The organism is Bacillus sp. SIMBA_154 (genome assembly GCF_046536015.1).
In the GTDB taxonomy this organism is placed as follows: Bacteria; Bacillota; Bacilli; order Bacillales; family Bacillaceae; genus Bacillus; species Bacillus pumilus_P.
The window spans coordinates 1-57,671 of sequence record NZ_JAWJBV010000004.1; the positions used below are offsets into that span (position 1 = coordinate 1).

Genomic DNA, 57,671 nt, shown 5'->3' on the forward strand with positions numbered 1-57,671 from the left:
CAATACATTTCATTCTTCATACATACGTTAAAAATAAAAAAGATTGTAGAAAAACATGAGTTTCTCTACAATCTGAGGCTTAGGAATTCTCCTAAGCCTTTAATGTGCGCTCATCCATCATTTTTTCGATTAATTCAAAAAATGTTTTTTTGTCGTCCTCAGATAAATGGTTGAACAGTTGATTGACAAGCAATTGGCGATTGTCGATCATTTGTTTTGCTATTTGTTCACCCGATTCAGAAAGGGTAATCCATACAGTACGGCGGTCATTGTTATTTCGAGAGCGGATAATCAGCCCTTCATCTTCTAAGTGATTGAGAGCGGTTGTTGTCGCAGAGGGAGATAATGAAACTTCCTGTAGAATATTTTTCACAGTACATGATTGATGGCGGTAGATGATGCGTAAAATAAACCCTTTGACATTCGTGACGTTTCTCGGAATGTTCTCTTCGTCTATTCGTTTCGTCGCCTTTAAATACTTTGTCAGTGCATGGTCTAACAAACTTGCCTCTAGCTTGAAATGTTGCATTCTCCATACCTCTTTTCCTATTGCATTCGCATTTTCCGATCAATTACTAGGTCTATCTTATCATAATAATCATCATCATTTAAACCAAAATGGAAGACGGCTATAAAATTACCTGTATTATCAATTAATAAAAAGAATAATTCCAAAATGAAATGATTTTACTTTCAGCTATTTTTATTTTAGAATGTGAATGAGATAAAATCTGCCAATCCAATTCTCTGGAAATTGGCTATTGAAATCAAACGTTTGGAGATGAAGATATTGAATACTTTACAGGCATTGCTAAACGACAGAATGGAACGCTCTTCACAAATTGAAGCGGTAACTGGCGGAGGTGTGTCTTATACATTTGAAGAATATGCAAAACGCATTGACCAGCTCGCTCATTACTTACATCGTAAGGGGATTCGAAAAGGTGACCGCGTTTGCTTTATTTGTCAAAACCATCATCACTTTTCAACGATTATGCTGGCAGCCATCAAAGCGGGTGCAGTCGCAGTCCCACTTAGCTGGCAGCTTACTTCTTTTGAACTGGAAGGCATTTTGAAAAAAGCAGAGCCAAAGGCTTTATTTTTTGACCGAGAATTCCGTGACATCATTGCCGCTGTGAATGTGTCTTTAGAGGATTGCCTCATGGTGGAATCCGGTGTGAATGCGAAAACAACGCAGCTGTTTGAAGACCTATTGGCTTCAAACGATGGAAGTGATCTTGCTGAGGAGGTGTCAGAAGAGGATCTAGCTATGATTCTATTCACATCCGGCACAACGGGTAACCCAAAAGGCTGTATGGTTGGACATGGACGACTCTATCAATTTTTAACAAGACATGGGAATCGAGGATTTGACCTAAAAGGAAAACGATATTTGGCGAGTCACCCTCTGTATCATATGAGCTCGATTAACCATCTCATCGCAGCTGCAATTGAAGGGTATACCCTAGTCTTTTTACATGATGCAACGCCGAAACGCATTTTAGAAACGATTGAAAAAGAAAGAATTACGTTTATGATGGCCTTCCCATCAGCTTATACGTACATGTTAGAAGAGCTGAAACGCGGTTCGTATGATCTCTCTTCCTTTGAAATTGCGATTTCTGGCGGCACGAAGGTTCCAGTACGCTTGATTAAGGACTACAAAGAAGTGGGTATTCACATGATGCATGGCTACGGAAGTACCGAAGCGTGGGTTGTCAGTGCATGGTACCCTGCAATGGGTGAAGATAAAATGGGATCTGCCGGTAAAGTCGATGCGGATGTAGAAGTAAAAATCGTTCATCCTGAGACAGATGAGACACTGCCAGCTGGAGAAATTGGCGAAGTTGTCATGAGAAGCCCATTTTATTTCCTAGGCTACTACCATCAGCCTGACGCTACTGAGAAGGTACTCAAAGATGGCTGGTTCCATATGGGAGACGCAGGCTATCTAGATGAAGAAGGTTTTCTTTATATCACAGGCAGATACAAAGATGTCATTTTGTACGGCGGCGATAATATTTATCCTGACCAAGTGGAAGAAGTCATTGATCAAATTCCAGGAGTCATTGAATCAGCTGTCATTGGTGTACCAGACGATTTATATGGTGAAGTGCCAAGTGCATATATCGTGAAAGACGAATCCGTCGATTTTTGCGAGCAAGATGTTGTGAACTATTGCCAGGAGCGTTTGGCAGATTACAAGGTTCCGTCCATTCATTTCACGAAGGAACTGCCAAAAAACAAACTTGGTAAAATTATGAAGAAAGATTTGCGTGAATTGGTTGTGAATGCGTAGGACCTATTCTGCTATAATGAAATTTGAATAATTTTTTGTTTTTCTAACGTTTTGGAGGGAAAGGGTTTGCGACAAATTCTTCGTAAGAAACAAATTCACGATTTGTTAGAACAGAGTAGGCAGCAAAAGGTAAAGAGAACGCTGGGCGGGCTTGATCTAACGCTTCTTGGTATAGGGGCTGTGATCGGCACAGGGGTCATGGTGTTAACCGGAATGACAGCAACTAAGGATGCAGGACCGGCTGTCATTTTCTCCTTTGCGATCGCAGCGATTGTGTGCAGTTTAGCAGCACTTTGTTATGCAGAAATGGCTTCAGCGCTTCCTGTATTCGGCAGTGCATACATTTATTCATATACAACGATGGGTGAGCTTGTGGGCCATCTGATGGGATGGACCTTATTGTCTGTTTATATGCTGACTGCTTCGGCTGTGGCCAGTGGCTGGTCCAGTTATTTCAACAGCCTGCTGGAGGGGTTTGGAATCTCTATCCCCCATCAATTCCTAGCAGGGCCAGAACAAGGCGGATACATGAATCTGCCAGCGATTATCATTGCTTTACTGATTGCGTGGATCTTATCTAGAGGAACGAAGGAAAGTAAAAAATTCAATAATATCATGGTGTTTGTGAAGCTTGGCATTATTGTTCTTTTCATTGTAGTAGGCGGCTTTTACGTACAGCCAGACAATTGGCAGCCGTTCATGCCGTTTGGCGCGGAAGGTGTCATTGCCGGTGCAGCCGCTGTGTTTTTTGCCTTTTTAGGATTTGATGCGATTTCGGCCTCTGCAGAAGAGGTGAAAAATCCACAGCGGAACCTGCCAATTGGTATTATTGGTTCATTACTGATTTGTACGGTCATTTACATTGTCGTTTGTTTGGTCATGACAGGTATGGTGCACTATACAAAGCTGAATGTGACAGAGGCCATGTCCTATGTGCTGCAAAGTGTGCATCAAAATAGCGTGGCTGGTATTATTTCTGTCGGTGCTGTCATTGGATTGATGGCTGTGATTTTCGCCAATAATTATGCAGCAACTCGAATTGCCTATGCGATGGGTCGAGACGGGCTCTTGCCTAAAGTGTTTTCGAAAACAAACAAGAGCGATACACCTGTTGCAAGCATATGGATGATTGGCGGAATGACAGCTGTTATTTCAGGGTTTATTGATTTGAAGAATCTGTCCAACTTAGCGAATATCGGTGCTTTATTGACGTTTGCGATGGTGAGCTTATCTGTGCTTATTTTGAGAAAGACACATCAGCAGCTTGAAAGGGGATTCCGGGTTCCTTTTGTACCGGTTTTGCCAATCATATCAATGGGCTGCTGCTTGTTCCTCATGCTCAACTTACCGGGACGCACATGGCTTTACTTTGGGGTTTGGCTGTTAATCGGTGTCGTCATGTACGCAGCGTATTCAAACAAACATAGTGAATTAGCGAAGTCTTCATGAGAAAAAGGTGCAAATCCGTTGACGATTTGTGCCTTTTTTCTTACGATTTGGGATAAGCTATAAAAGAGAAGATGGACGGAACAAGAGGAGGATGAGGGATATGATCAGCGTTAGTCCTTATATTGTAGTAGAAGATGTGAAAGAATCTCTTCAATATTATCAAGGAATTTTTGGCGGAGATATTCATATTTTAAATGAACATCAAGACCGTGTGTTACATGCTGAATTGCACCTTGGAGAATCACTGCTCCACTTTTCAGATACGTTTGGCCGCACACCAAAATCGGAGAATCTCAGATTGATTATGCAGTTTGACAATGAAGAAGAACTAAAGGCCGTATATGAAGCGCTCGAAGCTGACGGGGATGTACTGGTGGAATTACAGGATACGTTCTTTGGCGCACTTCACGGACAAGTACAGGACCGGAAAAATGGGTTGATCTGGGTTCTGAATTATATGAAATAGATAAAGGCCTTCACAGTGGTGAAGGTTTTTTTGGAGTGTTTTCATTTTCTGAAAAATGGAAAATATGCTATGTTGGAAGAATAATAAGACATGGGGAAGGGTGGCAACGGAATGGAACAAGTTGAGTTTCAATATATCCAAACAAATGGCATAAGGCTACATACTGCAATGGCTGGCCCTGAGGATGGCCCGCTGCTTGTCCTGCTGCATGGATTTCCTGAGTTTTGGTACGGCTGGAAAAATCAAATCATTCCCTTAGCAGAGGCAGGCTATCGTGTCGTTGTTCCTGATCAAAGGGGCTACCATCTAAGTGACAAGCCAGATGGAGTCGAATCATATGTATTGGATCAACTGAGAGATGATATCGTGGGCTTGATTAAGACGCTGAGTCCAAATCAAAAGGCCATTGTCGGCGGACATGATTGGGGCGGAGCGGTTGCTTGGCATTCGGCTTCTACACGTTCTCAATATGTAAATAAATTAATCATTGTCAACATGCCGCATCCGCGTGTGATGATGAAGGTTCTCCCTTTTTATCCTCCACAGTGGAAGAAGAGCTCCTATATCGCTTTCTTTCAGCTTCCAAATGTACCAGAGGCAGCACTTCAAGAAAACCAATTTCAAAGGCTGGATGAAGCGATTGGGCTGACTGATAGACCACACTTGTTCACCAAGGAGGATGTCTCAAGCTACAAGCTCGCTTGGACGCAGCCAGGAGCTATTACGTCAATGCTGAATTGGTATCGGGCCATCAAAAAAGGCGGCTTTGAAAAGCCAATTTCAAAACGGATTCTCGTTCCTGTTCGCATGATCTGGGGGATGGAGGACAAGTTTCTAAGCAGAAAGCTGGCAAAGGAATCGATTAAGATTTGTCCAAATGGACAGCTGGTTTTTGTCGATGATGCCTCTCATTGGATCAATCATGAAAAACCAGAGGTCGTCAACAAACTCATACTCGAATTTTTGAAATAAAGGGAAAAGCTCTGATCAAAGGACCAGAGCTTTTTTTATTTACCCGATTTGATTCTTTTTCAAAGAAGCAGGTTCGTCGTCCCAGCATTCAATATGTTCATTGTTCGGAACGGCATTTTTATAGAAAACAGGATCTTTTCCTTCTTTTTTCTGTCTCGTATAATCTTTCAATGCTGCAAAGGCGACCTTAGACAGCATGGTGATGGCAATGAGGTTGACGATGACCATCAGTCCCATGAATAGGTCGGCGAGATTCCAAACAAAAGGAACACTTGCCACAGCACCGAATAAAATCATTCCAATAACTGCAATACGGTAACCGATTAGCCATGTCTTGCTTGATTTAAGGAACTCGATGTTCGTTTCACCATAGTAATAATTCCCGATTAACGTACTAAACGCAAACAAGAAGACCATAATGGCAAGTACACCAGAAGCCCAAGGGCCAATGTGCTCACTTAAAGATGCCTGAGTGAGTTCAATACCCGTTAGTTTTGTTGTTCTATATGCATTTGAGAAAAGTATGATAAAAGCAGTACTTGTACAAATAATGAGGGTATCAATTAAGACACCTAATGCCTGAATGAGTCCTTGCTTTACAGGGTGACTAGTCACGGCCGCAGCAGCAGCATTTGGTGCACTACCCATCCCAGCTTCGTTTGAGAAGAGACCTCGTTTAATCCCTTCCATAATGACGGCACCCATCGTACCACCTGCAAATTGTTCAATACCGAATGCATGGGTAACTATTGTGTGAACGACGCCAGGAAGCTCTGTAATATTCGTGACCATGACAAAGAGAGCAATCCCGATATAAGCTACAGCTAGGAAAACAACAATGTATTCTGCCATCTTTGCGATCGTTTTGACACCACCGAAAATGATGATGCTAAATCCAATAGCCATAATCACTCCAACAATTAAGCGGTTTGTGCCAAATGAATTTTCAAAAGCGATGGTGATGGTATTCGACTGTACAGCATTAAAGACAATACCGAAAGAAATAGTAATCAATACAGCAAATAAAATCCCCATCCATCGTTTCTTTAAGCCTTTTTCAATGTAGTAGGCCGGCCCCCCACGAAAGCCTGACACATCCTTTGTTTTATAGACTTGGGCAAGTGTACTTTCAACAAAACTAGAGGCGGAACCAATAATCGCCAGAATCCACATCCAAAAAATAGCACCAGGACCACCCATGGCAATAGCGATAGCAATACCGGTAATGTTTCCTGTTCCAACTCGAGCTGCCATACTAATAGCGAACGCTTGAAACGGTGACACACCAGATTTTTGTTTATTTGTTCCTTCTTTAAGAACGATCACCATTTCCTTGAGCATACGAACCTGAAGGAAACGAGATCTAAATGTAAAATAAAGGCCAACAAGAACTAATAGTGCAACAATAATATATGACCATAGAAAACCATTTGTTGTTGTTAATAAACCATTGATAAAGTCATTCATAACATCACCTCTTCTAATTCCATCCTATTTCTTTAAAAAATACTGAGATCCCACTCTTTGGCGAGTTTTTTCAGCATCATGACACCGGTAATACTATTTCCGCAATCATCAATGGCGGGACCGTAAATGCCGATTCCACAGCCTGTCTGAAATGGGAATTCTCTTCTTGCGCTTGGCGGAACGCAAGCCATAATTCCTCCAGACACACCACTTTTGGCTGGAACGCCTACGAAAGCAGCAAAATTACCAGACGCATTATACATGCCGCATGTCAGCATCAATGCTTTTGTTAGTCTTGCGATATCTTTTGGGATGACTTGAACTTGTTTAAAGGGATGGTAGCCATCACTTGATATAATCAGTCCAATCAAGGCGATGTCCTCTGTTGTGACTTCGATGGAACATTGTTTTAAATACACTTCTAATGTGTCCTCGACATCTGATTCTAAGTAATTGGTTTCTTTCAAATAATAAGCAAGTGCCCGGTTTCGATGGGCAGTTGCCCATTCTGATTGATAAACCTCTTCATTAACAGAAGGACGCTTACCTATTAAGTTTTCGATTAAATCGAAAATATATGCTAGCTTTTCTGTAGAAGTCTTTCCCGGAAGGATGGAGGAAACGGTAATAGCTCCAGCATTAATCATTGGATTAAAGGGCTTCCCTGGTTTATGCATCTCAAGGCGGTAGATGGAATTAAATGCATCACCAGTTGGCTCTACATCTACCCGATCCAAGACGTAAGGTACGCCCCTTCCTAAACAGGCAGCTATAAAGCTGATGACTTTTGAGATACTTTGTAGGGTAAAGGGAACGTCCCAATCACCATATTGTACAGATGATCCATCTGGGCCTATCACGCTGATACCAAGTTGAGAGGAATTCACTTTTCCGAGTGCTGGAATGTAGCCAGCATTCTGACCGTTTTTGTAATAAGGCCGTATTTCTTCTGCCCAGTGATCAACAGAAGACTGGCATGCGTGTTGTGTATTATTAGAAATTGCTGTTTTCATACGATTCCTCCAATCAAAAATCAAAAAGTACCCTATTGAATTGGCGGATGACAAAAAATGCGATCAAATAGTCACGAAAACATGTTACACATCTTCAAAGAACTTGTCATGCGCTGCTTGTACCACTCCTTTACACCTAAATATCTGTTTAAATGAAGGCTTTGGCGGCGAAAAAACAAAAAGGGTTTTTAGTGAAAATTCAGAAAACGCTTACATATAGTTTCACTAAAATTGTTCATTCAATTTATCTTGGAAACTACACAATCTGACGTAAATCTACAGAAAAACTTACAAATAAAAATCAGTCTGTCGACAATTGTCTAAACAATTCCCATTATTGTAGACAATCCCCATAATGCAGAATAGCTGAAAGGTCACCTTGCTCCCTCGGAGAATAGTCATAAAAAAGGATTTTGGAGATGAAAGGCGTAGTGAAAATTATTTTTTTGCACATTGTGAAGAAAAGAGTCTCCTTGTATACTGTGGCTATGCAAACAGGGGAAGGGATGTCAGTCATTTGAGTTTAAACCAGCTTGTCAAAAAAGACGCATTCATTTTAATTTTTATGGTGGTCATTGTGCCGCTTGCAGGAGAGCTGAAGTTTTATCCTGTGAACGAGACATTTCGCATCAGTTTTGGAGCACCTGCGTTTTTCTTTTGTTTATTACTCTTAAGAAAATCTAGACCACTCCTGCCGGGATTTTTAACAGGCGCAGCCATTGTACTTTTTCGAGTAGGCTTAGATCTGATTCAGCAGAATGCTGATATGGCTGCGTCGTTTTATCAGCAATTCCCAAGTTTCTTTTTCTATTTTACTTATGCTTTTCTGTTTTTTGCCGTTCGTACGGGACGTTTTAAGCAGCGCTCTATTTTCATTGGGATCATCGGTCTCATGATCGAATTACTGGCTGATTTTGTCGAGCTGTTTGTACAATTTCTAGTGTTCGATACAACGATGACCCTATCAAAGCTGAGTGATATGTTCCTCATCGCGTTTGCTCACAGCTTTGTGGTGATCAGCTTTTTTAATATGATGAGGCTGTACGAGGCACAATCAAGAGAGAAACAAATCATGAAACAAAATGAGCATATGATGATGGTCATTTCGAATTTATATGAGGAAACGGTTCACTTAAAGAAAACGTTAAATCATACAGAGCACATTACGCAAGAATCATATCGGCTTTACCGTCTACTGCATGACCACGAACTAGGGAAGAAAGTGAGTCAAGAGCTGCTAAAGCTCGCAGGAGAAATCCATGAGGTGAAAAAGGACAATCAGCGTATTTATGCTGGGCTTTCAAAGCTGATTTCAAAGGAAAATATGCAAGACTATATGAGAGCCGAAGAGCTTGTTCGCATTGTGATCCGCATCCAAGAGAAATACGCCCTATCTCTAGGGAAAAACATCTCCTTTACCTCTGATATACGTGGCATTCATTTGCATGATTATCATGTTTTTATTTTCTTATCTTTGATTAATAATTTAATGGCAAATGCAGTTGAAGCAATAGAAGATAACGGAACGATCTCACTCGTATTAAAAGGCGGTCATGATAAAATAGAGATTCGGATTGAAGATGATGGCCCGGGTATTCCTGAAAAATTGAGAGATGTTGTGTTTGATCCAGGCTACACTTCGAAATTTGATGCATTTGGTACACCGTCAACTGGGATTGGCTTATCCTATGTGAGAGAGCTGGTTCAAGAGCTTGGGGGTCAAATCCAGATCGAACAAAAAGAAACAAAAGGTACAGCATTTCAGCTTGTCCTTCCTATACAAAATTTAATACAGAAAGGGTGAGTGTATGCGATTTTTCATTGCAGATGATGATCGTGCAATACGCTCGATTTTAGGTCAAATTATTGAGGATGAGGATTTGGGAGAGGTCGTGGATGAAGCCGATGACGGAGTTGGATTAGAAGCTCATTCATTAAATCTCAAAAAAGTAGACATCCTTCTGATTGATCTTTTAATGCCTGCTAGAGATGGCATTCAAACCATTCGTCATATACACCCTGAATTCAAAGGCAAGGTCATCATGATTTCTCAAGTAGAGGCGAAAGAGATGATGGCAGAAGCCTATGAACTGGGGATTGAATATTATATTCATAAACCTGTCAATCGAATTGAGATCGTCAGTGTCATTCGAAAAGTCATGGAGCGCATCAAGCTGGAAAAATCGATTTACGATATTCAAGCTTCCCTTCGCCATGTGCTGCCATTAGAGCCCGTGATTTCTCGTGATGGGGGCTCTGGGGCGAAGCGAAGAACGATGAAAGAGGCAGGAGAATTTCTCCTGTCTGAATTAGGAATTGTCGGAGAGAGCGGCTCTAAGGATCTAATAGAGATACTGATCTACTTACATGAAACACAGACAGCCAATTCCCATGAGGTCAATTTTCCTCCACTAAAGCAGCTGTTTATCAAAACGGCTGAAAGAAAGCTGGATCATGGTGCGACTGATGTGGAAGTGATGCGGGAAGTGAAAGCGGCAGAGCAGCGAATTAGACGAGCCATTCATCATTCCTTGAATCATTTCGCTTCACTAGGATTAACAGATTTTTCGAATCCTAAGTTTGAGCACTATGCGTCGAAGTTTTTTGATTTTACCGATGTCAGCCAAAGAATGAAAGAAATGCAGAAGACATCTTCACCCGCAGGATCGACGGGCAGAGTCAATACGAAGAAGTTCGTTCAAATCTTTTATTTCGAAGCAAAACAGTTATTCGAAGGAATGAGCTAAGAAAAATCTGTTGGAATGATTGGAGAAAATAAACAGTGGAAGGGAGCCCTTTTCTATGATCAGACGTGCTCGTCAGGTGTCTTTGTTATTTATCTGATCATTCTGATTTTTCTTTTTTCTTGAAAATAAAACCCTCCTGTGCAATCGTTTGTTAAAATAGTGAGGTTAGACTAGAATGTCGGAGGTTTTATTTTGGGAAAAATTAAACGAAATGCGCTCTGCCCTTGCGGAAGCGGAAAAAAATATAAACATTGCTGTGGCCAAAAGTCAGGCGGAGAACAAACGTCTGAGCTTGTGTTTAAGGAAGCTGTACAAGTTCAAAAGGATGTAATGAATTATGCTTTCTCTAAGCATCAGAGAGCGATCAATCAATTCATTAATGAGTTTTCTTTCCTTGCAGATATGGATAAAGAAACGCAACAAATTTCAGTCTTTCATTTGAGTGTATGGTGCATTTTCTTCCGTCCATTAACGGATCAGAAAGAAACCATCTTCCATGAATTCCTGACAAAGAAAGCAGAGGAAATTACCCGTCCGAAAACAAAACAAGTGGTTCAATCTTGGACAGACATGGAACCATCATTGCTTTTATTAAATGAAAAAACGGACGAGTCTCTATACTTTGAGAATATGGTGACAGCGGAGAAGGTTGAAGTTGATGTAAAACCGGATCAAACAGTGCTGCCAGAGAAGGGCAGTCTCGTGCTTGGTTTCCCTGTTCAGTTTGAAGACAAAGCAGAGTTTTTCATTCAATATACGATGTTTGCGAAAGAGTTTACAGATACCCTTCTTCTTCAGGTTCGCCAGCTCGTTGAAGCACACGAAGCAAATGGAGGAGCGCGCAGCACATTTATGAGAGAATCATTCCCTGAAGTGCTGAAGTGTATGTTTGCGAAGCAAGAAGTAGAAGAACCGGAAACACCTGCTCAAACAGAAGGCGGTACAGGACTATTAGCAGATCGTATGGACTGGGCAAGTGACGTTCAGCTGGAAACAGCCAAGCTGATTGAAGACGGGATGAAGGAGCACGGTGATCAAAGCCTGACAGATGGCGCTTTAACGGTTTGGAAAGCGTACTGTGATCAGAAATCACCTGTGATCCGTAAAGCAGCGTCATTTGCTGCGGGAATCGAATATTATATTCATTCGCTTGCAAGTGATGCCCCGCTTTCTCAAGCACAAGTTGCTAAAAAGTATGGCATTAGTGCGTCTACTGTATCGAGCCGTTTTAAAGATATCGAAAAAGCGGTTAAAGAAGAGCAAGAGGCGACTGTATAATAGTAATCAAAAAAGACGCGGTAACCTTATTGAGGGTTCCGCGCCTTTTTTAAACATTATTCTGTGATGATAAAACTGTTCATATATTCTTTTGTATTAAAATCGTTCAAATCAATTTTCCACTGACCTTCACCGTTACGTTTCATTTTCACTTCAAATTCAGTAGGGCTGGATGCCGGAGGAAGTTTTTCAAATTCACTCGCATATATCTTCAAGCTCTTTTTGTACAACTCTTTTTTTGTGATTTTCCCTTTATAAAATTCTTTTGAAATATCAGCCAGCTTGTCTTCTAATTCAGATGCGTCAATGCCTGTAACTTTTGCCACAACTTCAGCTTCTTCATTTTTGATAGCTTTTACACTAGTTTCTACTTTGGCTTTTTCCTTCACTGTGTTTTGAATGCGCTGATACATGCTTAGAATGTCTTCATCACTGACTTCGTTCCCATAGATACTTGCACTTCTTCTAAAGTCTTTAATAAACATTTCATTATATTTATTCACGAGATCAGCCTTATTGTCACCAGTTAGTTCAGGGAACTGTGTATTTTCTTTACCGAATACGATGACATCTGTATATGCATTAAGGGCCTTTGCTGCGTTGTTTAATTTTTCTGCTGTATCAATAATCTTTTTTCCATCAAGGTCAATTTCAATTGGATCACTATCTTTATTGATTGGATTTTGATAAACGAGTTGGTATTTCGCTCCTTTATCTACCAAGAAATAAAGAGAGCCTTTTACAGATTTGCCTTTATTTAATGAAGTTGAATTAAGTCTGTCTTTGCTGCTATAAAAATCTAATTCTGACACTTGTGAATCACCCTGATAGAGAGTAAAATGTCTGCTTAATAATGAAAGTGGTTTATTTTCTTTGTTCGTAATGGTTAGGTTGACTTTTAACACTAATTCATTTTCTCGAAGAGTGGTCGATGCGTCGTCTGGCAAAGTATATTCATAGCTATTCACTTTTACCTCTACTGTATTAGAGGATTTTTTTTCAGAATCTGTTGTTTTTACTGAGCTTTGACAAGCTGCAGAGAAAATCATCATTAATGCAATCATGACTAGTACACTTGTTTTTTTAATCATTTCATACTCCTTTGTATATATTCCCGCTTTCTTTAGCGTCATCCTTCTAAGATAAAAGTGATATATTGAATGGTATATTCGGGTTAGAAAGGGGAAATTATCCTAATGTCAATTTACCTTATTTATTTTATCGGTTTTATTCATGATGATGAATAGGTTTTAATTCCTATTTCGGTAGGTTTTTTCACAAAATATATGAATATAAGAAGGTGATGAGAGGAAAAGACTAGTAAAAAAGAATTGATTATAGATTTATTTTTAGATGCTTTTAATGAAAAATCTTGAAAGAGAGATAGTAGTTATATACAAGAAGATGACGGATCACGAAGACCACGATCCGATCAAATTGCCAATTGGTAATGCCAGGGCATATGCGAAGACCATCAGCAAATCTTATACATGGGAGCTGACTGTCATATGGAGCAGGATGATGATGACGATTTTGATGGTCATGAGAAGCTCCGCTTTTCGTTTTAGTGTATCTTCACCTATTTTCGCGACGTCCACCTGCAGGTTGATTTTCAGTGAGCAGGATACTTGAATTTTGAAAATGATTCATGGGAAAATAAGGATGATTAAGCAGATAAGGGAGATGAGCTTTTGAAAAAGGTAACGCTTGGACGAACTGATTTACAGGTGAATCCGATAGGGCTTGGTACGAATGCGGTAGGTGGGCATAATTTATTCCCGAATTTGAGTGAAGATGCTGGACGGGAGCTTGTGGAAACGGCTCTTGATCAAGGTGTCAATTTCTTAGATTCTGCTTTTATTTATGGGCTGGGCCGTTCAGAAGAATTGATCGGTGAGATCATTGCCAAACGAGGCGGCAGAGAGGAGCTTGTCCTTGCGACAAAAGGAGCTCATAAAGAAGTAAACGGGCAAATTGAACTTGATAATAGCCGCAATTTCTTAAGAGAACAGGTCGAAAATAGCCTGAAGCGACTGCAAACAGATTATATTGATTTGTACTATATGCATTTCCCTGACGGCCGCACGCCGTTGGATGAAGTAGCAGGCACATTAAAGGAATTGAAGGATGAAGGGAAAATCAGGGCAATTGGTGCATCAAATCTTGATTTTGAACAGCTTCAAGTCTTTAACCGAGATGGCTACTTAGACGTACTTCAATCGGAGTATTCTCTGCTGAAACGTCAGGCGGAGCAGGATCTTCTCCCATACTGCGTCGAACATGGCATTTCCTTTATTCCTTATTTTCCGTTGGCATCAGGCTTGTTGACTGGAAAATTTACGAAGGATGCGACATTTGATGACATTCGAGCAAAGGACCCGCTTTTCCAAGGCAATGCGTTCCTTCAAAATCTCGAAAAAGTAGACAAGCTGAAGGTCATTGCACAATCAAAGAACGCAGAAACGGCACACGTAGCACTGGCCTGGCTTTTAGCGCAGGACGGCATTGATGCCATTATTCCTGGTGCAAAACGAGCAGAGCAAGTCTTGCAAAACCTAAAAACAAACGATGTTCAATTAACAAAAGAGGAAATCAACCAAATCGACCAGATCTTCTCTTAATATATAAAAAATAAGGTGCGCAGCTGCACCTTATTTTTTTATGTCATCGTGAGAGGGATTTTGATCACGAGCCGAAAATTTGGAGAACGGTAAGTGAAATCAAGCGTACCGTCTGCTTTTTCAACAAGCTGATGGATGATATAAGTCCCCATTCCTTGGTGATCGCCGCCTTTTGTGGAACGGCCAAAAGTTTTGAACAAATGATCTAATACGTGTTTCTCCATTCCTTTTGTGCTGTTTTCACAATGGATCAAAAATAGCCCGCTCCGTATAGAGGTCGTGACCGAGATGCTGCCCTCTTTCCCGGCTTGCTTCGCTTCAATTGCTGCATCAAGGGCATTGTCGAGCAGGTTGCCAGTAAAACTCACCTGATCAGCCTTAGAAAATGGAAGAGAAGAAAATGGTGCTTGAAGATCTACGGAAAGTGCAATGTTCTCTTTTTCAGCCCGCTGGAAAAAGGGATGAAGGGTTGAGGCCAGATAAGCGTTTTCCCCTTTGATCCAAGGGAAATGTTTGACGTATTGTTGAATCAAATCCTTGATATCATGCTCGTCTTTCGACGCGGAAAAGGCATTTAAATGTCTGGCTGTTTCATGATGTTTACTGCGCAGCTCAAGCAGCAATTCATTGGTTCTCGATTCTGCGTTTGTCAGCTCTTGAAGCCGTCCGTTTAACCGGCGCTCCGTCTGCATCATCGTCAATGTAAGGAGATCTGCTGTGATCATGATCATGAAAGCCAAAAGATGGCCCAGCCCATTCCCTTGAGTCAGAAAAAGAGAAAGCCCTGCGCAGGTGATCAGCACAAAAGCGCCTAATATCACGTATCCACTGATACTAGGCCAAAACCTTTTGTACATGAAGAATGTATAAAGACAAATGACACAAAAGGTGAGGAGCCACAAAACCACTGACGTCACCGGAAGAAAAGCTTCAGCAGTTGCTTGAAACGCAAGACCTAACCATATGAGAGCATATATGCGGAATCCAAGATAGTAAGCGTTCACGTTCGTTCTCCTTAAAAGTAGTATTTCTTAAAGTATTCTAATTGCTGCTTGGTCATCATGGCCTTTTTATCAGTGCCTTCAAAAGACACGACAAATGAATTTTTGGCATACGCCGAAAAGTTTTTAATGTAATGAATATTGATGATAAACGAGCGATGGGAACGGATAAAATCCTTCTCAGCTAAATCGCCCTTTAACTCGTTTAATGTCTGGTACGTTTGGATATCTCCTGTTGTTGTGACAATGGTCGTTGATCGGCCGGTTCGTTCAACAAAAATGACATCCTTCTTCTGCAGCACATGGATATCTGACTGCTGCTTGATGAGAAGCCGTCCATGAATGCTTTTCTCCTGCTTGGTTGACATGTAGCGCTCTAAGGATTTGGCGATTCGATCGGCGTGGTATGGCTTCATAATATAATCATGTACATTCAAATCAAACGCATGGACCGCATATCCGCTGTTTCCTGTCACAAATACAACATCGACATTCAGTGCGTGAGAGTGAATGAGGTCCGCTAATTCATAGCCGGACATTCCAGGCATTTCAATGTCTGCAAACAACAGATCAATGTCTCCCTGTTTGACCTTCTCGTATGCATCCTCTGCTGACTGCGTGACAAAGACAATGTCAACAGCCTCCATTCTGCCGAGAATGGCGTGCAGCTTTTCTAAGTCCACTCGGTAATCATCGACAAGACCTACTTTTATCATAAAAATCACCTATGACCATTCTTATTATTTGTCTATTTTACCATTTGTTTTTTTAAAATCGATCATTTCAAGACAGAAAAAGGACGTTTCGCGACATTTTTATGTCAGGCAGGCATCATTTTTTCTATCATAGACTTAGAAAGACGAAAGGGGCGAACCAAATGATTACTCTCAGCGATTGCAGCTGCTGGTTTAAAGATAAGAAAAAAGTCGTGAAGGCGATGAAGCATATGACGTTCTCCGTGAAGGAAGGGGAAGTCGTTGGCATCCTAGGAGAAAATGGTGCAGGAAAAACCACATTATTGCGCGCCGTTGCGACTTTATTAGAGCCTACTCATGGAACCGTGAATGTTGCGGGCTTTGATACAGTAAAAGAAGCAACAGAAGTGAAGAAACGAATTGGTGTCTTATTTGGCGGAGAGACGGGGCTTTACGACCGTTTGACGGCTCGAGAAAACCTTGAATACTTTGGGAAATTATATGGCTTAGATCAGCATGAAATCAAAGCAAGAATAGAGGATTTAGCAAAGCGGTTCGGAATGAGACAATATATGGATCGCAAGGTGAAAGGATTCTCACGGGGGATGAAACAAAAGGTGGCGATTGCCAGAACATTGATTCATGATCCTGACATTATCTTATTTGATGAACCGACAACAGGCTTAGACATCACGTCAAGTAATATTTTCAGAGATTTTATTCATCAGCTTAAACAGCAAAATAAAACCATCCTATTTTCAAGCCACATCATGGAAGAAGTCAGTCTGCTTTGTGACAGTGTCATGATGATTCATCAAGGAGAGCTTGTGTACAAAGGAACACTTCCAGAATTATACGCACAGGAACAAAGTGAAGACTTGAACTATATCTTTATGTCGAAGCTCGCAAGGGGGATTTCATAATGTGGAAAACCGTATTTTTAAAAGAAATGACAGATGCGTTAAGGGACCGGAAAACGCTCCTCTTAACAGTGCTGATACCCCTTTTGACGATGCTTGGACTAGTGTTCTTCTATGAAAGCATGATCGCAGATCCAGGGGATGAAACCTATACGGTCGCAGTCAATGAAAAGCTTCCATCCGAAATGAATCAAATGATCAAAGAGGTCAAAAACATTCATCTTGAAACATTTGATGACCCGCAGCAAGCTGTCAAGGACGGTGAGGCAAATGCTTACCTTGAAATGCCGAAAGAGGCTGACGAAATGCTTCAGCATCAAGAATCATTTGCAATTAAAATCCATGGGTATACAACGGACGATGATTCGGTCATAGCGGTTCAAATGCTGCAATCATTGCTGGAGCAGTACCAAAACCAAGTGGTGGAAAAGCGTTTAGCAAACGATCAGATCAACACGTCCGTTATTCATCCGTTTGAGGTACAGTCCGTTGATGTAGAAGAAGGCGAAGAAGGGGAAAACGGAATGACCGCTATGCTTTTGTCGATTCTCCTTCCTATGATTTTAGTAACTTCCGTCATCTCAGGCGCTTTGCCAGCTGCGCTTGATATTGTAGCGGGTGAAAAAGACCGAAAATCGATTGAAGCATTGTTCCTGACACCTGCCAGCAGACTCCAGATTCTCATAGGAAAATGGCTTGCTGTCTCCATGTTCGGTATTTTAAGTGGAATTGTGGCGATCGGCATGCTGCTTCTATCCACGCTGCTTTTTACAGAAAAGCTAAAACAAGCACTGAACTTTGGTGATCAAATGTGGAGCATTATCGGCGTCATGTTTGCGGCGTTAATCATCTTCTCATTCATGGTATCGATGATTGAACTGCTGCTCAGTGTGGTTTCAGGCTCAGTCAAAGAAGCACAGTCGTACATGTCCATGATCATTACACTAGGTGTGATCCCAATGTTCTTTACCATGAGAGCAGGTGCTACGCAGCTAGATACGTATTACTTTGCTGTCCCATTCCTTAATATTCACGCACTATGCAAACAAATGATGTTTGGGATCATTGATCCAATGTCGATTGCACTCACCCTAGGCTCTACTGCGCTCGTTGTGGTTATCTTATTTGTGGCCGTTAGAGTCATGTTTATGAAAGAAAAATGGATGCTTGCCAAATAAAGAAACGCCCTCTATCATAGAGGGCGTTTTCAGGTGAATGCCGATCACCGTATTTTTCAGTTTAAGAAACCGAATTGATCCAAGTTCTCTAAATAAAATTGAAAATACTCGTCATGAATATCAACTGGATATTCTTCTAACCCATTTTCAATAATTGCACCTACAATTAAAGCATTTATATATCTATTAAGCTTTTCACAACTATCTCTTACGGTAAATTCTGAGACATATAATCCATCTTTACTTTCTAAAATGATATCAATTCTTCTACCTTCTTGTTCATCAAGCAATAAGTGATTATACTCCCATTCTTTGACTCTCTTGGGGTTTAAGGGATGTTCACGATTATCAAGTATTTCTTCACGATGATTCTTTTTTTCCTCATCTGAAAACAATTGAATCAATAGACTCGGATCATCAATGACAAAACATTTATATATCTTAGTATATTCAAAGTGATCATCATTTACTAAATCTAAAATTTTTGTTTTTGAAAATTCTCTAGCTTTAAATTTAGACGTTATCATCTCAGCAACTCGTTCTTTAGTAAAAATCAATTGATCTTTTTTATATAAATACTGTTTATATAGCTTTTCGTAATTATACATTATTCACCTCTATTAATTATTTAACAGGACCTCCGTAGAATGAATGAGCTTTTGGAGTTCTTTTATAGGGATGCCAGTGATAATAATGCCCTTTCTTGGGCTTATTTTTGTATTTATCTACTTCATTTATTGGTTTACCACTTCGATTAGCTCCAGCTGCAACACCTTTTGCCTGATTAGAAGAAATAGACCAAATATCCTTTTTTGACTTCATTCTAGCGATTGCTTTCGATTTACTTAGTCCTTTTCCAACATATACTCCGCCGTTTTTGATAACAGCTTGAAAATGATTATATTTTTTTTGTTTTTAGACCTACAGTTCCTGCAACAACAATCACCGCACCAGTATGAAATAAAGCAGTCATAACACTACCTTAAAAAATGATTTAATTTCATGGTAAATTTTATCTTTGATGTGGTTACTAATTCTAGCATAATAACAATGATAAAAAGTTTAAAATTACCTTAAAATGAGCATATAGAACCTTTTTTTGAATATTTTATTAAAATGGAATTATTTATATTTCGAAGAGTTTTATTAAGGAATATTTAAATAGAAAAAAAGAGTTGGTGAATGAAAATGATGGTTTACTTTTATAATGAGTTAGGAAAGAAGCTAGATTTATAATATAGTTCAATAGAAATAAAGAATGAGGAGTACATTTTTTTACTTCGAGTTTACATTTCATCTTTAACACAAATAAGCAGAAAAAAATCTTAAGTACAAAAAAGAATAATCAGGATTGAATATCTCTTAGTGATCAAGCTAAAGAAATCGAACACTGATTATAGAAAGAAATGTTGTCAAGGGTAAGATAACTTGACTATATTCTCGTTTTTTATGATAGAGGGGGTTCGCGTTCGCCAAACCAGATTATAAATCATAACAAAAAACCCCCGGCATCGGGGGTTTTTTTGTTAGTTCTTGATGAATTTTTCAACTAATGAGCTTGTTTTGTAATCGTTCAAATCAAGTTTCCATTGGTCGATGTCATTTTTCTTCATGTTAACTTCTACTGTTTCTTCAGAAGATGATGGTCCTAATTTTTTAAACTCTTCTGGGTAGATCGAGAGTAAATATTTTTGTGCATCATCGTAAGACGCTGTACGGTTTTTGCTGTAGAACTCAGTTGCTTTCTCTTTCAAACGATCGACAAGCGGACTTGCATCAATTGGTGTAAGGGTCACAGTCACGATTGCTTTATCACCACTGATGGCTTTTGTTTTTGTTGATACTTTTGCTTTTTCAGCTAATGTTTCTTTCACAGCTTTTAGAAGCTTATCAAGGTTTTCGTCTTTCGCTGCGCTAGATGAAATACCAGATGAGGAGATATAGCCCTGTTTGAATGATTTATCAAATTCGTTCACAACTGTTGATTTGTTATCACCAGTTAATTTTTCGAAATCGTCGTTTTTCTTACCAAAAATCATGACATCAATATAAGAAGAAAGAGCTTTTGCAGATGCTTGAAGTGTATCTGCTTTTTTCATTAAGTCTTTTCCTTTAATATCGAATTCTAGTGTTTTATCATCTTTTTTCGATCCAGTACTAGGCTCTGTGTAAACAAGTTGATAGTCTTTGTCTTTATCAACAACATAGAAAAGACCGCCTTTTGATACTTTTCCTGCATTTAGAGAACTTGTAGATAATACTTCGTTGTAGTCATCTGGAGAGATGGTAGACACCTGTGCGTCATCTTGGTAAAGCGTAAAGTTGCTTTTATCAACATTAAGAGGCTCTTTGCTGATGTTTTTCACAGATACGTTCACTTTTAGCACATACTGATCGTCTTGTACAGATGTATCGTATTGAGGTGGTAATGTGTACTCAGCACTTTCTACCTTTATTTCTGCTGCATCAAGGGATTTTTTTGTATCGTTTTCTTTCGCACCTGTTTTGTCTTTTCCACCACTACAAGCAGCAGCGACAACAGTTACACACAAAATTAGAAGAAACAGGGATAATTTCTTTTTAAACATGACATGTTTTCCTCCTCGGGTTTATGGTGAATTTCATTGGAAAGCTTTAGTTCATATCGTTCTTTTTGCACAAAAAGAAAAATACTGTATGTTTTTTACTGTTGAATGAAGCGAAAGTACTGTCAATCCCTTAGTGCGTTTCGAAGGTTGATCAGCTTCAAGTAGTAAAAATGACACTAAGTTGAGAGGAGAAACTTGTATTTTATTGTTTGTTATCTCCTGTAAAAACTCAACATTTTATATTTTAAGGTTTTGAGTCGGATTATTGAATAGGTTCAAATGACTGTTTTTGAAGAAGTTGCATCAATTAGAAGGATTTTTATTCCTTGTAAATGAGTCTATGGTAATGAATATTTTTTCCTGCTATGTGTATGATTGCATGGTTTGTGTGTTGTTGACAGAGAGACACATGTCCAGCGAAATCTTGAGATGTATAGACAGGCTGTCGACACTGAACGTGCTTTTTCATGTCAAAATGGCAGTCATCTACACAGAAATGCCACATAAAATAAAAGAGAAATGAGAAGGAGGTGGATGTATGGCAGTGGTAAGAGCGACAAGCTCTGATATTGATTTAATGGCCAGACTGCTAAGAGCGGAAGCAGAAGGTGAAGGGAAGCAAGGGATGCTGCTTGTAGGAAATGTAGGCATCAATCGTTTGCGTGCCAACTGTTCTGACTTTAAAGGGCTGCGTACGATTCCACAAATGATTTATCAGGAGCATGCGTTTGAAGCGGTCACGCACGGTTACTTTTATCAGCGGGCACGAGAAACTGAAAAAGCACTTGCGCGGAGGAATATCAACGGAGAACGATTTTGGCCTGCGAAATTCAGCCTTTGGTATTTTAAACCGCCTGGAAATTGTCCACCTACTTGGTACAATCAGCCGTTTGTGGCAAGGTATAAGTCGCATTGTTTTTATCAGCCAACAGCTGAAACGTGTGAAAATGTCTATAACACCTTTTAGATTGATGAACAGCACAATCCTCTTTGAACGAATACAGGGGGGTTGTGTTTTTCTTTTTTTCAAAATGGGTAACCATTGTGTATTAACAAGGTGAAGCACGTGATTGGAGGAAATGAAGATGTATCAAGATTTAAAAGGGAAAACAGCCATTGTCACAGGTTCCTCAAAAGGAATTGGACAAGCAATCGCATTGCGGTTTGGACAAGAGCAAATGAATGTGGTTGTGAACTATAAAGGCGATGAAGATGGAGCTGAAGAGACAGTACAAGCCATTCAGCAGCATGGAGGTCAAGCGGTGAAAGTACATGCCGATGTCTCCAAAGAGGAAGGGATTCAAGCCATAATGGATACGGTACTGGAACATTTCAGTACAGTGGATGTGTTCGTCAATAATTCAGGTTTTAACGGCGAAGAAGCGATGCCGCATGAGATGACACTGGACCAATGGCAAAAAGTTATTGATGTGAATATCACAGGCTCATTTTTAGGAGCAAAGGCTGCAATTTCCTATATGATGGAGCATGACATCAAAGGATCGGTTTTAAATATATCCAGCGTACATCAGGAGATTCCGCGCCCGTTCAATGTTCATTATTCCACTTCAAAAGGCGGAATGAATATGTTGACGAAGACGCTGGCTCTTGATTATGCTGAAGCGGGTATTCGGGTCAATGCGATTGCACCAGGTACAATGGCAACCGAATCGAATGATGATTTGCAGGATGAACAGAAAAAACAAAAGCAGCTCGAGAAGATTCCGATGAGGGCCTTTGGTGATCCGAAGGAGATTGGGTCCGCCGCTGCTTTCCTCGTATCCAAAGAAGCTGCCTATATCACAGGCACCACATTATTTGTGGATGGAGGAATGACGCTTTATCCTTCTCAAATGAATGATTAATAGAAAAACATCCGTCCGATTAGCCGGCGGATGTTTTTTGTTCGTAGCGGTGTGCTGCTTTGGCTGGTTTGCCGAGCAGCATAGGATACTTGCTCAGGAAGGAAATGCATGGCACCATGAGCAGCAATGTGCCGATCGTATAAAAGAGTGTCCAAGAGAGCTGCGCTGTATCAGAAATATTGATGCCAAGTCCATAATAAACAAATGCTTTCATGATATCGATGCCGGCAAACTGCAAGACGAGAATGACAATGGAATTTCGTCCGAGATACGTCAAAATAGGGGATGTTTTCAATTTGAAGCTTAAATAAATAACAGCAGCTGAACCGAGCAGTGCACATACATAGAAAATGAATAGATCGCCATAGTCGTTAACGCGCATATCGATCCGAGAATTATAGCTTTGCATGTAAGCCGTCAGCACAAGCAGACCAGTGCATAGCAGAAGAGTTGGATCTGTTTTTAATTCCACAAACCATTGCTTTGCCAAAAATCCAATCGAATAAAACACAACAGCCGTCAAGGCAACATTGGCATTCCAAGGAAGACTTTGATCTAAAAGAAAAGTAGAAGCATATCCAGCACCCCCGCAAAGAACAGTCAGTAAAATCAAGGCGGCGGGTTTTCCTTTTGTCAGGCGGTGCATAAAGAAAAATAAGATTTCCACTAAAAAGAGTGTCGTTAAAAACCAGATCGCTGGGTTATGTGTCAGCCTTGCTTCATCTGCATTGGATATGAAAATACCTGTAAATGGAACGAAGGGATCAATATCCGTTTGCCCCTTGAATGCGAAAAAACGGGTAACGGAGAACCAGAAAACATACGTAATGATGGAGAAATAGAGATACGGTAAGAGTAAGCTTTTGGCTTTCTTCTGAATAAATGACAGAGCAGGGCGTGAGGATGATCTAAACATCATGCCTGATAGTAAAAAGAAAAGCGGCATATGAAAAGAGTAAATGAATTGCTTTAACGAATCTGGAATGGGCACATGCGCCATGACCACCAGCAGAATGCCGATTCCTTTTGCTGCATCTACCCAATCGAGTCTTTTTTTCATTTCCTATCATCTCCTTCCCTCTCAGCATCGTAAACCGTTCATTCAATCTGTACCTCTACTATATAAAAGGTACACCTTTCATGCGTTTACAGTTCGCTAACGATTAGAAGACACATTTGCGATCAGATGACAGACGGAAGGATTTTGACATCTCTATGTTACAATTCCCATTTTTTATGACAATGTAAAAAAGAAGCCAAGAGGATTGGCTTCAAAATAGTTGTGCTATTCGCTTGAAGGAGCGCTGTTTTTCTAGTGGATCAAATGAATTGTTCAAAATCATGATCTCATCCGTTTGATAGCGATCCATTAAGATTTGTAATTGCTCTTTCACTGTTTGCTTCGAGCCAACAATCATTCGCCGGCGGTTTTGTAACACTTTTTTCTTTTCCTGTGCGGTGTAGTGATATTCAGCTGCTTCTTCTAAAGAAGGAACGCGGCTATCGAGTCCCTTTTCAACACGAAGCAGCCATAAATCTGTACTCCTGGCGATCCGGTCGGCCTCCTCATCTGTTTCACTGCAGATCACAAAGACAGCAAACATAGATTGAGGCTGGCTGGAAAAAACAGACGGAGAAAAGTGTGGCCGATACGTCTCAAATGCTTGCTTGCCGCGCGCAGGGTGGATAAAGTGGCCAAAAATATAGTTGATGCCAAGCTCCGCAGCCTGCTTTGCACTATTTTCTCCTAGTCCAAGCAGCCAAACCGGCGGATGAGAATCAACAAGCGGAGCCGCTTTTACCCCTGCATGCGGATGACCGGAAGGCAGACTGTCTGATAAGTAAAAAAGCAGATCCTTCAGCTGGCGGTCAAACTGAGACAGATCTTTATTCACGCCGTCCGTCAAAGCGAGTCTCGTCCTTTCAATCCCGCCTGGAGATTTGCCGACACCAATCTCAATTCGTCCAGGATAAAGAGCTTCAAGCTGACGCGTGACCTCTGCTACTTTAAAAGGACTGTACTGCGGAAGTAAAATACCGCCAGACCCTGTACGCAAGGTCGATGTATGAGCCGCAATATGAGCCATTAATATTTCAGGCGCTGTACTAGCGAGCCCTCTTGTGCTGTGGTGTTCAGCGAACCAATAGCGCTCATACCCAAGTGTTTCTGCAAGCTGAGCCAGCTGCGTTGTGTGAATCAATGTTTCCTGCGCTGTCTGCCCCTTAGGAATGGCGACTTGATCTAATATATGAAGTGATGGCATCATCAACATCCTTTCATCAACACGTTGAATGTTCTCTATTCACAAGTATAAAGAAATAGATGGATGGAAGGAAACGAAAGGGTTTATCCTCCAAACGAATGCATTTATATTTTCTATATCAACATATGAAACCTTGCCCACACTTCCGTTCATCAGTAAAGACTGTTTACCGGGAGCATTCGACAATGTTTCACATGAAACACTTCGTTTACGACATGGATATTTCTTTAAAAAAATATTATGTTGTTGAAACCTATCATGAACATAGATCGTATATACTAGTAAATAGAAAAAAGAGTAAGAGGCTCCAATGTCATTTCATGAATTTTGTCGAATTTTCATGTATGATGATTTTAATAGGGTCCATCGCTTAATAAATAGATTTTTATTATGCTTGAGGAGTGATTGATTTGGCGATTACATTAGAAAAAGGTCAACGTATTGATTTAACAAAAGGGAAAGCAGGACTAACGAATATTCTGGTTGGACTTGGCTGGGACCCTGTATCACAAGGCGGCGGTTTTTTAGGAAAGCTGTTTGGCGGCGGAGGCGGCGCTGATATTGATTGTGACGCTTCAGTACTGATGCTGAAAAATGATAAGTTTGTTGAAAATAAAGATTTGATTTATTTTGGCAACTTGAAAAGCAAATGCGGCAGTGTCGAGCATACAGGTGACAACCTGACAGGAGAAGGAGACGGAGATGATGAACAAGTCCTCGTCAACTTAAGCAAGGTGCCGGGCAATGTGAATAAATTGGTGTTTGTCGTGAACATCTATGATGCCCTTAGAAGAAACCAACACTTTGGTATGATTCAGAATGCTTACATTCGCATCGTTGATCGTTCAAACAATCAAGAATTAGTGAAATATAATTTGAAAGATGAGTATGCAGGAAAAACCTCATTAATCGTGGGAGAGCTTTATCGTCACGAGAATGATTGGAAGTTTGCGGCTGTTGGAAATGGTACAAATGATGCGAAGCTAGCCGATATTACGAGAAATTACATTTAACCAGAAGGGAGAGGTTCCTAGTGGGAATTTCTTTAGCGAAAGGTCAAAAAATTGATTTAACAAAAACGAATCCAGGTTTAACAAAAGTGGTAGTAGGTCTTGGCTGGGACGTAAATAAGTATGACGGCGGACAAGACTTTGATCTAGACGCAAGTGTATTCCTTTTAGATGCGGCAGGTAAAGCGAGCTCTCCATCTGACTTTGTCTTTTACAATCAAACAACTGGCGGAGGCGGCAGTGTCGTACATACAGGCGATAACCGCACTGGAGAAGGAGACGGAGATGACGAGCAGGTCAATGTCGACCTTTCAGCTGTGCCAGCGAGTGTTGAGAAGATTTCATTTGTCATTACGATTCATGATGCAGAAGCACGCAGTCAAAATTTCGGACAAGTGTCTAACGCATATGTACGTATTTTAAATGCGGCATCGAATGAAGAGCTCGTTCGTTATGATTTGGCAGAGGACTTCTCAATAGAGACGGCCATTATTGTAGGTGAATTATACCGTCATGGCGGGGAATGGAAGTTCTCAGCTGTCGGATCGGGCTATCAAGGCGGACTTGCACGTATTGCAACGGACTTCGGCTTAGATATCGGGTAACGACTGGTTTTCATATTTTCAAAGACAGGAGAGAAACGAATATGGCGATTCAGCTTTCAAAAGGACAACGTGTCGATTTAACAAAAACCAACCCAGGGCTGACAAAAGTGATGATCGGACTTGGCTGGGATACGAATAAATATTCTGGCGGAGCCGAATTTGATTTGGACGCTTCGGCTTTCTTAGTGGATGCAAACAATCGTTGTCAGCAAGATACAGACTTTGTGTTCTATAATAATCTTCAGCATCCGAGCGGCAGTGTCACTCATACAGGTGATAACCGGACGGGTGAAGGAGATGGAGATGACGAGCAAATTCTCGTTGATTTCTCGAAAATTCCTGCTAACATTGATCGTATCGGAATTACAGTTACGATCCATGATGCAGAGACGCGCAGCCAGAATTTTGGACAAGTCTCAAATGCATTTGTTCGTGTTGTAAATGAAGAGGGCGGGGAAGAATTGATTCGCTTTGATTTAGGGGAAGACTTCTCAATTGAAACAGCTGTCGTGGTGTGTGAATTGTACCGCCACGAAAGCGATTGGAAGTTTAACGCAATCGGAAGCGGATTCTCTGGCGGACTTGCAGCTCTTTGTCAAAATTATGGGTTAGAAGTGTAAATAAGAGAAACAAATCAATTCGAGAGGCGCTGCCAATGACTCATATAAGGGCCTTTTCCAAAGTGAGAAAGAAAACAGCGATCAAGAATAGCAGCAGGCGAAAGCCTGCTGATGCTTCTACACTTATAGGAGGAAAACCAGTTGGACATTTTGAAACATATGTTGGACACGTATGCCTCGTTTTTTGATTGGCATATGTGGGCAGAGGTATTATCAGACCCTGTCTCTTGGGGGCTCATCGGGACCCTTGTTGTGCTTGAAGGATTGTTATCAGCAGATAACGCACTTGTGTTAGCGGTCATGGTGAAACATTTACCAGAAAAACAGCGTAAAAAGGCATTAACCTACGGATTAATTGGCGCTTATTTCTTCCGTTTTCTATTCATTGGCGTAGGGATGCTGCTGATTAAGTTCTGGTGGATTAAGGTTCTAGGAGCTGCATACTTAGCTTGGCTTGTCATTAAGCACTTCTGGTTAGGTGATGGAGATGACGAAGCGAAGGAATTGAAAAAAGAAGGCTGGATGATTCGTGTATTTGGTGTCTTCTGGGCAACCGTTATTTCTGTAGAAATTATGGACCTTGCCTTCTCGGTTGACAGTATCCTTGCTGCATTCGCTGTATCTGAGGAAGTATGGATTCTTCTATTAGGCGGAATGCTTGGCATTCTCATGATGCGTACAGTCGCACAGTTATTCCTTGTTCTCATTGACCGTATACCAGAGCTTGAGAATACAGCATTTATTCTCATTGGGATTATCGCAGCCAAAATGGCATTGAGTGCGGCTCATATTGAAATCCCGCATCTTGTATTTTTTGCGATTATTATCCTAGCCTTTATCGGAACGTTTATTGTTCATAAAATCAATAAGAAGAAACATCAAGATGTGACAAATGAAGCTGCGGCTTCAAAAGAAGAATAGGACGATCAAAAAGGAATGGAGTTGACTAGCGGCTCCATCCTTTTTTGAATCATCAAGTCATTTGTTCGATTTTCTCTAAACAACAGGAGGTGGCACAGCATGCGGTATTTTCGATTTTTATCAGAGGCGAGGCAGCACGATATTTTTTTCAAGCGGCCGGCGGCGATTCATTCAATGACGCCAAAGCATGTACTTGCGCATGCATTAGGTGCTACTTTGTATATGCCTGCGACAAGACAGGATGTAGCAGACATGCTGCTTTCGCAGAAATATGAAGCGCTTTGCTCTGTTGTGTTTTGTTTGGAGGATGCCATCGGTGATCAAGAAGTGGACATGGCCGAACAGAATGTAGTGGCACAATTGGCGAGTCTCAAGGAGAAATTAACTCATTTTCCTGAAACAGCTGAACATTTGCCGCTTTTATTTATTCGGGTGCGTTCGCCGAAGCAGCTGCTCAAAATGGCAGACTTGCTTGGTTCATCTCTTCATTTACTTACGGGTTTTGTGTTCCCGAAGTGTTCCGTTCATAATGCAAAGGCATATTTGGACAGCCTGAAACGGGCTTCGGCACAAACGAAGACGAAACTTTATGGAATGCCCATTTTGGAAACACCCGATTTATTAGAAAAAGAAACAAGATATGCGGTGTTGTCCGAGTTGAAGCAGATCATGCTGGGTGACGAGGAATATATTTTGAATATTCGCATTGGGGCAACAGATCTTTGTGGGTTATATGGCATTCGCCGTGATCGTGAGACCACTATCTATGAGATCAGACTCATTGCTGATTTGATCACAGATATCATCAATTATTTTGGCCGTTCTTTTGTGATATCTGGTGCTGTATGGGAACATTTTGGCCCGGCACGAAAAGAACAGAAGCCATTCATCCGTGCGCTCTCTAAGGGCGTGGAGTCTTTTTCATCTGAGTTCGATCCTGTACAAGGCTTACTCAAGGAGACAAGGCTGGATGTGGCAAACGGCATACATGGAAAGACAGTGATTCATCCAACACATCTTAAGCCAGTTCAAAGCATGTACGTTGTGACAAAGGAAGAGTACATGGATGCATTAAGCATTTTGGAATATGCAGATGGCACAGTTGGCGTGATGAAGAGTGTATTCTCTAATAAGATGAATGAAACGAAGCCGCATTATCGTTGGGCAGAGCACATTTTAATTAAGTCAGACATTTACGGGGTGTTTCATGAAAATAGAAGCTATATCGACATACTCACAGAAGCAGAAGCTTCATACGCTGAACATCTTGGAACATATGGAGGTTGACCTTGACCTCAAAGAAGGTGCGCTTCAGCTGGAAAAAGAGCATCTTTTTGAAATGGCGGCAAGGGTGAATAAAAAACGAGCCTTTTTATTTGTTAGTAAGGTGCTCGGTAAACATATTCCCGTTCATCCAGTGAAGCCGCTCCTTGTCTCTGGTCTTTTGGCAATGGCTTATGCCAAAGAGCAAACGGGCAAGACGCCCCTGCATCAAGACCGTCTAGTAGAGTCACTTAAGACGGATGACCACGCGACGTTAACAGAAGCCTATGAAGCGCTCAAAAAAGAGAAGCTTTCGGCAGGCAAACAGCCTATCGTGATCGGTTTTGCTGAAACGGCAACAGCACTTGGTCATGGTGTGTTTGACGTGATAGAAGGAGCATCTTACATTCATACGACACGTGAACAGCTGCTAGATTTTGATCCTGCATTGGTATTTGAAGAAGAGCATTCGCATGCAACAGATCAGCTTTGTTATGCAGACGAAGCATTACTTCGTACAGACCGCCCCATTGTGTTAGTAGATGATGAAGTCACGACAGGCCGCACAAATATCAACATCATTCGGGACCTTCATGCAAAGTACCCGCGGAATTCTTATACCATTCTTTCCATTTTGGATTGGCGGACAGAGGAGCACGAGGAAGCCATGCTTCAGCTTCAAGAAGAGCTTGGTATTCACATCACAGCATTGTCTTTATTAAGAGGACAGATGGTCTTTCGGGGCAAAACACTAGATGAGCCTGCTTATTCATATGAGATTACTGAACAAGAGAATAGACCAGATCTCTCTTTTCATTCCCTTCAATCTTTCTTTAGGCAAGTTCCATATTCACTTTCTCATGCAACAAATTTGGCTGGTCATACGCCATATATACATGAAACAGGTCGTTTCGGTTTAAACGAAGCGGATACGGACGCCATCGATCAAGCAGCTGCTGAGGCTGGGCTGAAACTAAAGAAGGAGCGGAAAGGGAAACTGACACTCTGTTTAGGAACAGGCGAGCTGATGTATGTGCCGATGAGACTTGCAGCACATATGGGGGATGGCGTTCTTTTTCATTCAACGACGAGAAGCCCGATCCATCCGGTCGAAAAGGATGGATATGCTGTTCAGAATGGGTTTGCGTTTATGAGTCCAGAGGATGCTCGAATTCAGCACTACGTGTACAACATACCAAAAGATCAATACGATGATGTATTTCTCTTTTTCGAGAAAAAGGTCTCTCAGGGGGCATTGCTTCCGCTTGTTCACTTATTTGCCGAGCGGCATGTGAAGCATGTGCATATTGTGACTTTATCAGACGAGGTGAAGGTGAATGGCTAATGTGTATACAAAAATGGGAAGCTATCCAGAGCAGGATGTAACCTTCTTACTCAAGGATTTATCATCAATTGAGATGGAGAAAAGTACAGAGGAGCGAGAACGTTCTATTCAGAGCGGTGCGCATTATTCAGAAATGCTGCCAATTGAATATAAACCAACGCCATCTTATATGACCTTATTCTATCAATCTCTAGAAGAAAGTAAGCAAAAGGTAGCAGAAGCAGTAGCGGTTGTGGCAGAACAAATTGTGAAAAAGCGAGGCTTCCAAACCGTACTTTGCAGCTTGGCGCGGGCTGGGACACCGATCGGGGTGCTTATCAAACGATATATTCGCAAGACGTATGGTCTCGATCTACCTCATTACAGCATCTCTATTATTCGAGACCGAGGAATAGACGAGAATGCGCTGCATTATATGCTCAAAGAACATCCAGGCTTTGAGATTGCCTTTATTGATGGCTGGACCGGAAAAGGTGCTATTTCCAAAGAGCTTCAAAAAGCTGTGATTGATTTTGAACATAAATATGAGATTCGTCTTTCTAGTGAGCTGGCTGTGCTGGCTGATCCTGGCTATTGTACCAATGTATACGGAACAAGGGAGGACTTCCTCATTCCAAGTGCCTGCCTGAATTCGACGGTGTCAGGGCTTGTTAGTCGAACGGTATTAAACAACCGCTGGATCAATGCCGATGATTTCCATGGAGCCAAATATTACGAAGAGCTGCTGGATGAGGACGTGTCCAATCTGTATGTGGATACGATTGAAGAAGCATTTTCTTGTCTCGGACCAAATGTAAAAGAAAAAGCAGAGACCATTCTCGCGCAAGGGACGCCTGGTGACTGGCGGGGGATGACATCTATTGAAGCAATCGGTCAGGAATTCGGAATTGAAAATACACATTTGATTAAGCCGGGTGTTGGTGAGACGACCCGTGTGCTGCTCAGAAGAATCCCTTGGAAAATCCTGATTCAGCCTGGGTCTCAGGAGAAGCTTAAGCATATTTTGCTTTTGGCAGAGGACAGAGGCGTTCCAGTCATTGAATATGCGAATATGTCTTACACGTGCTGCGGATTAATTCGCCCAATGGAGCAATCGTCATGAAGAAATGTGCGTTTGCCAGTGATTTAGACCGGACGCTGATATACTCACATCGAATGCTTGAACAGTATGCGTATGAGGGATCATATGATTTAGTTGAGGTATTGGATGAACGGCCGCTTTCCTATATGTCTGTTGAAACGAAAAAAACCTTACAGATGATTCATCAAACAGGCTGGTTCATCCCAGTGACGACAAGAACGACTGCACAATATGAACGGATCACCTTCTTTCAACAAGAGCTCAAACCGGAGTATGCCGTCACGACAAATGGCGGCTGTATCCTTCATCATGGCAAGCCGCTTGAGGATTGGCAGGTCATTGTTGATGAGAGACTCAGAGAGTGTATGCCAGTTAGAGATATGCTGCGGGCCATCTCTGAACTTCCGGTTGCCGCATGGGTCAAGCGCACCCGGACAGCAGAGGGAAGATTTCTTTATTTGATCATGAAGGACGAGCATCTTTCTCACATTCCGCTTGCTGAATTGAAGCTGTGGGGCGATGAGAGAGGCTGGCAGGTTTCACTTCAGGGCCGGAAGCTCTATTTTATCCCACAGCCGCTCAATAAGTGGGCTGCTGTTGCTTTTCTAAAGGAAAGGCTACAGCTTGAATACGTATATGGTGCGGGCGATTCCTTGTTAGATGCAGATCTCATTCGTCAGGCGGATACGGGCTTTGCCCCAAGGCATGGGGAAGTTCTCGACTTTGACCCATCACTTGAGCCGACAGCAGCATCTGGCATGGCTGCGGCAGATGAAATCACCGCTTGTGTCATAAAGCAGATGACCACTGCAAAAAAGCCTTCAATTCGATAGCAGAAGTAGAAGGCTGAATGATATGATAGTAGTAGCTTTCGAGAAAATATAGGAGAAAGGAAGGAGCGGCGTGAGCTATAAAGAAATCAATGTTACCCATACACGGGCGGAGCAGGAAGCCTGGAAAAACGTGCTGAAAAAGCCGCTCCCTGAACGAGACGGCTATGTAAAGGACGAGCATACGTTATCCTTGCCGCATCTCGCCGCCCGGGTCCTTGGAACTCCGCATGATGCAACCGATTATTTTATTTATTTACATGAATTATATGAAACAGACGGCATGCATATTTTAAGTGAATCACTTAATCGTCATATTGAGCCGGAGCATTTTCAAGCTCTTCAACGAATTCATTTGATTAACCAAGAAGAAAAGGGATTGTCCGTGAATCGCTTTGTGGCTTTTTTAGATGGCGAACAGCTGATTGTACGCCATCCAAACCCTGTAATGAACCGGCATATCCGCCTTTCATTGATCAAGGTGTTTGAGCATTTCAAGCAGCTGCATGAGGGCGGATTTCAGCATCCCGATTTCCGCCGCGTCCTACTAGATGTGGTGAAGTTTTCAAATAACCATCTAGGACCATGGCTGAAGGAAGTAAATGTAGAAGAAAAAATGCCGGCAGTCATTTGGTATGGAGAGGCGAATAAAAGTCAGCTTTATTTTCTTTACTATGTCATGCTGATTGGCTGTGATGTTGTGCTATTTCATCCGGAAGGCAAGGATCCGTTCCGCGAATTAGATCCAGAAGAAAAGCTGACTTTTATTGATCAGTATCCGGGGACTTCAAAGCTTGAGCCGTTCCCCACTGAAAAGCCTGAGAGAAAATCAACGGTGGCGTACCGCTCGACAAGAGAGCTTGAAGAGGTGCTTCACACAGAAGATTCAATGCTGTATAAGCCGTGGCAATTCAGAGATCATACACCTCATTCCATTACGTTAAAGACAACGTATGACGAGCTGTTTTTAATTGCGAAAGAACGATCTTTTATCCGCCCTAATTTCAAAGCAGACCGGGACACAATACAGATTCCGAATCTTTTTGCGAAAATGATGGGGGTCACGCGAGACAAGCGTGAATACTGGGACCGTATCCATACATTAATGGAGGGGAAAGAGACGAAGATCATTCACCATTTCCCTTTTACGAAAGAAGTGTCTTCGAATTATCAATTTCATTATCAGCATGCACTTTCTCCTGTGGGAGAGATTGATCCTGAATTATTAATGAAAAGCAATGTGTGGCAGTTTTCTCATTTATATGAGGGCACGCAGCGTGCGATGGCAGAGGCGATATCTCGAATCTGTCAGCATCCGAAGCTAATAAAAGAAGGCCAAGAGACCGAATTAGATATTCGTATTTATTTATTCAAGCAGGTTCTGCATATTAGCCAGGATCTCATTGAACTCATTCAAACCTTTGATTATGCACAAACCGTACCGAAAGTGATTTTATACCATACGGAATACAATGGTGAGCTGACTCGTTCTGATGCGGCTGCCCTGATTTTTCTGAATGAAATGGGTGTGGATCTCTTCGTGTATCATCCGGCGGGATATCAGTGTATAGAGCGGTATATAGATGACCAATTATTTGATATACATTGGCTCGATGAAATGGTCATGAACCAGGAGTTTAAAGAGCCGTCCATCGTCAGAAAGTTATTTCAATCCATTAAAAACCGATAAGGAGATCAAAGCTTATGACAAATACAAACGGAAATGACATCATTTCAATTGATAAAGAGGAAATCACCATTGAGAAGGCAGACGACATTCGCGTTCAGCTTCGAAATGAACCAGAAGTGCAGAACATTGCGAGACAGATTGATGCGAAAAATCAGCTGGATCTGCTTGAATACGGAAAGCAGCCTGCTGTCGAAATCTCTAAGTTTTCTGATCGTATCCTTTCCATGATGCGTTCAACAAGCGTCACAGACTCAGGAACGATGCTCACGCAGCTTGGAAAGATTATGGATCGTTTTGATAAAAATGATTTTGACGAACCAAAGGGTGGTTTATTGTCAAAAATCTTTAAGCGCGGCGGCAGCATGATCGAAAAGATTTTCAGTAAATATCAAACACTCGGTGCAGAAATTGAAAAAATCAATGTGGAAATCAGTAAATATAAAGACGAAATGACCAAATCGACCGTGACGCTTGAAGAAATGTATGAGCATAACATTCAATACTATATGGAGCTTGAAAAATATGTCGTAGCAGGTCAAATGAAAATCGAAGAATTAAAGCAATTGGTTCCATCTTATGAAGAAAAAGCGGCTGGTGGGAACCAGCTGGCACAAATGGAGCTTGATACGCTTCGTAATGGCATTCAAGCGCTGGAAGAGCGTGTATATGACCTTGATATGGCACGGATGGTGGCTCTTCAAACGGCACCGCAAATCCGTTTGCTGCAGCGTGGTAATACGAAATTGATCGGGAAAATCAACTCTGCCTTCATCATCACCATTCCAATTTTCAAAAATGGAATCATTCAAGCTGTCACAGCGAAGAGACAAAAGCTTGTGGCTGATTCAATGAGTGAGCTGGATAGAAGAACAAATGAAATTCTGAAGCGAAATGCTGAAAATATCTCTAGTCAAAGTGTTGAGATTGCCAAGTTATCCGGACGGCCGAGTATCGACATTGAAACGATCGAATCCTCCTTTAATACGATTGTACAGGGGATGAAAGAGACGAAGCAGATCGAAGAGGAAAACAAACGATTACGCGAAGATGGAACAAAACGAATGCTCGAGCTTCAAGATAATATTAAGCGGGCTGCCCTAGAGTCCTAAAAAAACGAGCTGCCTGTAACAAAAGTTGCAGGCAGTTTTTTATAAATTTTATTAAAATTTGAATGAAAAAGGTTTTTATGTGACCATTTTCGGGTAAATCCTGTTCAGGGGAAAGATTCACCCATCAATGAAAAGTCCGGTGTCATGAGCATTCGACTTATTTTTTAGCACAATTAGGAATTTACAGTAAAATATTGTCTGATGAGAGAAAATACCCCGTAAAATATGTAGTTTTTGAAGCATTCTATAGGATTTAAGAGTAAAACGGCGTATGGTCTCTAATCACCAGACCTCTATATGGAATTCATACATATTGTGCGGAAATAAGCGAATTCTAAAGATTGTTCGCATCATAACGCATATGTTACGGTTATAAAGATGCTAATTTGGAGGGAAAAAATGAATTCTGAAGAGAGAAATATCAAGATCAAGATAAATAATGTATCTAAAATTTTCGGTAAAAATGCTAAAAAAGCATCTCAAATGCTTGAACAAGGGAAAACAAAAAGAGATATCCTAAAAGAGACTGGCGCAACAGTTGGTGTCAATCGAGCAAATTTTGATGTTTATGACGGCGAGATATTTGTCATCATGGGGCTATCAGGGAGCGGAAAGTCCACACTTGTGCGGCTGCTAAATAGGTTAATCGAACCAACCTCCGGAGAAATATATATTGATGGGGATATGATAACAAATATGTCAAAGGATCAATTGCGTGAAGTAAGACGAAAAAAGATCAGCATGGTCTTCCAAAACTTCGCATTGTTCCCGCATCGTACAATTCTGGAGAACACAGAATACGGACTTGAATTGCAAGGTGTAGAAAAAGAAAAACGAAAGCAAAAAGCAATGGATGCACTCAAGCTTGTAGGACTTGAAGGGTTTGAGGATCAGTATCCAAACCAATTAAGTGGAGGAATGCAGCAACGTGTCGGACTAGCTCGGGCACTTGCAAATGATCCAGACATTTTATTAATGGATGAAGCATTCAGTGCACTTGATCCACTTATTAGAAAGGACATGCAAGACGAGTTATTAGACCTGCATAGTTCGGTCGGCAAAACGATTGTTTTTATTACACATGATTTAGATGAAGCTCTTAGAATTGGTGATCGTATTGTATTAATGAAGGACGGTAACATTGTACAAATTGGTACACCAGAAGAGATATTAATGAATCCTTCAAACGAATATGTAGAGCGATTTGTTGAGGATGTAGATTTGTCTAAAGTGTTGACAGCTGGGAATATTATGAAAAGAGCTGAAACGGTTCAGATTGATAAGGGGCCAAGAGTTGCTCTAACCTTAATGAAAAACTTGGGTATATCTTCGATTTATGCTGTTGATAAACAAAATCGCCTGTTGGGGGTCATTTCTGCTGAAGAGGCGCAGCGTGCAACGGAAAATCAACTGACTTTAAAAGATGTGATCCATCAAAATATGAAAACCATTCACCAAGATACGGTTTTAACTGATCTTTTTGAACTTGTTTCTGAATCCAATATCCCAATTGCTGTAGTAGACGATAAAAACCGTATGAAGGGTATCGTTGTGAAAGGAGCACTCATTGGAGCGCTTGCAGGAAACGATCAATACATTAATTTAATTCATACACAGGAGGTGAACTAAATGCTATCTTTATCATCACTTCCTAGAATCCCTTTAGCAGATTGGATTGATCAATTTATTGATTGGTTAACTGCGACTTTTGGCGGTATATTTGATGGTATTGCTAATGGTTTAGCTGCATTTGTTCAAATGATTACAGATGGTTTAGGATTTGTTCCACCCATCATTTTGACGATTATTTTTGCTGGTATTACGTGGTTTATTAGTAAAAGAGGAATTGCTATCTTTGCTTTAGTTGGTTTCTTTATTATTGATTATCTAGGCTATTGGAGTGCCATGTTACAGACATTATCCTTGGTCTTAACATCTGTTATCATTTCGATTATTATCGGTATTCCAATTGGTATTTGGGCTTCACAGAAAAATACAGTTAGGCAGATTGTTACACCTATTTTAGACTTAATGCAGACAATGCCTGCTTTTGTTTATCTGTTACCTGCTATTTTCTTCTTTAATATTGGGGTAGTACCTGGAGTTGTAGCTTCTGTTATTTTTGCGATGCCTCCAACGATTAGAATGACGATATTAGGTATCCAACAAGTTCCGGCCACTTTAATTGAAGCGACTGAGGCATTTGGTTCGACAACGAGTCAACGATTAATTAAAGTACAGCTGCCACTTGCGACAAAGACCATTATGGCAGGGATTAACCAAAGCATTATGTTAGCCTTATCTATGGTTGTCATTGCATCAATGGTTGGTGCGCCTGGATTAGGTGAAGAAGTATACCGAGCTGTGACTCAATTGAAAACAGGAACTGGTGTAGAGGCAGGGATTGCCATCGTTATTTTGGCTATTGTTCTTGACCGAATTACACAAAATATAAAAACCAAAAAAACTAGGGGGGACGTTTAATGTTTAAGAAAATTGTAGGGATAAGTGCGGCGGCGATTTTGACTTTGGGATTAGCTGCTTGTGGTAGTGCAACAAATAATAAAGATGCAACAGTTGGAGAACAGGTGAAGTATAAAATTACTGGAATTGACCCAGGTGCGGGAATTATGGAAGCTGCAGATAATGCTTTAAAGGATTACGATTTATCTAAGTGGTCAGTGACTTCAGGATCTAGTTCTTCTATGACAGCGTCTTTAAAGAAAGCTTATGATAAAAAAGAACCGATCATCATCACTGGATGGAATCCTCATTGGATGTTTTCTAAGTATGATTTAAAGTATTTAAAAGACCCTAAGGGTGTGTTTGGTGAAGCAGAAGAAATTCACACAATCACAAGGAAAGGTTTTGCAGAGGATCAACCTCAAGCAAATCAATTACTTAGTCAGTTTAACTGGTCTGAAGATGACATGGGAGAAGTCATGCTTGCGATCCAAGAAGGGAAAAAGCCAAAGGATGCGGCTGCGGACTTTGTGAAGAAGCATAAGGATTTAGTAAGTAAATGGACTAAAGGTGTAGATAAGGTAAATGGAGAAAAAATGAAACTTGTCTACGTTGCTTGGGATAGTGAAATTGCTAGTACAAATGTGGTAGGAAAAGTGTTAGAGGATTTAGGTTATAACGTAACATTGACTCAAGTTGAAGCTGGTCCAATGTGGACAGCGATTGCTGATGGAAGCGCAGATGCTTCACTTGCAGCATGGTTGCCACAAACACATAAAGTATACGCAGAGAAATTTAAAGGCAAATATGAAGATGTGGGAACAAGTATGAAAGGTGTTAAAATTGGTCTAGTTGTTCCGACATATATGAAGAACGTGAATTCCATTGAGGATTTGAAAAAATAGCCAATTATGTAACAGTTCCCTTATAATAGAAGGGAGCTATGGAAAAAGCAGTCTGCTCAAAAAGCGGCTGCTTTTTTCTTATACATAAGGATGGTGGACGAGTTGTCGATGATGGATAAGCCAATCATGATTTTCCTGCATGGTGGAGGAGTAAGCAGCTGGATGTGGCAGGAACAGATTGAAACATTTAAAGAAGTATATGATTGCTATACCCCTGATCTCATCGGTCATGGGACAAGAGCAAATGAACAGCCGTTTTCCATGCGAGAAAGCACCCGTGAGATCATCTCATGGATTGAGGAGCATGCGCACGGCCGTACAGTCATTCTCATTGGATTCTCTCTAGGTGCGCAGATTGCCGTTGATATGTTATCGAGAGAGCCAGACATCGTAGACATAGCCGTGATCAATAGCGCCCTTGTGATGCCGTTGCCTTGGCTCTATTTGATGGTGAAGCCTATTTTACCTCTTACGTACCCGTTATTAAAGAAAGATTGGTTTATCCAGCAGCAAGCTGAAAAGATGGGGATTCCAAAGCATGTACTGGAACATTATGCGGCTGATTCGAAACATTTGCAAAAGGAAATTCTTCTTACTATGTTTCAAGAAAACCTTCATTACAAGCTGCCAGACACGTTTCAGCAAGCAAAAGCACGGATTCTTGTGACAGTAGGAGAAAAGGAAAGAGGCATCATGAAACGGTCAGCGAAAAAAATCACGAATGCACACCCAAAGGCAGAAGGATTCATCGTTCCAGCCATTGGACATACGTTTACTTTTGAAAAGAAAGACCTCTTTACCGAAATGATCAAATGCTTTGTAGAGGCGCGTGAGTTACCAGCTGAATTAATAGAAATCAGGTAGTCATGCCATGATGAAGTGAAGAAAGGCATAAAATAAAAGGGGCAGCCGTGTCTTAGAATTTGTATGATATAGATATAAACATGCTTACAGCTGAGCTGTTGCACGACTGGAAGCTCGTGAGCCATAGAAGGAGGAGCTAATGAGAAAAAACTATATCATTTTCGGTGCAAGTCAAGGATTAGGGGATGCTTTTGTGAAAGGTCTTCCTTCAAGTGGAGATACAGTTTGGATTGTGTCACGAAGTGAACCAAGCAGTTTGAACATAGATGACGGAGTACATAGAATTTGGCTGAAAATCGATTTATCAAGCCAAACACATATCCCTTTTATGCTCGAAGTATTGGGGAACAAGGCCATTGATGTCCTGATTTATAATGTGGGTTTATGGGAGAAACGAGGCTTTGAAGACGATTATTCTTTCGATGAGGATCAGCCAGAGGATATCGCTCATTTAATCAATGTGAATGTTACCTCAACCATTACCTACATCCAAGCATTGCTTCCGCACGTAAGGAAATCTGAGAGTGGAAAGATCATCGTGATTGGCTCTACTGCGGGACTCGACCATACGAACCTGCCGCAGGTTTCCTTTGTAGCGTCTAAATTTGGATTGCGCGGGATTGTGAATGCACTGAGAGAGCATGTGAGAAAAGATAAAATATCCGTGACCTGCATCAATCCAGGAGAGCTTGCGGCTGAGATTCCTTATGAAGATGGAGTAGAAAAAGCCATCACCCTATATGATGAAACAAGAATACCTGTGCAAGATATTGTGGAGCTTGCGAGATGCGTGATTCATTTATCAAGGGTATCTTGTGTGAAAGAAATCAACGTCCCAGCAATGACAGATTTGAATGCTTAAATGGTCGGAATAAAGTAGACCACCCGCTTTAAGAAAAGACGGGTGGCTTTTTTTATTTTACGATACATGCTGCTGAAGCGTTTTGTATACAGCCTCAGTCAAAATCTCAATGCCGGTAAAGATAGCAGAGCGGTCGAATGTCATATAAGGATGATGAAGCCCTGGTGTTAAATCACAGCCTAATCCGAGCATCGTGGATTTGATATGCGGAACTTCTGCTGCATAAAAATGAAAATCCTCTCCACCTGTCGTCACGATCGGCGGATCGAGCTGCTCTTTGCCTAAAACGTGTTCAATCGCATCAGACATGATCTGGACGGCATCCTCATTTAATGTCGCAGCTGGCAAACGATGATCTGTTGAAAGTGTAATAGAAGCGCCAAAGGCGTCCGCTACAGAATGACAAGCTCTTTCAATTTCCTTTTCTAGTTCATCCATCACTTCGTTTGTTTGTGCCCGAATATCTAGTGTAAAAGAAGCCTTACCAGGTATGATGTTTGAGCTGCCGCCGCCTGCATTCAGATTGGTCATTTTCACAGAATGCGCTACTCTTGGGTCGACATGTATATGCGCTAGTCTTTGCACGAGGGTAGCAGCGACTTCAATAACATTGATACCGAGGTGTGGGCGTGCACCGTGCGCTTCCTCTCCAATAATTGTTCCGATGTAATGATTACTTGACCCGTGTAAAATCGCTGGAGCGCAGCGTCCGTTTAGTGTTTCTTGAATTGGGCGCACGTGCACTCCGTATAAGTAATCGACATCTGATAACACACCTTTTTCAATCATCTTCAGAGCGCCTCCGCCTCTTTCTTCAGCTGGCTGAAAAATGAACCGGATCGTGCCGTTCGGTCGTTCTTTTTCCTTTAATGCCATGAAGGTGCCGAGGGCCATCGTCATGTGCGCATCGTGACCACATGAATGATTGGCTTGAAACACCCCATCTACTTCCTGCCAAAGTGCATCAATATCGGCTCTCACTGCGACCACTGGTGCGCCTTCTCCAATTTCACCGATCACCCCTGTACAGTCTTCAAATGTTCGTGTCTTGCAGCCCAGCTTCTTTAAAGTGTCTTCGATATAAGCGGTCGTATTCGTTTCTTCCCAGCTTATTTCTGGATGGGCATGCAGGTGCTCAAAGATGTCTGTCACGGTTTGTTTCATTTCGTTTGTCAAAGTTGTCATGAGAAGCCTCCTTGCTGACAGATAATCTGCCAAAACATTCTTTTAGTGAAATAATATTGATCTTAAATATCATCGATGTTTATAATATAACACATCATTTGATTATTCAGAAAATTAAGTGAAATTCTGATCGGGACAAAGGGGTTATGAGATGAAAACAGCGACAGTATCAGCACCTAAGAAGCAAAAACGAAAACTTCAAATGCCGGATGCGTATGTGCTCTTATTATGATTGCACTGATTTGTACTATTGCAACGTATTTTGTACCAGCAGGTGAATTTGACCGAAAAACATCAGGAGATATCACAACAGCCGTTCCTGGCAGCTATCATCGCATTGATCAATCACCAGTGAGTGCGGTTGGCTTTTTCACAGCCATTCAAGAAGGAATGGTGGGGTCATCTTCTATTATTTTTCTGATTTTATTTACTGGCGGAACCATTGCGATCTTGGAACGGACAGGTGCAATTAACGGGATGATTCACCATGTCATCAGACGGTTTCAAACAAAGCAGTTACTGTTCATTTGTATTGTCGGTGGCTTATTTTCTGTGCTTGGGACGACCGGAATTGTCGTGAACTCTGTCATTGGCTTTATTCCTATCGGCATCATTGTGGCACGATCTTTGAAGTGGGACGCTGTGGCGGGGGCGGCGGTCATTTACATCGGCTGTTATGCCGGCTTTAACGCAACGATTTTATCACCATCTCCACTAGGTTTATCTCAAACGATTGCAGAGCTGCCAATCTTTTCTGGAATTGGTCTTCGTGTCATTATTTATCTTTGCTTTCTGATTTCTAGTATTGTGTACATCTACTTATATACAAGGCGCCTGAAGAATAAAGAAAAGGGAAGCCTTCTTGGCGATCAATGGTTTCCTGCTAAGGGGCTTGGAGGAGCTGAAGCGGAATCAGTGGACAAGCCTGCCTTTACCAGCAGACATAAGCTGATTTTAGCGGTGTGTGGTTTGTCACTTGGGGGCTTTTTATATGGCGCGCTTCAGTTTGGCTGGACCGATAAGGAAATGGCGGGTGTGTTTATTTTTATGGCGATCGCTGCTGGACTGCTTGGCGGATTAGCAGCCAATGATATTGCGAAAACGTTTATTGTCGGCTGTCAAAGCCTTGTATACGGCGCACTTATTGTCGGGATGGCGCGCTGCATTTCAGTTATTCTAGAAAACGGTAAATTGCTTGATACAGTGGTCAATGGCTTGGCGAGTATGCTGACAGGATTTAGTCCAATTGCTGGTGCGATCGGGATGTATATGGCGAGTGCGCTTCTTCACTTTTTGATTTCATCAGGGTCAGGAGAAGCTGTTGTCTTTATTCCGATTCTTGCACCGCTGGCTGATTTAATGGGCATCACGAGACAGGTAGCTGTAGAAGCTGTCATGCTCGGCGAAGGAGTAGTCAACTGTGTCAATCCTACTTCAGGTGTGTTGATGGCTGTGCTTGCTGCAAGTGGTATTCCTTATGTGAAGTGGCTGCGTTTTATGGTGCCGCTTGCGCTCATTTGGTTTGTCATCGGTCTTGTGTTTATTTGTATCGGAGTGATGATCAACTGGGGACCTTATTAAACATGTATGAAGCTGCTGAAGAGAGTTTGGCAGTTTTTTTTTGTGGAAATATGTATGGAAACAGCGGTTTCAAAGCACAATAAGTGTGTTCACAAATTCGCTACATATTTTTTTGAGTAACCCCCTTGCAAAAGTTTGTGAAATGTTGCACAATAAGTATGTGAAATACTTCACAAATAAAACAACCTAGTTTTACTCAGGAGGATGAGGAAACATGACAAACGAAAAAGTAAACAAAGTAGCACTTATTGGAGCAGGTTTCGTCGGCAGTAGTTATGCCTTTACATTAATAAATCAAGCGATCACAGATGAATTGGTTGTGATTGATCTGAATCAAGACAAAGCAATGGGTGACGTAATGGATTTAAACCACGGGAAAGCATTTGCCCCGCATCCTGTGAATACGTGGTATGGAGATTATGAGGATTGTAAGGATGCAGATATTGTGTGTATCTGTGCTGGAGTGAACCAAAAGCCAGGTGAAACGAGACTTGACCTTGTTGAGAAAAATTTAAATATCTTTAAAGGCATTGTAGACAATGTGATGAAAAGCGGATTCGATGGCATTTTCTTAGTTGCCACAAACCCTGTTGATATTTTGACATATGCCACTTGGAAATTCAGTGGACTTCCAAAAGAACGAGTGATTGGTAGTGGGACCACTCTTGATACCGCAAGATTTAGATACATGCTCAGTGAGTATTTTGAAGCAGCGGCACACAACGTGCATGCGTACATCATTGGAGAGCATGGTGATACAGAGCTTGCTGTTTGGAGTCATGCGAATATCGGGAGTGTACCGATTACAGAATTAATGAAGAGAAATGATCAATACAAACAAGAAGACTTAGATGAAATCATGGAAAATGTCCGTCACGCCGCATACCAAATTATTGAGAAAAAAGGTGCCACTTACTACGGCGTAGCGATGAGTTTAGCCCGCATCACAAGAGCGATCTTGCACAATGAAAACAGCATTTTGACTGTCAGCACTTATTTAGATGGAGAGTACGAAGCAGAAGATGTCTACATTGGTGTACCTGCCCTTGTGAACCGAAATGGTGCAACAGAAATTATGGAGCTTGCACTGGACGAGACGGAAAAAGAAAAGTTCGCACACAGTGTGAATGTGCTAAAAGAGATTTTGGCTCCTCATTTTTAATCAATCAAAGACAATCTATCTGAGCAGAAAAGGATGAATCACTATGTGGCAGCAAATATATGATCCGTTTGGTAATGAGTTCGTAAGTGCATTGGTGGCAATGCTTCCAATTTTATTTTTTCTATTTGCATTAACCGTATTTAAGTTAAAAGGTGTTTTAGCCGCTTGTTTTACCTTAATCGTCAGTTTTATAACAGCTGTTTTCTTCTTTCATATGCCAGTTGAAAAGGCACTATCTGCTGTGCTGCTCGGTATATCTAATGGGCTGTGGCCGATTGGATATATCGTCATCATGGCCGTATGGCTCTATAAAATTGCTGTGAAATCTGGAAAATTTGATGTCATTCGTTCTAGTATTGCAGGAATATCTCAAGATCAACGTCTTCAGCTCTTATTAATTGGTTTTAGTTTTAACGCATTTTTAGAAGGAGCAGCTGGGTTTGGGGTACCGATAGCGATCAGTGCCGCCCTCTTAACAGAGCTTGGATTTAAACCACTCAAAGCCGCAATGCTCTGCTTAATTGCCAATGCTGCGTCTGGCGCATTTGGTGCAGTGGGCATCCCAGTCATTACAGGGGCGCAAATGGGCAATATGACGCCGCTCGCTTTATCTCAAACCCTTGTGTATACGATCCCATTTATTTCTTTCTGTATCCCGTTTCTACTCATTTTGATTGTAGACGGCTTCAAAGGGATCAAAGAAACGCTGCCAGCCTTGCTTGTTGTTAGTGGAAGTTATGCGATTTTGCAAGCTGTAACGATGGTGATGATGGGCCCTGAGCTTGCCAACATTATTTCAGCCTTAGCAAGTATGGGAATTTTGGCTTTATTTCTTCGAAAATGGCAGCCAAAACACATTTATCGTGAAGAAGGAGCACCAGCCATTGAACAGAAACAAACGTATCGCGGAGTTGAAGTCTTGAAAGCATGGTCTCCATTCTATATTTTAACTGCCGTTATTACTGTATGGAGTCTGCCAGCATTTAAAGCATTGTTTGCTGTAGGAGGACCACTCAACTGGACGACGATTTTAGTGAAAATGCCGTTTCTACATCAGCAAATTGTGAAATTACCACCAATTGCACAAACAGAAACCCCCATTGATGCGATCTTTAAAATTGATGTCATCAGTGCAACAGGTACTGCCATTTTCATTGCGGTCATGCTGACAGGATTGCTTAGTAAACATATTAAATTAACAGAAGGCGCTGCCTGCTTAAAAGCAGCGGTGAAGGAGCTGTGGGTACCTGTTCTCACCATTTGTTTTGTCATGGGTTTTGCAGGCTTGGCGAACTTTGCCGGACTGAGCTCTGCAATTGGACTTGCGCTTGCAAAAACAGGCGATTTGTTCCCGCTTGTCAGCCCAGTACTTGGCTGGATCGGTGTGTTTATTACGGGATCTGTCGTGAGTAACAACGCATTATTCGGTAACCTTCAAGCGGTCACTGCTTCTCAAATCGGCTCACAGGCAGGTTTGTTAATCGGTGCGAATACAACCGGTGGTGTCATGGCGAAGTTAATTTCTCCACAATCAATCGCCATCGCTACAGCAGCCGTTGGAGAAACAGGTAAAGAATCTGAGCTATTCCAAAAGACAGTGAAGTACAGTGTCATCCTGCTTGCCATCGTGTGTATATGGACGTTCATTCTTGCTCAATTTGTATAGGTTTTAAAAAAGACTGAGAGCCATCTCAGTCTTTTAGCGTGTAGACAAACCCTCGCATTCTGTGTCAGTCCTGCGTGTGCCGGTGCTCACGAATGTCAAATTCGCTCCGCCCTTCGTCCTTCCTAAACTGCAAAGCTTTTCTATCACGCTGAAAAGAAGACAAAGGGCTAAAATAAAGATCATTTTAGCCCTTTGTCCAACAATCTGAGACTGAGAGTCATCTCAGTCTTTTTTTGTTTATGTAGATTCTCTTGTCACGAGCCGGGTAGGCAGCTGAATATGTTCACGCTCTAATGGTTTTTGGTTTTGCAGGAGCTGGATCATTTGCTGCACAGACCGCTGGCCAAGCTCTACGATCGGGATGTCGATGGTGGTGATCGTTGGAGCCGTCACCTCGCAAATGTCTTGGTTGTCATAGCCGATAACCGCTAGATCCTCGGGGATTTGATAACCACATGAAATGGCTTGTTTAATGAGCCCTGCTGCGACTTGATCATTGCCGGTAAAAATGGCATCAGGTGTATCCGGCATGTCATGGATCAAATCCATTAAGCGAAAGCCGTCATCAATGGTAAAGGCCTCCCCAAACAGCCAATCTTCATTTAGCGGCAAACCGTGAGCAGAAAGCGCATCAAGATAGCCCTGTCTTCTTTGTTTCTGTGCCTCACTACTTTCTGTATCAAAGCAAAACCCAATCGATTTACGTCCTGACCGAATCAAATAGTCAACAGCTTTATAGGCGGCTTCGCGCTCATCGTATCCAATAATCGGGATGTCTGCTGTTTGATGATATTCATTCGCCATGACAATGGGGCCGTTTGCTAAAAACGGCTCGATCTTTTCCCACTTATTTTCTAATGCCCCTAAGATGACGCCATCTACTTCTTTTCTTTTTAATAATTGAAGCCCTTCGATCTCTAGGGATTCTTGGTAAAACGTCTGGAGCACGATAGCTTTATACCCTTGATCCAGTGCTTCCTTTGAAATGCCTTTAATCAATTGTGCAAAAAAAGGATGGTCCACAGCCGGGACAGACACAGCAATGGTCTTTGTCTGATGTGAACGAAGGGTGCGAGCCGCTGAACTCGGCGTATACTCCATTTCCTTCATCACCTGTAAAATGTGCTGCCGCTTTTCCTCTGACACATATGGATGATGATTCAGCACCCTAGAAACAGTAGTGGTTGAAACCCCGCAGCGCTTGGCAATTTCATAAATTGTACACATATTAACAAATCCTTTACACAAAGTTATTGTTCTGAAATCGATAACATCATTTACAATGTGAAACAAGTTAAATATTAACAAATGGAATTGATTAATTGGAGGGAATGGAATGCAAATATTGACGAAGATATCAGGTAAAAGCAAGGATTATCTACCTTTGCTGGATATGATCAATCAAGGTGTTCAAGTAAAGTCTGATTCAGTTGAAAAGCATCTAGCGAATGAAAAGCTGGTGACGTTCCTGGAGCAAGATATTGAGCACACGGGCTTGGAAAAAATTCTCTTCCATTATAAACAAAATAAGGAAAAAAAGATACCGTTCCTGCCAGTTGATAAATTGATTTCAGAGGATGAGATCGATGATATTATGCAGGTGCTGAAAGAAGTATTGAATTCTGGCCGTTTTACTTCAGGGCCATATATTCCACGTTTTGAAAAAACGCTCGCTGAGTACTTAGGGAAAAAATATGTCATTGCCACGTCAAGTGGAACAGATGCCCTCATGATCAGCCTCATATCAGCAGGCGTCCATCCAGGAGACGAGGTCATTCTGCCAGCCAATAGCTTTGCTGCAACAGAAAATGCAGTACTTGCCGTTGGGGCTGTTCCGGTTTATGCCGATATTGACCCAGACACCTACTGTCTGGAACCGAGTGAAATAGAGAAGCATATCACGGATAAGACGGTATGCATTCTTCCGGTTCATTTATATGGAAAGCAAGCGGATATGAAGGCCATTTCGGCAATTGCGAAGCAGCATGGTCTGAAAATCATTGAGGATGGCTGTCAGGCGATTGGCAGCAGCGGCCTTGGGGCATTTGGAGACGGACTTGTTCTCAGCTTTAACCCATACAAAAATCTCGGAGTCTGCGGAAAGGCAGGAGCCATCGCAACGAATGATAAAGCCTTAGCCGAAAAATGCATGGAGATCAGCTATCACGGCTTTGAACCTGGAAAGAAAAATGTCAAACGCAGTGACTACGGCTTTAATTCCAAGATCGATAACTTGCAGGCAGCGATCGGACTAGAAAGGATGAAGTATTTAGGTCTGCAAAACTTTAAACGTTTTTACTTAGCAAAGCGATACATTGATCAGCTGCAATCGCTTGAGGATGAAGGGTATATTAAGCTTTCGAAGTTGACGGATGATCATGTATGGCATCTATTCCCAATCAGGGTGCTGAAAGGAGACCGAGATGAGCTGGCGGCGCAATTGCTGGAGATGGGCATAGAGACAGATGTCTATTACCCAATTCTATCGCATCAGCATAAAACAGCTCTTGTTTCTCAAAAGTATAAACAAACGACGCTTCCGCACACAGAAAAAGCAGCACAGCAATTGCTCCATTTGCCACTTTACCCAGGAATGCCGCTGCAAGATCAGGAGAAAGTCATCGAGGGGGTCCGTCATGTTATCAAATCTTCCATTCAATAAAAAGCTGTTAAATCAGCCGCAGAACCCTCAGTGGATCGTCTTCTGTGACTTTGATGAAACCTATTATTCTCACGGGATGACGGAGAAGCAGAGGGAGGATGTAAAGCGGCTGGAAGCATTTGTGGCAGAAAAGAGTGAAGCAGGGCAGCTCATGCTGGGCTGGGTGACGGGAAGCAGCCTCGATTCTGTCACGAGCAAAATGGAAAAAGGCGGCTTCAGCCAATTTCCGCATTTCATTGCGTCGAACTTAGGAACTGAGATTGTGTATACGTCGGATGCTCAATTTGGACAGCCAGATGCGGAATGGATGAAACGGCTGGATGCACAGGGTTTTTCAGATGAAAAAATCGAAGACATCCTGCAAACCGTACGTGAAAAGGGGATTACCCTCAAGGCGCAAACGCAGCTGGGCAGCTCAGGATATAAGAAAAATTTCTATTATCAGGAGCAGGATGAACGGACAGACCTTCATCATCTCTCGTTCATACAAACGCTTGCCAAGGAGCGGGGTGTGGCAGTCAACATCAACAAATGCAACCCACTCGCAGGAGACCCTGCGGATTGCTATGATGTCGATTTTTTACCAGTCGGAACAGGGAAGGATGAAATTGTCCGCTTTATGCTGAGTCAATATGATCTATCAAAAGACCAAGGCTTTGCCTTTGGAGATAGTGGGAACGATTTGAAGATGCTTCAATCCGTCACGCACGGGTTTCTCGTCCAAAATGCGACGGCCGAGGCCAAACGGCACCATCACCAAATTTGTCATCATGGGTATGCAAAAGGAATCTACGAAACACTGAAAACAGTGATGTATAAACATGAGGAGGCACATTCATGAAGAAAATTGGAATTGTTGGAGCTGGGAATATTGCAAAAGCACATGCAAGAGCATTATCAACGATCAAAGGTGCAGAATTATCTGGAGTCTATGATTTGCACGAATCAGTAGCACAGGGATTCATTAAACAGTACGGAGGGCGGGTGTATTCAAGTATCGATACGCTAGCGGATGCATCTGATGGGTTGATCATTGCCTCCCCTAATTTTTGTCACAAGGACCATGCCCTTCAGGCGCTAAGAGCGGGACAGCCGATTTTATGCGAAAAACCGATGGCTGTGTCGTTGAAAGAAGCGAAGGAAATGGTGGAGACAGCCAAACAGTTCCAGGTTCAGGCCAGTATTGGTTTTAACTATCGGTACTTATCCTTTGTGAATATTTTGAAGAACTTAATTGCCAACGGTGAATTGGGCCGAATTTTAACAGTCAGGACACACTTTAAGAAAAATAGTGCCCTCAGGAGAAAAACATTTTCGTGGAGAGACAGCGGCGAGAGTCTGCGTACAAGCGGCGCTCTGGGGGATCTTGGGATTCATTTGATTGATATGCTGTGGTACTTATTTGGCAGTGAAATGAAAAAAGAATCTCTTAACACGAAGATGCTGACACATGTAAAGGAAAAAGAAGAGAAAAAGGTGCAGGTCGATGATCATACCGAAATTTTTGGGCAAATGGAGAATCAAGTGTTCTTTCATTTGGTGACGTCTAAAAGCTCGCAGCCTGAGGAATGTGGATTTAGTGTAGAAGTGATTGGCCATGACAAGGTATTCAAATACCATACGAACATGAAAAACGAATATGAAATTAGTGATGGTTTAAGTGTAGAACGTCATCAAATGCCGCAAACCCTGCTGACTGATCCGCTTAATGAATTTTACGGATGGTCCGATACATTCCGTGATCAGCTATTGCATTGGGTGAATACAGATCCATACCCATCTCATATGAAGGTGGCTGATTTTGAAGATGGATATCGCGCGCAGGCTGCGCTCAATACGTGCTTCGAGAGGGAAGAGGCTGTCGTTTCTGCCCGTGCATATTAAAGAGGTGGAGCGGAGGATTTATGACTCCGCTCCTTTTTAGAGGAAGTGAAAAGATGAAAAAAGTGTTTTATTTTGGCTGTGTCTTTTATTTTTTTATTGGGACCATTCATGTGTTTTTTGGCAGCTTAACTCCTTATTTGCTGTCTAGTTATGATAAGGGTCCCGGGGAATTATCTTCTTTAATCTTTTTTCAGTTTATTGGTTTTTTGACAGGTGTTCTTTTATCCCCCATTCTTGTGAGAAAAAAAGGCTATGGCGCAGTTCTGACCATGGGTTTGCTGCTGATGATCGGCTCACTTCTCCTTGGGCTTTTGGTGCCGGGCTGGACAACGCTTGTGCTGGCAGGGTTTTTTCTTGGGAGCGGTGCGGGCAGTCTTGAGACAACAGCTGGGGCGTATGTGATTTCAATGGCAAACAGTGCTAAACGAATTAGCATCATGGAAGTCTTTTTTGGATTGGGTGCACTCCTATTCCCTCTTTTGATTCTGCTGACCGTCACAGAACAGACGTGGCATTATGTGTTTTTATTTCAGGTGGGTGCGCTGACATTTTTCCTCATGCTCTGGCTTGTCTTTATGAACAAATTGCCTCATGGGCAGATGGCAGCTCCTTCTCAAAAGATGAAGAAGCCGTCTTTGCTTGTTGATCGCAGCAATCGAATGATTGTCGTGCTCATGATATGCTTTGCTTTTTTCTATGCAGGGATTGAAACGAACTTTGCGAACTTTTTGCCGTCTATCATGCTGGAAAAAGGGGGGGACAATTGGGGTCTCTTTGCTGTCTCCACTTTTTGGACGGCGATTGTCATCGGCAGAACCGTGATTGCGAGAAAAGCAGATCAGCTGCATCCGCTGCGTTTTTTAAAGCTCAGTGCAGCTCTCATGATCCTGCTGCTCGTTGTATTTGCACTGACAACCCACATAGCCGCACAGCTGATTCTCATCTTTTTCATCGGCTTGTGCGCAGCTGGCATGTTTCCAATTGCGCTGACTGCCTCTGCATTAATGATTGAAAATGCCATCGACGAGGCAACGAGTTATTTTATTGCAGCCGCGAGTTTGGGCGGAGCCTGCTTGTCCTTTTTCATTGGATTTAGCCTTGAATGGGCAGGAGCGGCAAGTGCCATCTTTGTTTTCGCCTTCTTAGCCGTTCTTCTGTTTGCGGCTGCTATTCAAATGAATCGCTTCAGGAAAAGAGAAACGGCCCTTCCGCAGCAGTCGGCGCTGAAAGCAGATCGGTAGGTAAGCAGCGTACCCAATGGCTCCTCTTTTTTTGAGTCCGCCTGAAAAGATGACAAAGGACTTGTACTAAAACACAGAAAGTTTGAATAACATGTACAAGTCAGCATCAAAAGGAGGACGTCTATGTGGCGGTGTTTTTTGGTTATATCTTTTTAGGGTTGTCACTTTCAGCGCCTGTTGGGCCAGTCAATGCAGCCCAAATCGATAGAGGGATTAAAAGTGGATTTTGGCACGCGTGGATTTTTGGTGTGGGGGCTATGGCTGCGGATATTGTCTATATGCTCCTCATATATTTTGGTGTCGCCCAGCTTTTGACCGCACCTCTTGTGAAAACCTTTTTGTGGCTGTTTGGTTTTTTCGTTCTGACCTATACCGGCATTGAAAGTCTGCGTAAAATCAATTTGCAGGAGAGTCCAAAGAAGGACGGAGGAAACACAACGATTGGCCATTCCTTCATGACGGGATTTTTCATTTCTCTTTCCAATCCGCTCAGTATTTTATTTTGGCTTGGAATCTATGGCAGTATTTTGGCCAATACGATCGAAAAGTATGGGGCTTCCCAAATGCTGATGTACAGCATGGCTATTTTTATCGGCATGCTCATATGGGATTTCAGTATGGCGTTACTTGCAAGTACGTTTAGGCGCTACTTGAATGAGCGCATTTTACATGGCTTATCTGTTCTTGCAGGTGTATCCTTACTTGGCTTCGGTGCCTATTTTGGGTATCAAGGCATCATGGCATTGATTGGGTAGAAATGTTGTAAAACAGACTGACGCAATCAGTCTGTTTCAGCGTGTAGACAACCCCTCGCATTCGTTGTCAGGTCTGCGCGCCGGTGCTCACGAATGTCAAATTCGCTCCGCTCCGGTGCTCGTCCTTCCTAGACTTCAAAGGTTTTCTATCACGCTGAAAAGAAGACAAAGGGCTAAAATAAAGTTCATTTTAGCCCTTTGTCGACAATCTGAAACAGACTGACGCAATCAGTCTGTTTTTTTGTAAGGATTGACAGACATAGAACATACTTGATTAATGGTGGAATATAAAATTGATTCAAGGAGCTTCTGCCATGCGCATTTTTCTGCCAGTATTCAACTATGCATGTATGCTAATGTTGTCTGTCATTTCAGCGACATTCGTGTATACCATCCTATTCACCCCGCCTGAAGTGGGCTTCAGTTATATGGAGATAACCAGTCTTTTGATTTTGATTGCTATGTGATTTTTGCTGCACCGATACAAATTGTTTTACACCGAAACCCTAAAAAGTTTCGAGGCCGTGATTTGCTGATTTATTTGATTACGGCGTGGGTTGTTTGTTCGGCGTTGGCTTTGTGGATTGATGATGGACTTGTCGTGTTCATTAGCTACAAAGTCTATATGTTTAGCTTTTGCGCCGCTCTCATTTATTGGTTGTTGGATTCCGTCTTTTTGATGAAGAACCGATCATAGGGTTTTACGGTCATCTGTATATTACTAAAGCGAGAGTGCGCTCTCTATGAAAAGGAGTAGCATGATGGTTACATACACTTGATCATACATAATTGGACTCAATTGAACCAATAGATCCACCTTATGGGTGCGCAGGGAAAGTCGTTGAAGGACAGTCACCACAGCCTTTTTTTCTCATAGGCTATGGAGAAGACGCTAAAACGAGGTGGAAGGAAATGGCCCAGCTGTATGCAAAAAGTTGCCTTGATCAAAATCTACGATCGCTAGAAGGATGGAAGCAGGATGCTTTCACGCAATTTGGAGAGATGGTAGGAGATGAGGCAGATACATTCCCTTGTGTACCAGGAAGACAAGGATTTTTCCTCGATCATTTACGTTATGGTTTTGTTGGTGATCCGAGGGGAGAAGAAGCTGTCAATGAGCTTGCAGAGCTGTTAAGGGCTTATCAAAGCTGTTCAAGACAAACCGGTCAATATGCTTCATTCATCTGCTTTTTTGAAACGCCTCAGGATTTGCAAGAACGTTCGATTGAAGAGTTTGAGGATCAGTTTTGGTCGCTCGTTCAACGATTACATCAAAAAGATGAAATGAAATGGCCTGATGACATTCCGGCAGATCCTGAGCATCATGAATGGGAGTTTTGTTTTCACGGGGAGCCTTATTTTATTTTATGCGCGACACCTGCTCACAAGCTCAGAAAAAGCCGTCACTTCCCTTATGTCATGATGGCGTTTCAGCCAAGGTGGGTGTTTGAGAAGATGAATGGTTCGACCACATTTGGACAAAAAATGAGCAAACTCGTTCGTAAGCGGCTCAAGGCATATGATCAAGTAGATGTACACCCTGCGTTAAAATGGTATGGGGATCAGAAGAATTTAGAGTGGAAGCAATATTTCCTCTCAGATGATGAGGCGGAGAAACCAGCCTCCGCCAAATGTCCATTTACTGCATTAAAAAACATGATGAAATTATGATGCGGTCTGATCCTGTTTCCACTTTTTCTTCATAAATAGCACCATGATGGCAATTACTGCAATGATCCCAATACTGATAAAAAAGCCTGGTCGTCCGCTGGCCTCTGTCAATGTCCCTGAAACGGCGGCTCCAATTAAGAGCAGCGCAAGAATCATTTCACACGTTTGGCGAGTGGATGGCTTTGATAGCTTTTTACTTGAGAACAGGATGAACACCCATGTGTACAGAAGGGTAAGACCGGCTGCTGTTGTGAGGTGCTCATAGATGTGTTTGGACAAAAAGAGTGCAAGCAAAATCGAGACAATTAATCCAGCAGCAGTTAAGATAATCGAAGACCATCTGACATGAGATGGGTCTTTTTGTTTAAAACAAGCAGGTGCATCTTGATGCTCCGACATCGTGCCAAGAAGAGTCGTGACCGCATATAGAGAAGCAACCAATGTAGAAAAACCGGCTATAATGAAAATGCCATTGAAGATATGAAGAAAGATTGACAAATGAAATGGCTCTAATGATGTAATAAATGGACTGCTGTTCTCGTTAAAGGCTGTCACTGGGACAAGCAAGAGAGCAAGTCCGATCGAGACGATATAGATTACGGCTAGAATGATCAGCATGACACGTCCAGACTTTGCAGCATCCTTCGGGTCCTTTAAATGAACCGCCATCAGCCCCATGACTTCAATTCCCCCAAATGCATAAAACGCATAAATCAATCCATTCCAAAGACCAAGCGGACCAAGCGGCATCCATTCGTGATCTTTGTTTGGCAGATGGAGGGCCGGTTTATGATCTGTGAGAATGCCGCATAAAACAAGGACGGCGAGAATCATAAACAGCAGGATCGCTCCGGTCTTCAGCACCGCAAGGACATTTTCAGTCTTTTGAAAAGAAGACAGCCCAATGATAATGACGAGCAGAGCAAGAGCGGAATAAATCGCAGAAAACACCCAAAGCGGAACGGATGGAAACCAGTGTCGGGTAAAAAGAGAAATCGCGGTCAACTGACTTCCTGTAATCAGCATTTCTGCAAACCAATACACCCAGCCATTGCTAAAACCTGCCCAGCGTCCATACGCTTTACGAGCATAAGAACAAAACGACCCTTTATCAGGGTTTTCTGCTGTCATCGCAGCCAAATGTTTAAAGACGAGATATGTGCCGACTGCAGCAAGAAAAAATGAAATACAGACGGAATAACCGGACTTTGTAATGGCGATGCTGGAACCAAGGAAGAAGCCAGTGCCAATTGTACAGCCGACTCCGATGAGAGAAAGCTGCCACCAAGATAAAGATTGTTCTTTCAATGTACGTGCAACACCTTTCCAATTCAATGACATTAGCTTGTGACCGCCTCTTTTTTTTATACATGATCAAAGGGACGTTTTGGGCATACTGTCATGGAAAGGAGTGCATGTGATGAACGGAGAATACGTGATTTTACCAAAAGATGGGCACGGCTTTCGTTTAGGAAAAGGCCAATGTATGCGAGTAGTCGATGTCGAAGGCCAGCAAGTAGCAGATGTGATGGCTTATCATGAAAAAGATTTTTATGAAAAATTTGACCAAGGCGCTACAATGGACAGCCTGTCCTCTTCCAAAGTGAAAAAAGGTGATAAGCTCTATTCTAATTTATATAAACCGATGTTTACGGTCATTGAAGATACAGTAGAATGCCATGATTTATACATGCCTGCGTGCCGGCAAGAAATGTATCAGCTCCTATATGGCCGGACGCACTTAGAGGCGGTGCATACATGCTACGATAATCTTCGTACAGCCTTTGAGCCGTTCGGTATTCCGAAAGAGGATATGTACTACCCTTTTAACGCCTTTATGAATACAGTCATTGATGAAAAAGGAAAGCTGTCTGTGGAACTGCCAAAATCGCTCCCCGGTGATTATATCCGTCTGCGTGCCGAAATGGATCTCATTGTGGCAATATCCGCATGTCCAGCTGATATAGGAAAGTGCAATGGTTCAAGCTGTACTTCTATACGTGTGGAAATTGATTGAAAGGCCATTCAAAAAAAGACTTGGTCTCTTTCGTTTGTGAATGTTTGATCATTTATGAAAAAGGGGAACGTCTAACAAAATAACCTTCAGAAAACATGCTATAATGAAGATTCTAAAATCGTTGTCAAACCAATTAAATTGAGAGTAAAACCTGTTCTCTTCATGTAGAGGATGCTTAGGAGGAAAAGTGTATGAGTTTGCAGAAAAAGATCAGCCAAGAGTTGCATGTGCAGCCCTCAATTGACCCAAAGCAGGAGATCGAAAAACGGGTTGGATTTCTAAAGGATTACTTGAAAAAAACCGGTACAAAAGGCTTCGTCCTCGGCATTAGCGGCGGACAGGATTCGACGCTTGCTGGCCGTCTCGCTCAGCTGGCTACATCAGAGCTGCGTCAAGAAGGGAAAGAAGATGCTGTCTTTATTGCGGTTCGTCTCCCGCATGGCGTGCAGCAGGATGAAGACGATGCTCAGCTCGCTCTATCATTTATACAGCCAGACAAGTCATGGAAATACGATATTGCGCCTGCGGTGGCTGCATTCAGTGATCAGTATCAAAAGGAAACAAACAAGCCGCTGTCTGACTTTAATAAAGGGAATGTGAAAGCACGTATGAGAATGATCGCACAGTATGCCATCGGTGGAGAGGAAGGGTTACTTGTCCTCGGTACAGATCATGCGGCTGAAGCAGTGACCGGTTTCTTCACGAAGTATGGTGATGGAGGTGCAGATGTTCTGCCGCTCACGGGTCTAACGAAACGCCAAGGACGGACTCTGCTAGAAGCTCTTCAAGCACCGGAACGCCTGTACTTAAAGAAACCAACAGCCGACCTGCTGGATGACAAGCCTCAGCAAACGGATGAAACAGAACTCGGTATTACGTACAATGAAATTGATGATTACTTAGAAGGAAAACCAGTTTCCGATCAAGCTGCTGAAGCGATTGAAAAGCGCTATGTTCAATCAGAACATAAACGCCAAGTACCAGCTTCAATGTTTGATGACTGGTGGAAATAAGAAAATGCCGGAACCCTCTCCAGTGAAGGAGAGGGTTTTTAATTTCAGGTGAATTTGACAGAATAAAAAGAACATGTTGCATTTAAATTAGTAGAACGATATACTTACGTCTGTTTTACTAAATTAAGGGTGAATTTTTTGATAAGATAGTGAAATGATTAGTTCGATTCACTTAATTCATCAATAAATGACTGTATTTTCAGAAAAAATATTGACGGCAAAAACGAATGCGCTTACAATGAAATCACATTCCAAAAAGTGAAATTAAATTCCACTAGACGGAATAAGAGGAGCTTCATCTCCAAAAATAAGCTAAAGGAATGAATGACACAATGAAAAATCGCAGTGCACTGGAAATATACAACGAAGGGGGTGCTTGGTGGGAGACAGAGATTAGTGATATTCAGAAAAACTCCATTGAGCTACGAGGGTATCCAATTGAA

Annotated in this window: 53 protein-coding genes and 1 pseudogene (1 of these 54 running past the window's edge); 40 read left to right on the forward strand and 14 right to left on the reverse strand. The window is 41.9% G+C overall.

All coding sequences use genetic code 11. From position 1 onward, the window contains the following. Positions 1-91 precede the first annotated feature (91 nt). Positions 92-529: a MarR family winged helix-turn-helix transcriptional regulator gene (locus tag R0K30_RS08580; RefSeq protein WP_099726165.1), complete on the reverse strand. Its 438-nt coding sequence runs from the start codon at positions 527-529 to the stop codon at positions 92-94. A 261-nt stretch (positions 530-790) separates the two neighbouring features. Between R0K30_RS08580 and R0K30_RS08585 the strand changes: the two genes are divergently transcribed. The 4 genes from R0K30_RS08585 to R0K30_RS08600 all read left to right on the forward strand — a co-directional run bounded on the left by R0K30_RS08585 (position 791) and on the right by R0K30_RS08600 (position 5,186). Then, a complete protein-coding gene (locus R0K30_RS08585; RefSeq protein ID WP_256499254.1) occupies positions 791-2,299 on the forward strand; it encodes a class I adenylate-forming enzyme family protein in 1,509 nt (502 codons plus the stop codon). 66 nt (positions 2,300-2,365) lie between these two features. After that, complete coding sequence (locus tag R0K30_RS08590) at positions 2,366-3,748, forward strand: amino acid permease (RefSeq protein WP_410610125.1); 1,383 nt, start codon at positions 2,366-2,368, stop codon at positions 3,746-3,748. A gap of 100 nt (positions 3,749-3,848) precedes the next feature. Continuing rightward, the gene (locus tag R0K30_RS08595) at positions 3,849-4,214 is read left to right on the forward strand and encodes a VOC family protein (RefSeq protein ID WP_099726162.1); all 366 of its coding nucleotides are present in this window, start codon (positions 3,849-3,851) and stop codon (positions 4,212-4,214) included. A 111-nt stretch (positions 4,215-4,325) separates the two neighbouring features. After that, a complete protein-coding gene (locus tag R0K30_RS08600) occupies positions 4,326-5,186 on the forward strand; it encodes an alpha/beta fold hydrolase (protein WP_410610127.1) in 861 nt (286 codons plus the stop codon). A 39-nt stretch (positions 5,187-5,225) separates the two neighbouring features. Here the strand turns inward: R0K30_RS08600 and R0K30_RS08605 are convergent, their stop codons facing one another. Together R0K30_RS08605 and R0K30_RS08610 are read right to left on the reverse strand one after the other, a co-directional pair. Next, positions 5,226-6,653 carry an alanine/glycine:cation symporter family protein gene (locus tag R0K30_RS08605; RefSeq protein ID WP_099726161.1) on the reverse strand — a complete coding sequence of 476 codons (1,428 nt, stop codon included), beginning with the start codon at positions 6,651-6,653 and terminating at the stop codon, positions 5,226-5,228. A gap of 32 nt (positions 6,654-6,685) precedes the next feature. Next, complete coding sequence (locus R0K30_RS08610) at positions 6,686-7,666, reverse strand: glutaminase (protein WP_099726160.1); 981 nt, start codon at positions 7,664-7,666, stop codon at positions 6,686-6,688. Positions 7,667-8,183: 517 nt separating this feature from the next. Between R0K30_RS08610 and R0K30_RS08615 the strand changes: the two genes are divergently transcribed. The 3 genes from R0K30_RS08615 (at position 8,184) to R0K30_RS08625 (ending at position 11,691) form a co-directional block, all read left to right on the forward strand. Beyond that, positions 8,184-9,470 carry an ATP-binding protein gene (locus R0K30_RS08615; RefSeq protein ID WP_099726159.1) on the forward strand — a complete coding sequence of 429 codons (1,287 nt, stop codon included), beginning with the start codon at positions 8,184-8,186 and terminating at the stop codon, positions 9,468-9,470. A 4-nt stretch (positions 9,471-9,474) separates the two neighbouring features. Beyond that, on the forward strand, positions 9,475-10,413 hold the full coding sequence (locus tag R0K30_RS08620; protein ID WP_099726158.1) for a response regulator: 939 nt from the start codon (positions 9,475-9,477) through the stop codon (positions 10,411-10,413). A gap of 192 nt (positions 10,414-10,605) precedes the next feature. Then, positions 10,606-11,691: an SEC-C metal-binding domain-containing protein gene (locus tag R0K30_RS08625; protein WP_410610131.1), complete on the forward strand. Its 1,086-nt coding sequence runs from the start codon at positions 10,606-10,608 to the stop codon at positions 11,689-11,691. A gap of 56 nt (positions 11,692-11,747) precedes the next feature. Here the strand turns inward: R0K30_RS08625 and R0K30_RS08630 are convergent, their stop codons facing one another. Beyond that, entirely contained in the window at positions 11,748-12,782 is a 1,035-nt protein-coding gene (locus R0K30_RS08630; protein ID WP_410610133.1) for a DUF5105 domain-containing protein, read from the reverse strand. 600 nt (positions 12,783-13,382) lie between these two features. Between R0K30_RS08630 and R0K30_RS08635 the strand changes: the two genes are divergently transcribed. Then, complete coding sequence (locus tag R0K30_RS08635) at positions 13,383-14,312, forward strand: aldo/keto reductase (RefSeq protein WP_327924568.1); 930 nt, start codon at positions 13,383-13,385, stop codon at positions 14,310-14,312. A 38-nt stretch (positions 14,313-14,350) separates the two neighbouring features. Here the strand turns inward: R0K30_RS08635 and R0K30_RS08640 are convergent, their stop codons facing one another. Both R0K30_RS08640 and R0K30_RS08645 read right to left on the reverse strand, forming a co-directional pair. After that, positions 14,351-15,316, reverse strand: a complete 966-nt coding sequence (locus tag R0K30_RS08640; protein ID WP_099726155.1) for a sensor histidine kinase — start codon at positions 15,314-15,316, stop codon at positions 14,351-14,353. An 11-nt stretch (positions 15,317-15,327) separates the two neighbouring features. Next, positions 15,328-16,029: a LytR/AlgR family response regulator transcription factor gene (locus R0K30_RS08645; RefSeq protein WP_099726154.1), complete on the reverse strand. Its 702-nt coding sequence runs from the start codon at positions 16,027-16,029 to the stop codon at positions 15,328-15,330. 161 nt (positions 16,030-16,190) lie between these two features. Here R0K30_RS08645 and R0K30_RS08650 point away from each other — a divergent pair, with 161 nt between their 5' ends. Both R0K30_RS08650 and R0K30_RS08655 read left to right on the forward strand, forming a co-directional pair. Continuing rightward, entirely contained in the window at positions 16,191-16,931 is a 741-nt protein-coding gene (locus tag R0K30_RS08650; RefSeq protein ID WP_034320560.1) for an ATP-binding cassette domain-containing protein, read from the forward strand. After that, positions 16,931-18,106, forward strand: coding sequence for an ABC transporter permease (locus R0K30_RS08655; protein WP_099726153.1), 1,176 nt, complete (start codon positions 16,931-16,933; stop codon positions 18,104-18,106). Before R0K30_RS08650 ends, R0K30_RS08655 begins: the two co-directional genes overlap by 1 nt. A 56-nt stretch (positions 18,107-18,162) precedes the next feature. Here the strand turns inward: R0K30_RS08655 and R0K30_RS08660 are convergent, their stop codons facing one another. The 3 genes from R0K30_RS08660 to R0K30_RS08670 form a co-directional block, all read right to left on the reverse strand. After that, positions 18,163-18,714, reverse strand: a complete 552-nt coding sequence (locus R0K30_RS08660) for a hypothetical protein (RefSeq protein ID WP_099726152.1) — start codon at positions 18,712-18,714, stop codon at positions 18,163-18,165. A 16-nt stretch (positions 18,715-18,730) separates the two neighbouring features. Continuing rightward, positions 18,731-18,928, reverse strand: coding sequence for a hypothetical protein (locus R0K30_RS08665; RefSeq protein WP_099726151.1), 198 nt, complete (start codon positions 18,926-18,928; stop codon positions 18,731-18,733). Positions 18,929-19,632: 704 nt separating this feature from the next. After that, positions 19,633-20,694: a DUF4352 domain-containing protein gene (locus tag R0K30_RS08670; protein WP_099726150.1), complete on the reverse strand. Its 1,062-nt coding sequence runs from the start codon at positions 20,692-20,694 to the stop codon at positions 19,633-19,635. A 538-nt stretch (positions 20,695-21,232) separates the two neighbouring features. Here R0K30_RS08670 and R0K30_RS08675 point away from each other — a divergent pair. Then, complete coding sequence (locus R0K30_RS08675; protein ID WP_099726149.1) at positions 21,233-21,661, forward strand: cell wall hydrolase; 429 nt, start codon at positions 21,233-21,235, stop codon at positions 21,659-21,661. A 118-nt stretch (positions 21,662-21,779) separates the two neighbouring features. Next, positions 21,780-22,559 (forward strand): glucose 1-dehydrogenase, encoded by a 780-nt coding sequence (locus tag R0K30_RS08680; RefSeq protein ID WP_410610139.1) that lies wholly within the window; start codon positions 21,780-21,782, stop codon positions 22,557-22,559. 19 nt (positions 22,560-22,578) lie between these two features. Here the strand turns inward: R0K30_RS08680 and R0K30_RS08685 are convergent, their stop codons facing one another. Beyond that, a complete protein-coding gene (locus R0K30_RS08685) occupies positions 22,579-23,619 on the reverse strand; it encodes an acyltransferase family protein (RefSeq protein WP_410610142.1) in 1,041 nt (346 codons plus the stop codon). A 211-nt stretch (positions 23,620-23,830) separates the two neighbouring features. Then, on the reverse strand, positions 23,831-24,823 hold the full coding sequence (locus tag R0K30_RS08690) for an LLM class flavin-dependent oxidoreductase (protein ID WP_410610144.1): 993 nt from the start codon (positions 24,821-24,823) through the stop codon (positions 23,831-23,833). Between the two features lie 410 nt (positions 24,824-25,233). Between R0K30_RS08690 and R0K30_RS08695 the strand changes: the two genes are divergently transcribed. From R0K30_RS08695 to R0K30_RS08765, 15 genes are all read left to right on the forward strand, one after another. Next, entirely contained in the window at positions 25,234-25,836 is a 603-nt protein-coding gene (locus R0K30_RS08695; RefSeq protein ID WP_034320581.1) for a TerD family protein, read from the forward strand. Positions 25,837-25,856: 20 nt separating this feature from the next. Continuing rightward, on the forward strand, positions 25,857-26,438 hold the full coding sequence (locus tag R0K30_RS08700) for a TerD family protein (RefSeq protein WP_410610147.1): 582 nt from the start codon (positions 25,857-25,859) through the stop codon (positions 26,436-26,438). 41 nt (positions 26,439-26,479) lie between these two features. Then, positions 26,480-27,058 carry a TerD family protein gene (locus R0K30_RS08705; protein WP_003216935.1) on the forward strand — a complete coding sequence of 193 codons (579 nt, stop codon included), beginning with the start codon at positions 26,480-26,482 and terminating at the stop codon, positions 27,056-27,058. Between the two features lie 141 nt (positions 27,059-27,199). After that, positions 27,200-27,979, forward strand: coding sequence for a TerC family protein (locus R0K30_RS08710; protein ID WP_034320586.1), 780 nt, complete (start codon positions 27,200-27,202; stop codon positions 27,977-27,979). 99 nt (positions 27,980-28,078) lie between these two features. After that, positions 28,079-29,266 (forward strand): HpcH/HpaI aldolase/citrate lyase family protein, encoded by a 1,188-nt coding sequence (locus tag R0K30_RS08715; protein ID WP_099726144.1) that lies wholly within the window; start codon positions 28,079-28,081, stop codon positions 29,264-29,266. Then, positions 29,256-30,587 carry a phosphoribosyltransferase family protein gene (locus tag R0K30_RS08720; RefSeq protein WP_410610313.1) on the forward strand — a complete coding sequence of 444 codons (1,332 nt, stop codon included), beginning with the start codon at positions 29,256-29,258 and terminating at the stop codon, positions 30,585-30,587. The genes R0K30_RS08715 and R0K30_RS08720 overlap by 11 nt, the downstream gene beginning before the upstream one ends. After that, positions 30,580-31,689, forward strand: a complete 1,110-nt coding sequence (locus R0K30_RS08725; protein WP_256499272.1) for a cysteine protease StiP family protein — start codon at positions 30,580-30,582, stop codon at positions 31,687-31,689. Before R0K30_RS08720 ends, R0K30_RS08725 begins: the two co-directional genes overlap by 8 nt. Continuing rightward, positions 31,686-32,501, forward strand: coding sequence for an HAD family hydrolase (locus R0K30_RS08730; RefSeq protein WP_410610151.1), 816 nt, complete (start codon positions 31,686-31,688; stop codon positions 32,499-32,501). Before R0K30_RS08725 ends, R0K30_RS08730 begins: the two co-directional genes overlap by 4 nt. 70 nt (positions 32,502-32,571) lie before the next feature. After that, the gene (locus R0K30_RS08735) at positions 32,572-34,188 is read left to right on the forward strand and encodes a YceG family protein (RefSeq protein ID WP_256499274.1); all 1,617 of its coding nucleotides are present in this window, start codon (positions 32,572-32,574) and stop codon (positions 34,186-34,188) included. A 14-nt stretch (positions 34,189-34,202) separates the two neighbouring features. Then, positions 34,203-35,297: a toxic anion resistance protein gene (locus tag R0K30_RS08740; protein WP_410610153.1), complete on the forward strand. Its 1,095-nt coding sequence runs from the start codon at positions 34,203-34,205 to the stop codon at positions 35,295-35,297. A 399-nt stretch (positions 35,298-35,696) separates the two neighbouring features. After that, positions 35,697-36,926, forward strand: a complete 1,230-nt coding sequence (locus tag R0K30_RS08745; protein ID WP_410610155.1) for a quaternary amine ABC transporter ATP-binding protein — start codon at positions 35,697-35,699, stop codon at positions 36,924-36,926. Continuing rightward, entirely contained in the window at positions 36,927-37,781 is an 855-nt protein-coding gene (gene opuAB, locus R0K30_RS08750) for a glycine/proline betaine ABC transporter permease subunit OpuAB (protein WP_099726137.1), read from the forward strand. Next, positions 37,781-38,665 carry a glycine betaine ABC transporter substrate-binding protein gene (locus tag R0K30_RS08755; protein WP_230031242.1) on the forward strand — a complete coding sequence of 295 codons (885 nt, stop codon included), beginning with the start codon at positions 37,781-37,783 and terminating at the stop codon, positions 38,663-38,665. Before opuAB ends, R0K30_RS08755 begins: the two co-directional genes overlap by 1 nt. A 108-nt stretch (positions 38,666-38,773) precedes the next feature. Further along, positions 38,774-39,529: an alpha/beta fold hydrolase gene (locus R0K30_RS08760; RefSeq protein ID WP_249705172.1), complete on the forward strand. Its 756-nt coding sequence runs from the start codon at positions 38,774-38,776 to the stop codon at positions 39,527-39,529. Positions 39,530-39,668: 139 nt separating this feature from the next. Next, positions 39,669-40,391 (forward strand): SDR family NAD(P)-dependent oxidoreductase, encoded by a 723-nt coding sequence (locus R0K30_RS08765; protein WP_410610159.1) that lies wholly within the window; start codon positions 39,669-39,671, stop codon positions 40,389-40,391. Between the two features lie 57 nt (positions 40,392-40,448). Here the strand turns inward: R0K30_RS08765 and R0K30_RS08770 are convergent, their stop codons facing one another. Next, entirely contained in the window at positions 40,449-41,576 is a 1,128-nt protein-coding gene (locus R0K30_RS08770; protein ID WP_099726133.1) for a M20 peptidase aminoacylase family protein, read from the reverse strand. 151 nt (positions 41,577-41,727) lie between these two features. Between R0K30_RS08770 and R0K30_RS08775 the strand changes: the two are divergent. From R0K30_RS08775 to R0K30_RS08785, 3 genes and pseudogenes are all read left to right on the forward strand, one after another. Then, positions 41,728-43,157: pseudogene (locus R0K30_RS08775) on the forward strand (YfcC family protein). Between the two features lie 214 nt (positions 43,158-43,371). After that, positions 43,372-44,319 (forward strand): L-lactate dehydrogenase, encoded by a 948-nt coding sequence (locus tag R0K30_RS08780; RefSeq protein ID WP_230031245.1) that lies wholly within the window; start codon positions 43,372-43,374, stop codon positions 44,317-44,319. Between the two features lie 43 nt (positions 44,320-44,362). Then, the gene (locus R0K30_RS08785) at positions 44,363-45,985 is read left to right on the forward strand and encodes an L-lactate permease (RefSeq protein WP_410610162.1); all 1,623 of its coding nucleotides are present in this window, start codon (positions 44,363-44,365) and stop codon (positions 45,983-45,985) included. A gap of 237 nt (positions 45,986-46,222) precedes the next feature. Here the strand turns inward: R0K30_RS08785 and R0K30_RS08790 are convergent, their stop codons facing one another. After that, complete coding sequence (locus R0K30_RS08790; RefSeq protein ID WP_327924545.1) at positions 46,223-47,212, reverse strand: LacI family DNA-binding transcriptional regulator; 990 nt, start codon at positions 47,210-47,212, stop codon at positions 46,223-46,225. 109 nt (positions 47,213-47,321) lie between these two features. Between R0K30_RS08790 and R0K30_RS08795 the strand changes: the two genes are divergently transcribed. From R0K30_RS08795 to R0K30_RS08825, 7 genes are all read left to right on the forward strand, one after another. Continuing rightward, positions 47,322-48,647 (forward strand): DegT/DnrJ/EryC1/StrS family aminotransferase, encoded by a 1,326-nt coding sequence (locus R0K30_RS08795; protein ID WP_410610165.1) that lies wholly within the window; start codon positions 47,322-47,324, stop codon positions 48,645-48,647. After that, the gene (locus R0K30_RS08800; protein ID WP_249705167.1) at positions 48,622-49,488 is read left to right on the forward strand and encodes an HAD-IIB family hydrolase; all 867 of its coding nucleotides are present in this window, start codon (positions 48,622-48,624) and stop codon (positions 49,486-49,488) included. The genes R0K30_RS08795 and R0K30_RS08800 overlap by 26 nt, the downstream gene beginning before the upstream one ends. Further along, a complete protein-coding gene (locus tag R0K30_RS08805; RefSeq protein ID WP_099726126.1) occupies positions 49,485-50,531 on the forward strand; it encodes a Gfo/Idh/MocA family protein in 1,047 nt (348 codons plus the stop codon). The genes R0K30_RS08800 and R0K30_RS08805 overlap by 4 nt, the downstream gene beginning before the upstream one ends. A 53-nt stretch (positions 50,532-50,584) precedes the next feature. After that, positions 50,585-51,772, forward strand: a complete 1,188-nt coding sequence (locus R0K30_RS08810) for an MFS transporter (protein WP_099726125.1) — start codon at positions 50,585-50,587, stop codon at positions 51,770-51,772. Between the two features lie 125 nt (positions 51,773-51,897). Next, complete coding sequence (locus tag R0K30_RS08815) at positions 51,898-52,527, forward strand: LysE family translocator (RefSeq protein ID WP_099726124.1); 630 nt, start codon at positions 51,898-51,900, stop codon at positions 52,525-52,527. Between the two features lie 463 nt (positions 52,528-52,990). Further along, positions 52,991-53,224, forward strand: coding sequence for a UPF0715 family protein (locus R0K30_RS08820; RefSeq protein WP_230031248.1), 234 nt, complete (start codon positions 52,991-52,993; stop codon positions 53,222-53,224). A 215-nt stretch (positions 53,225-53,439) separates the two neighbouring features. Next, complete coding sequence (locus R0K30_RS08825) at positions 53,440-54,198, forward strand: YqcI/YcgG family protein (RefSeq protein WP_099726123.1); 759 nt, start codon at positions 53,440-53,442, stop codon at positions 54,196-54,198. On the opposite strand, the gene R0K30_RS08830 is transcribed toward R0K30_RS08825, so the two are convergent. Next, a complete protein-coding gene (locus R0K30_RS08830; protein WP_256499280.1) occupies positions 54,193-55,539 on the reverse strand; it encodes an amino acid permease in 1,347 nt (448 codons plus the stop codon). The genes R0K30_RS08825 and R0K30_RS08830 overlap by 6 nt on opposite strands. Before the next feature lie 79 nt (positions 55,540-55,618). Between R0K30_RS08830 and R0K30_RS08835 the strand changes: the two genes are divergently transcribed. The 3 genes from R0K30_RS08835 to R0K30_RS08845 form a co-directional block, all read left to right on the forward strand. Then, positions 55,619-56,215: a DUF1989 domain-containing protein gene (locus tag R0K30_RS08835; RefSeq protein WP_099726121.1), complete on the forward strand. Its 597-nt coding sequence runs from the start codon at positions 55,619-55,621 to the stop codon at positions 56,213-56,215. A 191-nt stretch (positions 56,216-56,406) separates the two neighbouring features. Beyond that, a complete protein-coding gene (gene nadE / locus R0K30_RS08840) occupies positions 56,407-57,228 on the forward strand; it encodes an ammonia-dependent NAD(+) synthetase (protein WP_410610170.1) in 822 nt (273 codons plus the stop codon). Between the two features lie 320 nt (positions 57,229-57,548). Then, positions 57,549-57,671 carry the beginning of a citryl-CoA lyase gene (locus R0K30_RS08845; RefSeq protein WP_410610172.1) on the forward strand. Its footprint extends 735 nt past the window's final position, so only the first 123 of its 858 coding nucleotides appear in the window; its start codon is at positions 57,549-57,551; its stop codon lies beyond the right edge, outside the window.

Excerpts from the sequence above, each read along its gene's own strand:
- R0K30_RS08580 (WP_099726165.1), bottom strand. The coding sequence starts at position 529 with ATGCAACATTTCAAGCTAGAGGCAAGTTTGTTAGACCATGCACTGACA.
- R0K30_RS08595 (WP_099726162.1), top strand. The coding sequence starts at position 3,849 with ATGATCAGCGTTAGTCCTTATATTGTAGTAGAAGATGTGAAAGAATCT.
- R0K30_RS08600 (WP_410610127.1), top strand. The coding sequence starts at position 4,326 with ATGGAACAAGTTGAGTTTCAATATATCCAAACAAATGGCATAAGGCTA.
- R0K30_RS08605 (WP_099726161.1), bottom strand. The coding sequence starts at position 6,653 with ATGAATGACTTTATCAATGGTTTATTAACAACAACAAATGGTTTTCTA.
- R0K30_RS08610 (WP_099726160.1), bottom strand. The coding sequence starts at position 7,666 with ATGAAAACAGCAATTTCTAATAATACACAACACGCATGCCAGTCTTCT.
- R0K30_RS08620 (WP_099726158.1), top strand. The coding sequence starts at position 9,475 with ATGCGATTTTTCATTGCAGATGATGATCGTGCAATACGCTCGATTTTA.
- R0K30_RS08630 (WP_410610133.1), bottom strand. The coding sequence starts at position 12,782 with ATGATTAAAAAAACAAGTGTACTAGTCATGATTGCATTAATGATGATT.
- R0K30_RS08645 (WP_099726154.1), bottom strand. The coding sequence starts at position 16,029 with ATGATAAAAGTAGGTCTTGTCGATGATTACCGAGTGGACTTAGAAAAG.
- R0K30_RS08650 (WP_034320560.1), top strand. The coding sequence starts at position 16,191 with ATGATTACTCTCAGCGATTGCAGCTGCTGGTTTAAAGATAAGAAAAAA.
- R0K30_RS08655 (WP_099726153.1), top strand. The coding sequence starts at position 16,931 with ATGTGGAAAACCGTATTTTTAAAAGAAATGACAGATGCGTTAAGGGAC.
- R0K30_RS08660 (WP_099726152.1), bottom strand. The coding sequence starts at position 18,714 with ATGTATAATTACGAAAAGCTATATAAACAGTATTTATATAAAAAAGAT.
- R0K30_RS08665 (WP_099726151.1), bottom strand. The coding sequence starts at position 18,928 with ATGAAGTCAAAAAAGGATATTTGGTCTATTTCTTCTAATCAGGCAAAA.
- R0K30_RS08670 (WP_099726150.1), bottom strand. The coding sequence starts at position 20,694 with ATGTTTAAAAAGAAATTATCCCTGTTTCTTCTAATTTTGTGTGTAACT.
- R0K30_RS08675 (WP_099726149.1), top strand. The coding sequence starts at position 21,233 with ATGGCAGTGGTAAGAGCGACAAGCTCTGATATTGATTTAATGGCCAGA.
- R0K30_RS08680 (WP_410610139.1), top strand. The coding sequence starts at position 21,780 with ATGTATCAAGATTTAAAAGGGAAAACAGCCATTGTCACAGGTTCCTCA.
- R0K30_RS08685 (WP_410610142.1), bottom strand. The coding sequence starts at position 23,619 with ATGAAAAAAAGACTCGATTGGGTAGATGCAGCAAAAGGAATCGGCATT.
- R0K30_RS08690 (WP_410610144.1), bottom strand. The coding sequence starts at position 24,823 with ATGCCATCACTTCATATATTAGATCAAGTCGCCATTCCTAAGGGGCAG.
- R0K30_RS08705 (WP_003216935.1), top strand. The coding sequence starts at position 26,480 with ATGGCGATTCAGCTTTCAAAAGGACAACGTGTCGATTTAACAAAAACC.
- R0K30_RS08715 (WP_099726144.1), top strand. The coding sequence starts at position 28,079 with ATGCGGTATTTTCGATTTTTATCAGAGGCGAGGCAGCACGATATTTTT.
- R0K30_RS08720 (WP_410610313.1), top strand. The coding sequence starts at position 29,256 with ATGGAGGTTGACCTTGACCTCAAAGAAGGTGCGCTTCAGCTGGAAAAA.
- R0K30_RS08725 (WP_256499272.1), top strand. The coding sequence starts at position 30,580 with ATGGCTAATGTGTATACAAAAATGGGAAGCTATCCAGAGCAGGATGTA.
- R0K30_RS08730 (WP_410610151.1), top strand. The coding sequence starts at position 31,686 with ATGAAGAAATGTGCGTTTGCCAGTGATTTAGACCGGACGCTGATATAC.
- R0K30_RS08740 (WP_410610153.1), top strand. The coding sequence starts at position 34,203 with ATGACAAATACAAACGGAAATGACATCATTTCAATTGATAAAGAGGAA.
- R0K30_RS08745 (WP_410610155.1), top strand. The coding sequence starts at position 35,697 with ATGAATTCTGAAGAGAGAAATATCAAGATCAAGATAAATAATGTATCT.
- opuAB (WP_099726137.1), top strand. The coding sequence starts at position 36,927 with ATGCTATCTTTATCATCACTTCCTAGAATCCCTTTAGCAGATTGGATT.
- R0K30_RS08755 (WP_230031242.1), top strand. The coding sequence starts at position 37,781 with ATGTTTAAGAAAATTGTAGGGATAAGTGCGGCGGCGATTTTGACTTTG.
- R0K30_RS08760 (WP_249705172.1), top strand. The coding sequence starts at position 38,774 with ATGATGGATAAGCCAATCATGATTTTCCTGCATGGTGGAGGAGTAAGC.
- R0K30_RS08765 (WP_410610159.1), top strand. The coding sequence starts at position 39,669 with ATGAGAAAAAACTATATCATTTTCGGTGCAAGTCAAGGATTAGGGGAT.
- R0K30_RS08770 (WP_099726133.1), bottom strand. The coding sequence starts at position 41,576 with ATGACAACTTTGACAAACGAAATGAAACAAACCGTGACAGACATCTTT.
- R0K30_RS08780 (WP_230031245.1), top strand. The coding sequence starts at position 43,372 with ATGACAAACGAAAAAGTAAACAAAGTAGCACTTATTGGAGCAGGTTTC.
- R0K30_RS08785 (WP_410610162.1), top strand. The coding sequence starts at position 44,363 with ATGTGGCAGCAAATATATGATCCGTTTGGTAATGAGTTCGTAAGTGCA.
- R0K30_RS08790 (WP_327924545.1), bottom strand. The coding sequence starts at position 47,212 with ATGTGTACAATTTATGAAATTGCCAAGCGCTGCGGGGTTTCAACCACT.
- R0K30_RS08795 (WP_410610165.1), top strand. The coding sequence starts at position 47,322 with ATGCAAATATTGACGAAGATATCAGGTAAAAGCAAGGATTATCTACCT.
- R0K30_RS08800 (WP_249705167.1), top strand. The coding sequence starts at position 48,622 with ATGTTATCAAATCTTCCATTCAATAAAAAGCTGTTAAATCAGCCGCAG.
- R0K30_RS08805 (WP_099726126.1), top strand. The coding sequence starts at position 49,485 with ATGAAGAAAATTGGAATTGTTGGAGCTGGGAATATTGCAAAAGCACAT.
- R0K30_RS08810 (WP_099726125.1), top strand. The coding sequence starts at position 50,585 with ATGAAAAAAGTGTTTTATTTTGGCTGTGTCTTTTATTTTTTTATTGGG.
- R0K30_RS08825 (WP_099726123.1), top strand. The coding sequence starts at position 53,440 with ATGGCCCAGCTGTATGCAAAAAGTTGCCTTGATCAAAATCTACGATCG.
- R0K30_RS08830 (WP_256499280.1), bottom strand. The coding sequence starts at position 55,539 with ATGTCATTGAATTGGAAAGGTGTTGCACGTACATTGAAAGAACAATCT.
- R0K30_RS08835 (WP_099726121.1), top strand. The coding sequence starts at position 55,619 with ATGAACGGAGAATACGTGATTTTACCAAAAGATGGGCACGGCTTTCGT.
- nadE (WP_410610170.1), top strand. The coding sequence starts at position 56,407 with ATGAGTTTGCAGAAAAAGATCAGCCAAGAGTTGCATGTGCAGCCCTCA.